The following is a 56,267-nucleotide window of genomic DNA, read 5'->3' as shown; positions in this document are numbered from 1 at the left end:
CGCGGCGCTTGACCTGCTTGATCTCGCCGGCGCGGGCCAGAAGCGTGTCGAGATCGCCGAACTCCTCCAGCAACTGCGCCGCCGTCTTCGGGCCGATGCCCGGAATGCCCGGCACGTTGTCGGTCGAATCGCCGGTCAGCGCCTGCAGGTCGATCATCTTTTCGGGCGGCACGCCCCATTTCTCGATGACCTCGGGAATGCCGATCTGCTTGTCCTTCATGCTGTCATACATGGAGACGCAGGGCGTCAGCAGCTGCATTAGGTCCTTGTCGGAGGAGACGATGGTGACGTCGCCCCCCGCCTCTTCCGCCATGCGGGCATAGGTGGCGATCAGGTCGTCGGCCTCGAACCCCTCCATCTCGATGCAGGGCAGATTGAAGGCGCGCGTCGCATGCCGGATCAGGCCGAATTGCGGGATCAGGTCTTCCGGCGGGGCGGTGCGGTTGGCCTTGTATTTGTCATAGAGAGCGTTGCGGAAGGTCTTGGACGAATAATCGAAGATCACCGCGAAATGCGTCGGCGTGACCCCAACCGAGGTGTCGCGCGCGTCGGTCAGAAGCTTCCACAGCATGTTGCAGAAGCCCGAGACCGCATTGACGGGCAGGCCGTCCGATTTCCGGTTCAGCGGGGGGATGGCGTGGAAGGCCCGGAAGATGAAGCCAGAACCGTCCACGAGGAAGAGATGATCGCCTTTTTTCATGCAGACACGGATAGCGCGACAGGCGCGAAAGGTCCATCGGGCAAGCCGCGCGGGCGATGCGCCCGGCACCATCGCCCCCTGTTTGCCGGAGGCGAGCGGCATCCATCGCAAACCTTACCAAATTGTAATCAGGCGTGCCCTGTCTTTCCCTTGAAAAGCCACATTCGGACCCACAAATTGAGGTCAACGGCAGCGTCAAGCGCCGTCATCTGGTCAAGGCCTGTCCCCCGCCGAACCCAGATGCAGGACAAAGGCCTAACCCCCCTCTCCGGGCCTTTGTCCATCATCAAACCGTCATGGCCCGCCTCCGCCATGGCGGTTTTTCTTTATGGGGCATGGCGGTTTTTCCGTTTACGGGGCATGGCGGTTTTTCTTTTATGGGGCGTGCCGGTTTTTTCCGTGTCCGGCACCGGCTTCATCTTGTCACCCTGCCTGGGCGGGCGTACCCATTCTTATGGCCTACGACCGCATGGAGTCCGCCACCTATCTCGCCAGCCTGCTGGCCAGATGCTTCTCCCGCCAGCTGCAGGAGAGGGGCCGCGCGCTCGGCTTTGCGCCGGGGCAGTATCCGGTGCTGGCGGAATTGTGGAGCGCGGACGGGCTGACCCAGCGCCAGCTGGTCGACCGGCTGGATGCCGAGCAGGCGACGATCGCCAACACGCTCTCGCGCATGGAACGGGACGGGCTGGTCGCGCGGCGTCCGCATCCGACCGACCGGCGGGCGCAGCAGATCTTCCTCACCGAGCACGGACGTGCGCTCGAAGGCGCGGCGAGGGGCGCAGCGCAGGCGGCCGACGATGCGCTCTTTACCGGCTTCCGCCGTTTCGAACGGGAGCTGATGCTCGAATATATGCGCATGGCGATCGCCAATGCCGCGCCGCTGCCGCTCTCCGGGGCCGCTCCAGAGACGGAGACAGAGGCAGAGAGAGTGGCCGGGCCCGGGGCCGGGGCATGGTCCGGCGCGGAGGCGGACACCGGGCGGGAACCTCTCCCGGACGTCCCCCGTTAACGTCTCCCGTTGACATGTCCGTTGACGCGTTCCCGCGAAGCGCCTGTCGAGGCAAGGGCCCATCGACGCCTTGCGTCGAGATGCGGGTCTTCCCAAGCGGGAATTTTTGAGTAGGGTCGCGCCGATATACGGGGCCGATATCCCGGGCCGATCTTTAAGGAGCAGTGCCACATGACCGACATCACCGGCGTTCTCGCCAAGGCGGATAGCAATCTCGACGCCAGCCTGGAACGGCTCTTCGACCTCGTGCGCATCCCCTCCATCTCCACCGATCCCGCCTACAAGGATGCCTGCCGCAAGGCGGCCGCGTGGCTGGTGGCGGATCTCGAGAGCCTCGGGTTTCAGGCTTCGGTGCGCGATACGCCCGGCCATCCCATGGTCGTCGCGCATCATGAGGGCGCGAGCGCCGACGCCCCGCATGTGCTGTTCTACGGCCATTACGACGTGCAGCCGGTCGATCCGCTGTCGCTCTGGGACACGGACCCGTTCACGCCGTCGGTGCGCGAGCTTTCGCCTGGTCGAAAGGTCATCACCGGTCGCGGCACCTCCGACGACAAGGGTCAGCTGATGACCTTCGTGGAGGCCTGCCGCGCCTATAAGGAAACGCATGGCAGCCTGCCCTGCCGCGTCACCATCCTGTTCGAAGGCGAGGAGGAATCCGGCTCGCCGTCGCTGAAGCCGTTCCTCACCGCCAACGCGAAGGAGCTGACGGCCGACTATGCGCTGGTCTGCGATACCGGCATGTGGGACGGCGATACGCCGGCGATCTCGGCCGGCCTGCGCGGCCTCGTGGGCGAGGAGATCGTGGTGACCGCGGCCGACCGCGACCTGCATTCCGGCCAGTTCGGCGGTGCCGCCGCCAACCCGATCCATATTCTCGCGCGCATCCTGGCCGGGCTTCACGACGACACCGGCCGCGTGACGCTCGACGGCTTCTATGACGGCGTCGAGGAAACGCCGACGCAGATCAAGGCGGCCTGGGAGACGCTCGGCCAGACGGCGGAGAAGATGCTGGGCGAGATCGGCCTGGCCATTCCCGCGGGCGAACAGGGCCGCTCGGTGCTGGAACTCACCTGGGCGCGCCCGACGGCCGAGGTCAACGGCATCACCGGCGGCTATACCGGCGAGGGCTTCAAGACCGTGATCGCCGCCAGGGCATCGGCCAAGATCTCCTTCCGCCTCGTCGGCCAGCAGGACCCGGACGCGATCCGCACGGCCTTCCGCGATTATGTCCGCGCCCGCATTCCGGCGGATTGCTCGGTCGAATTTCACGAACATGGCGGCTCGCCGGCGATCCAGCTCCCTTACGATTCGTCGCTGCTCAACACGGCGAAGTCGTCTTTGTCGGAGGAATGGCCGAAGCCCGCCGTGATCATCGGCATGGGCGGCTCGATCCCGATCGTCGGCGATTTCCAGAAGATGCTGGGCATGGAATCGCTGCTGGTCGGCTTCGGCCTGTCGGACGACCGCATCCACTCGCCCAACGAGAAATACGACCTGAAATCCTTCCACAAGGGCATCCGCTCCTGGGTCCGCATTCTCGACGCGCTGGCCGCGGCACGCTGAGAGGCAAGCTGACGCCTTGAAATCTCTCAAGATTGTGAAGGCGCCGCCGGCCGGGACGCCCTTGACCCGGCCGGGTGGCGATGGTCTCATGACCCATATGACGTCGAGACTGCTTCCGCCGGACCGAAAAAGACCTGCATGAAGACGATCCGTGCCTTGATCTGGCCGGCCGTCGGGCTCGCGGCTATCCTGTTTTCGCTTTACGGCCTCTACCACGAGCTGCGGGGCCTCTCGCTCGACGACTTCCTGACGCGTTTCGAGGCCGTGCCGCTGCGCAGCTGGCTTCTGTCGGCGAGCGCGACGCTAGTCGCCTATGCCGCGCTTGCCGCTTACGATCATCTGGCGCTCGAACATCTCGGGCGTCGCCTGTCGCTGACCTTCATCACCGTCTGCTCGTTTACCGCTTACGCTTTGTCGCACACGATCGGCGCATCGGTGTTCTCGGGCGCCGTGGTGCGGTACCGGGCCTATGGGTCGAGGGGCCTGAGCGTCAGCGAGACCGGCATTCTCGTCGCCTTCTGCTCGCTGACCTTCGTGCTGGGAACGCTGACGCTGTCGGCGATCGTGCTCCTGATCGAACCGGAGATCGTCGATCGGTTCTCTGCCGTCATTCCGATCGAGGCCTCGATTTCGACCGCGCTGTTGATCCTCGCGCTGATCTCGCTCTATCTGCTGGGGAGCCTCATCGGCTTCCGGCCGATCCACACGAGATGGTTTCGGCTGGAATATCCACGCCCGACGCTGGCCGTCCGCCAGTTGCTCATCGCCCCGGTCGAGCTGATCGGCGCAGCGGCGATCATCTATTTCGCGCTGCCGGTGGCGGGCAATCCCGGCTACATGGTCGTGCTCGGCGTGTTCCTCGCCTCGTTTTCGGCGGCCCTGCTCTCGCATGCGCCGGGCGGCATCGGCGTGTTCGAGCTGATCTTCATCGCCGCGCTGCCGGAGGTCGATCCGGCCTCGGTGCTGGCGGCGCTCGTGATCTTCCGGCTGTTCTACCTCGTCATTCCGTTTTTGATGGCGCTCGTCGTGGTCGTGCTGTTCGAGCGCCGTCAGTTTCTGGAGCGTCGCCGCGCGGGGATGTGACCCCGCTTACGAAGGGGTGTGGCAGACCTTCGGCACGGACGCGGCAAAGGGCGTCTTCACCTCTTCGAGTTCCGCGCTCTCGATGTGCAGCGGCGTGAAGGGCGGCTCCTGGATGGCGGCATTGACGATGCGGGTCACGTAGCAGCCGGCAAAGATGCGCTCCTTGCCGTCCTTGTCCACCGAGCGCACGGCGACCGGCACCGGCGCATAGAGGCTGCCGGCCGCGCCTTCCTGCGTCACGACGCCGGTCTTCACCTCGACATCGACCGTCTTCTTGTAGCCCTCGACGAAGCTCGCATAATCCCCGGCCGGCGGCTTGTCGCCGAAATAGGCATAGGCGCGGGCATATTCCTTGCGTTCGATCGCGTTGTAGAGCGACTGGACGAGCTTCGCGCCATCCGAGCGATCGTCGACATAGGGCGCATCCTGCGCGAGAGCAGCAGTGGGAGATGCAAGGCTCCCTGCGACAAGACCTCCTGCAACGAGGCCTCCTGCAAAGAGGCTCTGGGCGATGAGGCCCCTTGAGAAGAGACGGGTGGCGAAAGGGCGGGCGCGGTGCGGCATGGCGGGTCCTCATGGTGTTTTTGGTTTCATTCTAAATGATGCAGGCAAGGTCGCTTTAAAGCGGAGGGCGGCGGGATTCTTTGCGCCGAAAACCAGGATGCGCGTCTCTGCAAGGCATCCGGCCACCGCCATACGGCGAATGGACGGCCATTCGGCGGAGGGTCGGCACCTCTAACGGCCCGGAAAATGCCGGAAAGGGGCCCGGACGACGGTCGAATCCCGTTTTTCACTCAAATGTGAGCGATCTGTTCAACGCTGTTTTTCCGACCTATCGTTCACGATGTGAGGATGGACGATTTTGCCAGGGGGACACGATGGCGCTGAAAATGCTTTTTGCGGAATTCATGACGGTGGCGGTGCGGGCGGCGCCGCTTCTGCCGAAGCTCGGGCCGAAATTCGTGGCGGCGCGGCAGGCAGCCCGCAGCAAGCAGGCGATGATCGCCTCGCCGGCGATCGAACTGCCGATGCAGCCCGCCCCGATCAATCCGGACTGGATCGTGTCCGGCACGCCGGTCGCGCGGGCGGCCGAACATTCCCGCAGCCACGACGATGCCGCCGTGACCGCCATGTGGGACTGCACGGCCGGCGAATTCAACTGGTATTTCGGCTGGGACGAAACCGTCGTCATCCTCGAAGGCGAGGTGCATGTGACGGCCGAGGACGGCACCGAGCGGACCCTGCGGGCCGGCGATATCGGCTTCTTCAACGGCGGCACCTGGGCCAACTGGCGCATCGACACCTATGTCCGCAAGATCGCCTTCTGCCGCAAGAAATTCCCCGAATCCGTGGTGCTCGCCTATCGCCTGCGCGATCTGTTGCGGGGCGAAGCCCCGAAGGCCGCGCTCGCGGCCTGAGGTGCGGGCCCGAGGTCCGGAGCGGGCCGCGAGGGGGACCATTTTCGCAAGCCCGCGCCGCGTTCGGGCGTTGCCTTTGCAGCCCCGGCATCCTACGTCATGAGGCCCGCCGGACAGCGGCGGGTCGGTGACAGGGGAAGACAATGGCAGCCACCAGGACGGCAATTCGCAACGTCGCGGTTCAGATGGACCACGTCTCCACCATCAATATCGCGGGCGATTCGACCTTTGCGATGAGCCTGGAGGCGCAGAACCGCGGCTACCGGCTGTTTCACTACACGCCGGACCGGCTGTCGATGCGCGACGGGCAGGTCTATGCCACGGCGCAGCAGATGACGCTGCGCGACGTGAAGGGCGACCATTTCACGCTCGGCGAACCGGAGCGGCTCGATCTTTCCACCATGGATGTGGTGCTGCTGCGCCAGGATCCGCCCTTCGACATGGCCTATATCACCTCGACCCATCTTCTGGAGCGCATCCACCCGAAGACGCTGGTGGTGAACGACCCCGCCTGGGTGCGCAACTCGCCGGAAAAGATCTTCGTCACCGAATTTCCGGACCTGATGCCGAAGACGCTGATCACCCGCGATGCCGCCGAAATCGCCAAATTCCGCGAGGAAATGGGCGATATCATCTTGAAGCCGCTCTACGGCAATGGCGGCGCCGGCGTGTTCCATTCCACCCGCGACGACCGCAACATGTCCTCGCTGCTCGAAATGTTCGGGCAGATGTTCCGCGAGCCCTTCATCGCGCAGGAGTACCTGCCGGCGGTGCGCAAGGGCGACAAGCGCATCATTCTCGTCGATGGCGCGCCCGTCGGCGCGATCAACCGCGTGCCGGCCGAGCACGATGCCCGCTCCAACATGCATGCCGGCGGCAAGCCCGAGCCGACGGAGCTGACGACGCGCGAACGGGAAATCTGCGCCCGCATCGGCCCGGCGCTGCGCGAACGCGGCTTCCTGCTGGTCGGCATCGACGTCATCGGCGACGTCATGACCGAGATCAACGTGACCTCGCCGACCGGCATCCGCGAGGTGAAGGCCTTCGGCGGGGCCGACATCGCCGCTGTGCTCTGGGATGCGATCGAACGCAAGCGGGCCTGAGCCCGGAGCGTCGATCCGGGCCCGGGTTGCAGGAATTGCAACCTTTTCGACATGTCCGATTGCATTCGTTCGTCCGATGTTCTTGTTTTATTCTTTTCGATGTGTCATGTGAGGGATGTCTCATAAAGACATCGAGCGGAGAAGCGGGAACGGAGACGTGGGAACATGGTGGCACGGGTCAGCACGGTGGCGTTCCAGGGCATCGAGGGTGTGCCGGTCGATGTGCAGGTGATGGTCGCGCCGGGCAAGGTGGGCGTGCAGATCGTCGGCCTGCCGGACAAGGCGGTGGCCGAAAGCCGGGAGCGCGTGCACGCCGCCCTTCACGCCTCGGGCCTCGCTCTGCCGGCAAAACGCGTGACCATCAACCTCGCGCCCGCCGACCTGCCGAAGGAGGGCAGCCATTTCGACCTGCCGATCGCGCTCGGGCTGATGGCGGCGCTGGGGGCGATCCCCTCGGATGCGCTTTCGGACTATGTCGTCATCGGCGAGCTCAATCTCGACGGCACGATCGCGGCCGTGGCCGGCGCGCTGCCGGCGGCGATCGGCGCGAACGCGATCGGCAAGGGCCTGATCTGCCCGGCCGACAGCGGCGCGGAGGCGGCCTGGGCCGGTGCCGAGATCGACATTCTCGCGCCGCGCAGCCTGATCGCGCTCGCCAACCATTTTCGCGGCACGCAGGTGCTGACGCGGCCGGAGCCGGCCATCCGCGCGACCCCCGCCAATCTGCCCGATCTCGCCGACATCAAGGGCCAGGAAAGCGCCAAGCGCGCGCTCGAAGTGGCCGCGGCCGGCAACCACAATCTGCTGATGGTCGGCCCGCCCGGCTCGGGCAAATCGATGCTGGCCGCGCGCCTGCCCTCCATCCTGCCGCCGCTGTCGCCGGGGGAACTTCTGGAAGTGTCGATGATCCACTCGATCGCCGGGCAGCTGCCGGGCGGCAAGCTCTCGGACCGCCGGCCCTTCCGCACGCCGCACCATTCCGCCACCATGGCGGCCCTCGTCGGCGGCGGCCTGCGCGCCCGGCCGGGGGAGGCCTCGCTCGCGCATAACGGCGTGCTGTTCCTCGACGAGGTCCCGGAATTCACGCCGCAGGCGCTGGACGCGCTGCGCCAGCCGCTCGAGACGGCCGAATGCATCATCGCCCGGGCCAATCACCGCATCAGCTATCCCGCCGCCATCCAGCTGGTCGCGGCCATGAACCCCTGCCGCTGCGGCATGGCGGGCGAGCCGGGGCACAGCTGCGCCCGCGGCCCGCGCTGCGCGAGCGATTACCAGGCGCGCATTTCCGGCCCGCTGATGGACCGGATCGACATCCGCATTTCCGTGCCCGCCGTGTCGGCCGCCGACCTGATCCGCCCGGCAAAGGCCGAAACCAGCGCCGTCGTCGCCGCGCGCGTCGCGCAGGCCCGTGCCCTCCAGATTGACCGCTTCATCGCCTTCGGCATGCCGAAGATCACGTCGAACGCCCGCTCGACCACGGCGATGATCGAGGCGATGGCCGAGCCGGATGCGGCGGGCCTTCAGCTCCTGCGCGATGCCGCCGAACGGATGGCCTTCTCCGCCCGCGCGTATCATCGCGTGTTGAAGGTCGCCCGAACGCTGGCCGATCTCGATGGCGCCCCGAGGGTCGGCCGCGTGCATCTCGCCGAAGCGATCTCCTACCGCGTCACGGGGGACCGGATGACCAATGCGGCCTGAGGCGCGAGGGCAGGGCGAGAAGAGTGCGGCGAGAGGGGTGGTGCGAGAGGGTCAGGCGAGAAGGGCGGGGCGTGACCGCCTGACCTGTGCCGGGCCCGGGAAAATGCGCCGGCCTTGACCGGTTGCGAACTTTATCGCCGGGCGCGAATACGGCACTGTCCCCGTCGGGGACGGCGTCGGTGCGTCGGCCTCATGGCGCCGGTCGCAGCCCACCCCGGTCAAACACCCGGTCATGACGCCCGGTCAGAACACCTGGTTGATATAAGGGAACCGCATCCATGAAAACGCTCGTCGTCTGCTCAGGCGGACTGGATTCCGTCACGCTCGCCCATCACGTGGCGCGCGATCGTCAGCTCGCCTGCCTCCTGTCGTTCGATTACGGCCAGCGCCATCGCCGCGAGCTCGATTATGCGGCGGAGGCCGCAGGCAGGCTCGGCGTGCCGCATCATCTGATCGACATCGGGCCGATCGGCGCGCATCTCACCGGCTCGGCGCTGACCGACGACATCGCGGTGCCCGACGGGCATTATGCGGAGGAGACGATGAAGGCGACGGTGGTGCCGAACCGCAATGCCATCCTGCTCACGATCGCCTTCGGGCTCGCCGCCGCGCAGACACTGGACGCGGTGGCCGTCGCCGTCCATGGCGGCGATCACTTCATCTATCCCGACTGCCGGCCCGATTTCATCCGGTCGTTCCAGACGATGCAGGACCATGCGCTCGACGGCTATGCCGCGGTGACGCTCTATGCGCCTTACGTCGAGCGCTCGAAAGCCGACATCGTCACCGACGGTGCCGGCAACGGCACGCCCTTTGCGCGGACATGGTCCTGCTACAAGGGCGGGGAAATGCATTGCGGCCGGTGCGGCACCTGCGTGGAACGGCGCGAGGCGTTTCACCTCGCCGGCGTCGCCGATCCCACCGCCTATGCGGATGCCGACTTCTGGCAGGAGGCGCTGAAATCCGGGCGCTTCGTCGCGGACGAGACCCGCTGAGACGCCAAGCCAGAGGTCCCTGAAACGTGGATCACTGCGGCGTCGATCCCTGCAGCGTCGATCACTGCAGCGTCGGCGGATCCTCGTCGCCGAAGAAGGAGCGGATGCCTTCCCGGGCGACGGTGGCCAAAAACTCGTCGAAGGCCTCGCGGTCGGTCGGGAAGGGGTCTTCCCACTCGGTCACGTCTTCTTCCTGCGTCAGGACCAGCATCCGCCAGTCGAGGTTGGTGCCGGCCGGACGGGAGATATCGACCAGCACGGTGACGCCGTCTTCGGTAAACTCGCCGGAAAGCTCCGAATATTCCATTTCCGGTTCATTATCGTTCGACATGGGTCCTTGCTCCTCTTCGTCCTGTCCGGTTCCCGCCGCCATTGCGCGGAAGATATGCTGCGGCGCCCGTCCTTGATGCCATCCGCATCTCACATGCCGCTGCGTGCGCGCGCAACGGGCAGATCGGCGACCGCCGCCAGCATCGCGATGTCCCGGTCCCGAACCTCCGGCGTGATCTCCGGCGTCCGCTGGCCGAACCAGGCCTTCAGCGCCTCGACGGCGGCGCCGTGCGGCGGCGGATAGGAGGACAGGCCGAGCACCCAGCCGCGCAGAATGTCGCGGTCCATGCGGCCTTTTTCATATTGCTGCTGCATGCGCCGTACGGCGATCGCGAGATCCTCCTGCGTTTTCACAGGCGCGCGCCACGCCGGGGGGATCGGGGCGAAAGGCCGCGGGGCGAAAGGCACAGGAGGTGGGTCGTTGATGTCACGGGCGTCTACCATGGTCGGCGCCGCAACCGGCGGCACTCTTCGGAAAACCCTATGGCAAAAGCCGGAAGACCGAAACCGCTTCTCTGAAAAATCCTTTGCGCCAGACACCGTGTGCCTGGTCCCGTGCCGGCGCGAGGTGGCGAAACCGTCTGCGGACCGCCATCCCTCAGACGGCAAAAAGCCCCGGCGAGCGGGGCTTTGAGACCTGATATCTAACGGTGTCGGCTCAGCGAAGTCCGAAGAAGGAGAGGACAGCGAGGACGACGACGACCAGACCGACGATGTAGATGATGTTGTTCATGACGGGTTCCCTGTGTTTGACAGGGGGCGAACGCGTCATTCCGTGTTTCGTTCCATTTTGCACGCTCCGGGAGCAGGGCGAACGCCGCATTATCGTTCGTTGCCGCGAACATTCATTTCCTTGAGTATTCGTCAATTCTTACAGAAGGCGTCGGAAACGTCGAATCCGATTTTCCTTTGTGGGCTGTGTCACGCCTGCCGTTCCGCATCGACGGCACATCCAAGCAAGATCCTGTCGCGGCCGTGCATCTCACCGGGAAACACCCTGCGGACATTTTCGGCACAGAGCTTCCGGATGGTTGTATTTCAGCTTTCGGCTGTAATGGCGTTGCATTGAAAATATTTTCGTCATCAATGACAAATTTCTTTTCGCATCGCTTATGAATCGCTATCACCAATTACATTATATATTAAGAATGTATTCAATGATGTGTTTTGTGACGTTATTTGATGCAGTCCTGCCCGTTTCTGGGGCGCAATGTCAGAAGCGTACAGATGTCGGTGATGTGGTGGCGAAGTCGTCCAGACTGCCGCATAAGCTTCGAAATACCAGCGTGTGGAGCAATGGTATGAGTCCGGGCTCTTACCCGGCGAGGAATGACCATGGCGCCACTGGAGCGGGAAAGCGTCCGCAACAATCTGCTGCGAATGATGACGCCGGCTATCTTTGCCAGGCTGCAGCCGCTGTTGGAGCGCGTGGATCTTCCCGCACGGCACGTTCTCGTGGAACCGCATCGTCCCACACCCTTCGTGACCTTCATCGAAAGCGGCCTCTGCTCTCTCGTGGCCACGAGCGCCGATGCGGAGGATATCGAGGTCGGCCATATCGGCTCGGAAGGGCTGGTCGGTGCGCATGTCCTTCTGAAGGTGATGAGCACGCCGAACCGGGCCTTCATGCAGGCGCCCGGTTCCGGTATCCGCGTTCCCGCGAAAGCCGTGCTCGACATTCTCCAGGATGGCGAGACCAATACGCTCTTGATGAATTACATTCACTGCAGCGAGATCCAGGTCGCGCATTCCGCGCTCGCCAATGCGCGCTACAATATGCATGAGCGTCTCGCGCGCTGGTTGCTGATGTGCCATGACCGGATCGGCGGCGACGATCTGCCGCTGACCCATGAATTCCTGTCGATCATGCTCGGCGTGCGGCGCTCCGGCGTCACCAACGAGCTGCATGTCATCGAAGGCATGAAGGCCATCAAGGCGACCCGCGGCAATATCCGCATCCTCGACCGCACTCGTCTCGAAGACATTGCCGGGGCGTCCTATGGAGAGCCGGAGAAGGAATACGACCGGCTGATCGGCCGCGCCCTCCCTCAACGGCGGTAGACGCCGCGACAGGCGCCGGCAACAGGCGCCCGCGACAGGCGCCGGCAACAGGCGCCCGCGACAGGCGCCCGCAACTGACGAAGGTCGTTAACGCCCCGTTAAATCGCCGCATTTACAGTTCACCGCACCCTGCAACGGCTTGGGCAACGGCTTGGGCAACGGCTTGGACGGCGCGCCGGTCGTTCTTTTCCAGGCGACACCCAGGCGCACACCAAGTCGCATATTCAGGCGCGAACACGGAGCGGTCACATCCCGGTATGGCAGGCAAATCTCGTTCACGTCCCCGCATCGATCCCTCCTTTTCGAGCGGGGACGACGATGGAATCCGCGTCGATGCGAGTGACCGCGTGAGCGGTCGGCCCTCCACCAAAACGGCCGCCTCCCGGAAAGCAAAGAGCGGCAAGGCGCCGCGCCGGTCCCTCAAGGGCCGTGGCGGCCGGCGGGGCGGCGGCGGCGGCGGTGGGCTGTTCGGGTTCGTCCGGTCGCTCGTCTATTGGTGCATCGTCGCCGGCATCTGGGGCGCCATGGGCGTCGGCGGCCTCGTGCTCTATTACGGCTCGCGCATGCCGAATGCGACGAGCTGGAGCATTCCGGAACGCCCGCCCAACGTGAAGATCCTCGCCGTCGACGGAGATACCTTTGCCAATCGGGGCGCGACCGGCGGCGAGGCGATCGCGCTCGAGGACATGTCGCCCTTCATTCCCCAGGCCGTCATGGCCATCGAGGACCGGCGGTTCTATTCGCATTTCGGGGTGGATCCGCTCGGCCTCGCCCGTGCCGTCTTTGCCAATGTCACCTCCGGGCGCATGGTGCAGGGCGGCTCGACGCTGACGCAGCAGCTCGCTAAGAACCTGTTTCTGTCGCCCGAGCGCACGCTGGAGCGCAAGGTGCAGGAAGTGCTGCTCGCCTTCTGGCTGGAGCAGAAATATTCCAAGGACCAGATCCTTGCGATGTATCTCAACCGTGTCTTCTTCGGTTCCAACGCCTACGGCGTCGAGGCCGCCTCGCAGCGCTACTTCAACAAGTCGGCCCGCGACGTGAACCTCGGTGAAGCCGCCCTTCTCGCCGGCCTTCTGAAGGCGCCCTCGCGCCTGTCGCCGGCGCGCGACCCGAAGGCGGCCGAGGCGCGGGCGCAAGTGGTGTTGGGCGCGATGCGGGAAGAGGGGCTGATCACCGACGACGAGGTGAAGACCGCCATGTCCCAGCCGCCGACCAAGGCGAAGAGCTTCTGGTCCGGCGCGCAATATTATGCGGCCGATCTGGTCATGGATCAGCTTCCGGGCCTCGTCGGCACGGTCAAGCAGGATCTGGTCGTGGAAACCACGCTCGATCTCGATCTCGAAAAGAAGGCCGAGACGACGCTGGCCGCCATTCTCAAGGAAAGCGGCACCAAGTCTCGCGCCTCGCAGGCAGCGCTCGTCTCGGTGGATGCGACCGGCGCGATCCGCGCGCTCGTCGGCGGGCGCGACTATGCCGACAGCCAGTTCGACCGCGCGGTGAAGGCCAAGCGCCAGCCGGGCTCGGCCTTCAAGCCCTTCGTCTATGCCGCGGCCATGGAGATCGGCCGCACGCCGATGTCGATCCGCAACGACGCGCCCGTGCGCATCGGCAAATGGACGCCGGAGAACTACGACCAGAAATATCGCGGCGAGGTGTCGCTCGCCGATGCGCTCGCCAATTCGCTGAACACCATCGCGGCCCAGCTGGTCATGGAGGTCGGCCCGCCGCAGGTGGCCAAGCTCGCCCATCGCCTCGGCATCGAATCGGAGCTGCAGGCGAACGCTTCCATCGCGCTCGGCACGTCCGAGGTCAGCCTGCTCGAGCTCACCTCGGCCTATGCACCCTTCATGAACGGCGGGTTCAAGGCGACGCCGCACATCGTCAAGCGGGTGCTGACGACGGAGGGCAAGGTGCTCTACGAGAACACCTACGACAACCCGCCGCGCGTGCTCGATCCGGAGATCGTCTCGGAGATGAACCAGATGATGGTGGGCGTGGTGGAGCGCGGCACGGGCAAGAACGCCAAGCTCAAGGGCTGGCAGGTCGCCGGCAAGTCCGGCACCACGCAGTCCTTCCGCGATGCCCTGTTCGTCGGCTTCACCAGCAACCTCACGACCGGCGTCTGGTTCGGCAATGACGACGGCACCTCCATGAAGAAGGTGACGGGCGGCGGCCTGCCGGCCAAGGCCTGGGCGACCTACATGGCCGAGGCGCACGAGGGGCTGACGCCGTCGCCGATCTTCGGCACGAAGGGCATCCAGCCCTCCTTCGAGGATCCGGGCATCCAGCGCACCATCGGCGATGTCATCTCCGGCGCCTTCGGGCGGAAGCCGGCCGATGTCTATCCGGATGCGCCGGTGGCGGATGCGGAAATGCCGCCCGCGCAGGGCGGGTCCATGGATGCCGCGGACGGGGGCCTCGTGCCGCCGGCCGATGTCGGCCAGACCACGGGCGCCACGCCGCCGACGCGCCGCACCACCCTGTTCGATATTCTGACCGGGGGTTGATCTGGGCCTGGCTTGGGGTTGGCTAGGGCCTCGCTAGGGCCTGGCTGGGGCCCGGGTGGGGCTTGACGGCGCGGCGCAGGCGTGCGGGTCCGGAATCCGGTCTAAACTCTTTCGGCTCCGCCTTTCTTTTCACCGCCTTCAGGGCCTTCGACGCCTTGCACAGCAAAAATCCCGTCCTTATATACGCCGCACGTCCAAGGCTTCCGGGCCGCGGCACAACACGACAAGAGCATCCCTAGGGGCTGTCGCACGAATGCCTGACCGGGTTCCGACAGTCCGCTGCAAGGAGAGAACGACATGGCAAAAGTAATCGGTATCGATCTGGGAACGACCAACTCCTGCGTCGCCGTCATGGACGGCAAGGACGCGAAGGTCATCGAAAATGCGGAAGGCGCGCGCACGACGCCGTCCATGGTCGCCTTCTCGGATGATGGCGAGCGCCTCGTCGGCCAGCCGGCCAAGCGCCAGGCCGTCACCAATCCGGAAAACACCCTCTTCGCCGTGAAGCGCCTCATCGGCCGCCGCTACGAAGACCCGACGGTCACCAAGGACAAGGCCCTCGTGCCGTTCGAGATCGTCAAGGGCGACAATGGCGATGCCTGGGTGAAGGCCGGCGGCAAGAACCAGTCCCCGTCGCAGGTCTCGGCCATGATCCTTCAGAAGATGAAGGAAACCGCCGAATCCTACCTCGGCGAAAAGGTCACGCAGGCCGTCATCACCGTTCCCGCCTACTTCAACGACGCCCAGCGCCAGGCCACCAAGGATGCAGGCCGCATCGCCGGTCTCGACGTGCTGCGCATCATCAACGAGCCGACGGCGGCAGCCCTCGCTTACGGTCTGGACAAGACCGAAGGCAAGACGATCGCGGTCTACGACCTTGGCGGCGGCACGTTCGACGTCTCGGTTCTGGAAATCGGCGACGGCGTCTTCGAAGTGAAGTCGACCAATGGCGACACCTTCCTCGGTGGTGAAGACTTCGACATGCGTCTCGTCGAATATCTCGCGGGCGAGTTCAAGAAGGACCAGGGCATCGACCTGAAGAACGACAAGCTCGCGCTTCAGCGCCTCAAGGAAGCTGCCGAAAAGGCGAAGATCGAGCTGTCCTCGTCGCAGCAGACGGAAATCAACCTGCCCTTCATCACGGCGGACGCCTCAGGCCCGAAGCACCTGACGCTGAAGCTGACGCGTGCGAAGTTCGAAGCGCTGGTGGACGATCTCGTCCAGCGCACGATCGCGCCCTGCAAGGCCGCGCTGAAGGATGCCGGCGTGTCCGCCTCCGAGATCGACGAAGTCGTGCTCGTCGGCGGCATGAGCCGCATGCCGAAGGTGCAGGAAGTCGTCAAGCAGCTGTTCGGCAAGGAGCCGCACAAGGGCGTCAACCCGGATGAAGTCGTCGCTCTCGGCGCGGCCATCCAGGCCGGCGTTCTCCAGGGCGACGTCAAGGACGTCCTGCTCCTCGACGTGACCCCGCTGTCGCTCGGCATCGAAACGCTCGGTGGCGTCTTCACCCGTCTGATCGAGCGCAACACGACGATCCCGACGAAGAAGAGCCAGACCTTCTCGACCGCGGAAGACAGCCAGTCGGCCGTCACCATCCGCGTCAGCCAGGGCGAGCGCGAAATGGCGCAGGACAACAAGCTGCTCGGCCAGTTCGACCTCGTCGGCATTCCCCCGGCACCGCGCGGCATCCCGCAGATCGAAGTCACCTTCGACATCGACGCGAACGGCATCGTCAACGTCTCGGCCAAGGACAAAGGCACCGGCAAGGAGCACCAGATCCGCATCCAGGCATCGGGCGGCCTGTCCGACGCCGACATCGAGAAGATGGTGAAGGACGCCGAGGCCAATGCCGAGAACGACAAGAAGCGTCGTGACGGCGTCGAGGCGAAGAACCAGGCCGAAAGCCTGATCCATTCGTCCGAGAAGTCGCTGAAGGAATATGGCGACAAGGTTACCGAAGCCGACCGCACCGCCATCTCCGACGCGATCGCCGCGCTGAAGACGTCGGTCGAGGCTTCCGAGCCGGACGCCGAGGACATCAAGGCGAAGACCCAGACGCTGCTGGAAGCGTCCATGAAGCTCGGCCAGGCGATGTATGAATCGCAGCAGACCGAAGCGGCCAATGCCGATGCCGCAGCGGATGCCGCCCGCGACAACGTCGTCGACGCCGACTACGAAGACGTCAGCGACGAGGACGACCGCAAGAAGTCCGCGTAAGGCCCGAAGGCCTCGCGCGCATGAGATGAGGCCCGGAGCGAAGGTTCCGGGCCTTTTTCGTAGCGCACGATACGGGCTGCGGGCATGGTTCTTGCCTTCATTTCGACGAAAAAGCCGGAACCGGCGCGGATTCGCTATGGTATCGGACGAGAGGATTTCCTAAATCCTTGTCAAGGGCATTCGGCGAAACGAAATCTGGCTCAATGAAATCTGGCGACGGCCGACGGCCGGTCCTGTCGCCGCGGTTCAACGGGATACGCGCGACCACATGAAACGTGATCTTTACGAAACACTCGGTGTTGCAAAGACAGCCGACGAGAAGGAGCTGAAAGCGGCCTTCCGCAAGCTGGCGATGAAATACCACCCGGACAAGAATCCGGGCGATGCGGAATCGGAAAAGACCTTCAAGGAAATCAACCAGGCCTACGAGACGCTGAAGGACCCGCAGAAGCGGGCGGCCTACGACCGTTACGGCCATGCGGCCTTCGAGCAGGGCGGCATGGGCGGCGGCGGTGGCGGCGGCATGGGCGGCGGTGCGGCCGGCTTCTCCGATATCTTCGAGGACATTTTCGGCGAGATGATGGGCGGCGGACGCCAGCGCCAGCGCTCGTCCGGCGGCCGCGAGCGCGGCGCCGATCTCCGCTACAACATGGAGATCACGCTGGAGGAGGCCTATGCCGGCAAGACCGCGCAGATCCGGGTTCCCACCTCGATCACCTGCGACGTCTGTTCCGGCTCGGGCGCCAAGCCCGGCACCAAGCCGACGACCTGCGGCACCTGCCAGGGCTCGGGCCGCGTGCGCGCCGCGCAGGGCTTCTTCTCGATCGAGCGGACCTGCCCGACCTGCCAGGGCCGCGGCACGATCATTCCCGATCCCTGCACCAAGTGCCACGGCCAGGGCCGCGTGACGGAAGAGCGTTCGCTCTCGGTCAACATCCCCGCCGGCATCGAGGACGGCACCCGCATCCGCCTGTCGGGCGAAGGCGAGGCCGGCCTGCGCGGCGGTCCCTCGGGCGACCTCTATATCTTCCTGTCGGTCAAGCCGCACGAGTTCTACCAGCGCGACGGCGCCGACCTCTATTGCAGCGTGCCGATCTCGATGACGACGGCAGCGCTCGGCGGCAAGTTCGACGTGCAGACGCTCGACGGCACCAAGTCGCGCGTCACCGTTCCCGAGGGCACGCAGGCCGGCAAGCAGTTCCGCCTGAAGGGCAAGGGCATGCCGGTGCTGCGCTCGACGCAGGTGGGCGACCTCTACATCCAGATCGGCATCGAGACGCCGCAGAAGCTGACCAAGCGCCAGCGCGAGCTGCTCGAGGAGTTCGCCGAGATCTCGTCGAAGGACAACAATCCCGAATCCGCCGGCTTCTTCGCCCGGATGAAGGAATTCTTCGAGGGCTGATCGGCACGGATCGGCATGGACAGGGCCGGGCGCAGGACTGCGTCCGGCCGTCGTCATGATGGACCTTTTCGTCATTGCCCTCATCATTGCCCTTATCATTGCCCTCGACGTTCTCTGCCCCATCTCTTGGAGCCTGAACGCGCAAGGATGTCTGTCATGACCTATGAGCTTTATTACTGGGACGGCCTTCCCGGCCGCGGCGAATTCGTGCGGCTCGCACTCGAACAGGCGGGCGCCGATTACGTGGACATCGCCCGCGGGTCCGACGGCACCGACCGGATGCTGGACATCCTGGAGGAGACCCGCGCGGACGCGCCCTTTGCACCGCCCTTCCTGAAGCACGGGGACCTGATCCTGTCGCAGACGGCCAACATCCTCTTCTATCTCGGTCCTCGCCTCGGTCTGGCGCCGGAAAGCGAAGGCGAGCGCCATCGCCTCAACGGCCTGCAGATGACGATCGCCGACATGGTTGCCGAAGCCCACGACACCCACCATCCGGTCGCGACCGGCCTCTACTACAAGGACCAGAAGCCGGAGGCGAAACGCCGGGCGGCGGATTTCCGAACAGTGCGCATCCCGAAATATCTCGACTATTTCGAGCGCGTGCTGTCGGCCCATCTGGGCGGGCCGAAGCACATCATCGGCACGGCGCTGACCTATGGCGACCTGTCGCTCCATCACCTGCTCGAAGGCCTGCACTATGCCTTCCCGCAGGCCATGAGCGCCTATGGCAACCGCTGGCCGCACCTGGACGCCCTTCGCCGCGATGTCGCGAGCCTGCCGAACATCGCCGCCTATCGCGCCTCCGACCGCCATATCCCTTTCAACGAAAGCTGCATCTTCCGCCGCTATCCCGAGCTGGACGGCACCGGGACCGGGCAACAGGGGTGAAAGCGCCCCGCCCGCTTGTCAGCCATCGCGGGAAAGCTTAGAGCCGGACGGCATGCCGCAAAAAGTCTCCCTGTCCCGTCTGAAGCTCGGCGATTTCCGCAATTATGCGGCCCTTTCGCTCGATCTCGACGCGCGCCATGTCGTGCTCACGGGCGAGAACGGTGCCGGCAAGACCAATCTCATGGAAGCCGTCTCCTTCCTGTCGCCGGGGCGCGGCCTGCGACGCGCGGCCTATGCCGATGTTCCGCGCGTGGGTGCCGAGGCCGGTTTTTCGGTCTTCGCCGTCCTCGAGGGCATGCAGGGCGATGTCGAGATCGGCACCGGCACGTTCGGCACGGAGGAGGGACAGGCGCGTCGTCTGCGCCTCAACGGCACCAATGCCAAGGCGATCGACGAGCTGCTCGACCATCTGCGCGTGCTCTGGCTGACGCCGGCCATGGACGGGCTGTTCACCGGCGCCTCCGGCGACCGCCGCCGCTTCCTCGACCGGCTCGTCCTGTCGCTCGACCCCGACCACGGACGGCGGGCGACCGATTTCGAGCGCGCCATGCGCAGCCGCAACAAGTTGCTCTCGGAGCCCGGCGCCGATCCCGTCTGGCTGACCGGGCTGGAGCGCCAGCTGGCCGAACTCGGCATCGCCATGGCGCTCGCCCGCAACGAGATGCTCGGCCTGCTCGCCGCCCTCATCGACCGCAGCCCGGATGACGGCACGTTTCCGAAGGCGGATCTGGCGCTGTCCGGCTTTCTCGACGGCGAATGGCATCGCCCGGCCTTCGATCTGGAGGAAGACTATCTGGAGCGGCTGCGGCTCGGCCGCTGGCGCGACGGGGCGGCCGGGCGCACGCTGGAAGGCCCGCACCGCAGCGACCTCCTGATCCGCCACCGGGCGAAGAACATCGAGGCCGAGCGCTGCTCGACCGGCGAGCAGAAGGCGCTGCTCGTCGGCCTCGTGCTGGCACATGCAAGGCTGGTCGCCGACCTCACGGGCCACGCGCCGGTGCTGCTGCTCGACGAGATCGCCGCGCATCTCGATGCCGGCCGCCGCGCGGCCCTGTTCGACATCGTCGACGATCTCGGCGGACAGGCCTTCATGACCGGCACCGACCGCGCCATGTTCTCGGCGCTCGGCGATCGGGCACAGTTCCTGACGGTTGCCAACGGCCAGGTTTTCGAGTGAGACTGGCGACATGGCCGAAGCACCGGAAACGCATCTAACACTGCCCCTGTCGCCACAAGAGATCGACCGCTATTCCCGACACATCCTGCTGCCGGAAATCGGCGGGCAGGGGCAGCAGGCGCTGAAGGCGGCGCGCGTGCTGGTGGTCGGCGCGGGCGGGCTCGGGGCGCCGGTCATCCTCTATCTCGCGGCGGCCGGCGTCGGCACGCTCGGCATCGTGGATGACGACGTGGTGTCGCTCTCCAATCTCCAGCGTCAGGTGGTGCATCCGACCGCGGCCGTCGGCACCCCCAAGGTGGACAGCGCGGGGGACACGGTCGCGCGGCTGAACCCGCATGTGACCGTTCGTCCGCTGCCGTTCCGGCTAACGTCCGACACCGTCTCCGAAACGCTCGGCCATTACGACATCGTGGTCGATGGCTCGGACAATTTCGACACGCGCTATCTCGTGGCGGAAGCCGCCGAGACCCTGCGCCTCCCGCTCGTCACCGGCGCCGTCGGCCGCTTCGACGGCTCGCTGACCGTGCTTATGCCCTGGACGTCCGACAGGAATGGCCGCCCGGCGCCGCGCTACCGCGATCTCTTCCCGGAGCCGCCGCCGCCCGGCACCGTGCCCTCCTGCGCCGAAGCCGGCATCGTCGGCGCCCTGACCGGCGTCATCGGCACGCTGCAGGCCATGGAGGTGATCAAGCTGATCACCGGCGCCGGAGACCCCCTCGTCGGCCGCCTGCTGCTCTACGATGCCCTCGCCGCCCGTTTCGACACCATCCGCTACAAGCGCCGCCATGCGGATTAGGGAAGGCGCGCCGTCTTCGCGGCGATGGGCACCGCGCCACGCTGTTAAAGACGGTTCAAAAGGGCTCGTCGATGGCAAGGTCTTGGGGGATGTCGTCCTCGACGTCCGGCACGCGCTGAAGCATCCGACCGTGCCGAACGGCGATGATGTTCACAACGCCATCCTCGCGTAGGTAATCAAACAGATAGGCATCAACGACAAGGGTCAGCCCGCCACGGATAGGAAGGCCGTGCGTGACGCTTCCGGCTTCGTCGAACGTCCTCAAGATATCGCGCGCGCGCCGGACCGTTGTCGAGAAACGCTGCGCGGCATGCGCATTGCGGCGACGAAGATAGGCAGCCTCGTTCCTGACGAAATCGGCTGCCTCTCTCGACACCTTGACCTGCGTCATGCCGCGTGGCCGGCGGCGATCCTGTCCACGTCGGCGATGAGATCGTCGATGTCCTCGACGTCACCGGCCGCAATCTGGTCCCGCCCGCGCATTTGCGACAGGACCTCCGCACCTTCGTTGAGAAGATAGGTCTTCAGGGCGCGGACGATGATGTAACTTCTGGACCGGTCCGTCGCCTCCGCGATGGCCTCGATGCTTGCCAGAACATCCGAAGGCACGCGAAGCGTGACGGAGTCCGATGTCTGCGATCTGGCCATGGGCATCTCCTGTCCTGCAAAACGTAAGACAGTGTAAGACATTTCCGGCGCGCGTCAACGGATCGGTCGTGCGTCGCAGGCGCGGCCGATCCCGTGTGACGGCTCAGTTGCGGCCGGGCAGCACGCGGTCGGGCGGGCGGTGGCCGTCGAAGAAGGTGCGGATGTTGATGATGACTTTCTCGCCCATGTCCACCCGGCTTTCGAGCGTGGCCGAGCCCATGTGCGGCAGCAGCACCACCTTGCCCTCGGAGGCGAGCTTGACGAGCTTCGGGTTGATGGCCGGCTCGTTCTCGTAGACGTCGAGCCCGGCGCCGGCGATGCGGCCTTCGCGCAGGTATTTGATCAGCGCGGTCTCGTCCACGATGCCGCCGCGCGCCGTGTTGACGAGATAGCTCGTCGGCTGCATCAGCTGCAGCCTTCGCGCCGAGAGCAGGTGATAGGTCGCGGGCGTCGAGGGGCAGTTGACCGAGACGAAATCGACGCGGGCGAGCATCTGGTCGAGGCTGTCCCAATAGGTCGCCTCCAGCGACGCTTCGGTCTCCGCGCTGACGCGATGCCGGTTGTGGTAGTGTATCGACAGGCCGAAGGCCTTGGCGCGCCGGGCGACGGCGGTGCCGATCCGGCCCATGCCGACGATGCCGATGCGCTTGCCGGAAATCCGCCGTCCGAGCATCCAGTTGGGCGACCAGCCGGCCCAGTCGTGGCGGCGGTCGGCCAGAATGGCCGCGCCCTCCGTCAGCCGCCGGGGCACGGCGAGAATGAGGGCCAGCGTCATGTCGGCCGTGTCCTCGGTCAGCACGGCCGGCGTGTTCGTCACCGTGATGCCGCGCCGGGCGGCGGCGTCCACGTCGATATTGTCGACGCCGTTCGAAAAGCTCGCGATCAGCTTGAGTTTCGGCCCGGCCTGCTCGATCAGGGCCGCATCGATCCGGTCGGTGACGGTGGGTACCAGCACGTCTGCTTCAGCCACGGCTGCGGCCAGCTCCTCCTGGCTGCGGGGGCTGTCGTCGATATTGAGGGTCGCGTCGAAGAGTTCGCGCATGCGGGTCTCGACGATGTCGGGCAGCTTGCGGGTGATGTAGACCTTGGGCCTCTGTCTCTGCGTCATCGTCAAATCTCTCCCCGGACCACGCCAGGCGGCGCACCGCGTTGACGGCTTCTTAACCAAGATGATGGATCGTATCCTCAGAGCGTTATCTAGCAGAGACGCACCGGAAGACCAACACAACCAGCCTTTCGATACCGACGGCACAGGCCGGAGGTCGCAAGGCCTGTCGCGGCCCGGTTTGAAAAACGGATATTGCCATGCGCCAGTTCCATCTTGGCATGATCGGGCAGCGGGTCGCGAGATGCGGCCTCATGGCCGTCCTGCTTGCCGCCGCCACCGTCGGCTCCCTCGCCGTCCCCGACGTCACCGGGCCCGCCTGGGCGCAGGCGGCCAAGGGCGCAAGCGGCCTGCCGCTGCCGCGCTTCGTCAGCCTGAAATCGAAAAGCGTCAACCTGCGCGTCGGCCCGAGCGTCGATTATGCCGTGTCCTGGCGCTACCTGAAGCCCGGCGTGCCGGTCGAGATCATCCAGGAATACGACAACTGGCGCCGCGTGCGCGATGCCGACGGCACGGAAGGCTGGGTCAACCAGGCGCTGCTGTCGGGTGCCCGCACGGCGCTGGCCGCCCCGTGGATGCGCGGCAAGGGACAGGGCGTGCTCGTCAACATGCGCCGCGAGCCGCAATCGGGCGCCGGCATCGTCGCCCGCATCGAGCCGGGCGTGATGCTGCACATCGGCGAATGCACCGGCGAATGGTGCAAGGCCGAAGCGCAAGGCGCGGAAGGCTGGATCGTCCAGACCGAGATCTGGGGCGCCTATCCCGGCGAAGCCTTCAAGTAGCCTGCAATCGCGTCGCCGGCGATCGCGCCTGAAACGCGCGGCCATGTCCCGTGAACAGGGGTTCACAGGACGTGTCGGCCGGACAGGCGCTACAGCAGGCCCGCCTTGGCCGCGGCATCCTTCAATGAAAGCATCGGGCGGGGGCCGACCTGCTCGATCACGATGCCGGCCGCAAGGCTGCCGAGCTTGCCGCAGACATCGAGCGGCTTGCCCGCCGTGTAGCCGAACAGGAAGCCCGCGGCATAGAGATCGCCGGCACCCGTGGTATCGACGACGCGCGACACCTTGGTCGCCTCGACCTTGATGCGCTCATTGCCGCGCACGATGATGGAGCCTTCCTCGCTCATCGTGACCGCCGCGAGCCGGCAATCGCGCGAGAGCCGCGTCAGCGCCTCGGAGAAATCCTCGGTCTCGTAGAGCGCCAGCGCTTCGGCCCGGTTGGCGAACACGATGTCCACCGTGCCGCTCGTCATCAGCTCCAGGAATTCGGCGCGGTAGCGGTTGACGCAAAAGCTGTCGGACAGCGTCATGGAGACCTCGCGGCCGTTCTCGTGGGCGATGCGCGCGGCGTCGCGGATGGCCTCCTTGGCGCGCGGCGGGTCCCAGAGATAGCCCTCGAAATAGGTGACGGCGGCACTGGCGACGACATCGGGTTCCACGTCCTCGGGGCCGAGCTCCACGCAGGCGCCGAGATAGGTGTTCATCGAGCGCTCGCCATCCTCGGTGACGAAGATCATCGAGCGCGCCGTCGGCGGAAAGGTGTCGAGCGGCTGCGTGCGGAAGTGGACGCCCTGCGCCTGGATATCGTGGGTGAAGATCTCGCCGAGCTGGTCGTTGGCGATCTTGCCGAAATAGGCGGCCTTGCCGCCGAGGCTCGCAATGCCGGCCGCCGTGTTGCCGGCGCTGCCGCCGGAGGCTTCGAGCGCCGGGCCCATGCGCGAATACAGCAGCTCGGCGCGCTCGGCGTCGATCAGGTTCATCGCGCTCTTGATGATGCCGTTATCGGTGAGAAACCGCTCTTCGCAGCGTGCGATAATATCGACGATGGCATTGCCGATCGTCAGGACGTCGAATGTGGTCATGAACCCCGCCTGGAAAAACACTGTGGCCGGGCTTCGGTCTTAATCGAATTCTCGCGCTTTGAAAGATCTTTTGGCGCCCGGCGTCGCACAGGGTATCGAAGGTTGGGACTTCGCGCGTGCAAATGCCGCGTTGCGAAGGGTGGGGCAAGCATGCCATATCGGCCGCATCATGCCCTGCCGGATGTCGTTCATTCGTCGCGGGGGCAGGGCTCTCGGGAGAAGAGCCTTTACGACAGGTGCCTTATCGATAAGTGCCTTATCGACAGGTTCTGGGGGAATGGAGAGCGCTCATGACGGCCATCACGCCGAAGCCGGCCACCGTCTCGAAGACGGGCGGGACGGGAGAGCCGGAGAGACGGGGAGAGCCGGAGGAGAGCGGGCTCCCGGGACGCCTGAACCTCGTTCTCGCCGCGGCCTGCGGCCTCATCGTCGCGAACCTCTATTTCGCCCAGCCCCTCGTCGGGCCGATCGGCGTTGCGCTCGGGCTCTCGCCGGATGCGGCCGGGCTGATCGTCACGCTGACCCAGCTCGGCTATGGCCTAGGTCTCCTGCTGATCGTGCCCCTGGGCGACCTTTTCGAGAACCGCAAGCTCATCCTCGTCATGCTCGGCCTGTCCATCCTCGCGGTGCTGTCGGCCGGCCTGGTGACGCAGGCCGCAGCCTTCCTGGCGACGGCCTTTGCCATCGGCCTCTGCTGCGTCGCGGTGCAGATCATCGTTCCCTATGCGGCACAGATGGTGCCGGCGGCCGAGCGGGGACGCGCGGTCGGCAACGTCATGAGCGGCCTGATGGTCGGCATCATGCTCGCCCGCCCGGTCTCGAGCTTCATCGCCGCCTTCCTGCCCTGGCACATGGTCTTCGTGCTCTCGGCGCTTGCCATGACGGGCCTTGCGCTGTTCCTCGCCCGCGTGCTGCCGCCCCGCGTGCCGGCGCAGCGCCTTGGCTATGGTGCGCTGATCGGCTCGCTGCCGAGATTGCTCGTGACGCAGGCCGTGCTGCGCCGTCGCGCGGCCTATCAGGCCTGCATGTTCGCGGCCTTCAGCCTGTTCTGGACCGTGACGCCGCTGCTGCTCGCAAGTCCCGCCTTCGGCCTGACCCAGATCGGCATCGCTCTGTTTGCGCTTGCGGGTGCGGCGGGCGCGCTGGCCGCGCCCATCGCCGGACGGCTGGCCGATCGGGGCGTGAGCTTTGCCGCCACCCGCATCGCGCTCGTCGGCGGCGCCTGCGCCTTCCTCGTCACGCATCTGGCGCCCGAAGGCTCGACGCTGGCGCTCGCCGTGCTGACGCTCGCCGCCATCGGCCTCGATTTTGCGGTGTCCACCACCCTCGTCCTCGGACAAAGGGCGATCTATGTGCTCGGCGACGAGCATCGCAGCCGGCTGAACGGCCTTTATATGGCGACGTCGTTTCTCGGCGGTGCGGTCGGCTCGGCCGCCGGAGCCTGGCTGTACGCGCATTACGGCTGGTGGGGCGCCTCGCTCCTCGGCTTCGCCCTGCCGGCCGCAGCCCTGCTCTACAGCCTCACCGAACGGCGCTGAGGCTCAGACAACCTGCCGGGGGGCAACCTAGAAAACCTGCGGCGGAAGGGCGACCAGCGGGGCGGGGATCGTATTGGTCTTCTCCGCCGCCTTGCAGAGGTCGGCGATGACGCAATGCTCGCATTCGGGACGCCGCGCCTTGCAGGTATAGCGCCCGTGCAGGATCAGCCAGTGATGGGCGTGATAGAGATAGTGGTCCGGGATCACCCGGACGAGGTGATCCTCGACCTGGTCCGGCGTCTTGCCCGGTGCCAGCCCGATCCGGTTGGCGATGCGGAAGATATGCGTGTCCACCGCGATCGTCGCCTGGCCGAAAGCCATGGAGAGCACGACATTGGCGGTCTTGCGCCCGACGCCCGGCAGGGTCACCAGTCCCTCCCGGTCGCGCGGCACCTCTCCGCCGAACGCCTCGACCAGCCTGGCGCTGAGCGCGATGACGTTTTTCGCCTTGTTGCGGTAGAGCCCGATGGTGCGGATATGCTCGCGCACGGCATCCTCGCCCAGCGCCAGCATCTTTTCCGGCGTGTCCGCGACCGCAAACAGCCCCTTCGTCGCCTTGTTCACCCCGACATCCGTCGCCTGCGCCGACAGCGCCACGGCGACCACCAGCGTGAACGGGTTGAGGTAGTTCAGCTCGCCCTTCGGCTCCGGCCGCTGCACGGAAAAGCGGCGGAAGATCTCCTCCACCTCGGCCCGCGTGTAAGCGCTCTTCGGCTTGCGCGCGCCGCGCGACCTGGCCGTCGCCGTCTTGGACGGGAGACTGCGCGGCTTTGCCGCTGGGGCGAGGGCCGCAAGGGCCACGGATTTCGGTTTCGGGTCTTTCATCTCTTCTCTATACTGGCGGCCCATGAACGATGGCAACGCCGACAACCGCATCGCCGAAACGCCCGTTTTCGCCGCCGAGCTGACGCCCTATCGCTCGCTCGGGCGGAAAGGCCTGCACGTGGTCTTTTTCATCGCGGCGCTGATGAGCCTCGTTCATGTCTTCGTGTTCCTCGTCATCGGCGCCTGGCCGGTCGTGCTGTTCTTCGGGCTCGATTTCGTGCTCCTGTTCGGCGCCTTCTGGCTCAACAACCGTTCGGCCCGCATGCGCGAGGAGGTCAGCATTTCCCGCACCGATGTCGCCGTGCGCAAGTTCACCGCGACCGGCCGCATGACCGAGCACCGGTTCAATCCGTTCTCGACCCGCTTCGACGTCGCCCGTCACGACGAGATCGGCATCGTCTCCATGCAGGTCCGCGATCGCCTGCGCGCAACCGACATCGGCTCCTTCCTCAATCGCGACGACCGCGAAACCTTCGCCACCGCCTTTTCCGGCGCGCTCGCCAGGGTGAAGCGGCGGGGCTGAGACATCGCAAATCGGGTGGCGACGGCAGACCGGACGTGCTGTTCTCCCGCGGACGAGATCGCGCTGCGCGACCGCGCCGATGCCGACGAAAGAGGAGACGACAATGACCATCATGCCGCGTCTGACGAGCGAGATCACGCCCGAGGGCAGCGATTACGAGACGGTCTGCCGCGTGGTGGAGCTGCTGACGGGCGACTATCGCGAGCAGCCGGGTCTCGAGGACCTCGCCGCGCGGCTCGGGCAATCGCCGACGCATCTGCAGCGGACGTTTACGCGCTGGGCGGGCCTCACGCCGAAGGCCTTTCTCCAGGCGGTGACGCTCGACCATGCCAAGCGCCTGCTCGGGACCGAAGGCCTGCCGCTGCTGGAGGCGAGCCTGGAGCTCGGCCTGTCCGGTCCGGGGCGGCTGCACGACCTGTTCGTCACGCATGAGGCGATGTCGCCCGGCGAGTGGAAGCTCAAGGGCGGCGGGCTGACCATCCGCTATGGCTTCCACCCTTCGCCCTTCGGCACGGCGCTGATCATGGTGACCGAGCGCGGTCTCGCAGGCCTTGCCTTCAACGATGCGGGGCAGGAGCGGGAGAGTTTTGCAGACATGGCCGGCCGCTGGCCGAACGCCCGCTATGTCGAGGATACCGAGGCGACGACGCCCTATGCCGCGCGGATCTTCGAGCCCGGGCGCTGGGCGGCGGAGCAGCCGCTGCGGATCGTGCTGATCGGCTCGGATTTCCAGGTGCGGGTGTGGCAGGCCCTGCTCGACATTCCCATGGGCCGGGCGCAGACCTATTCGGCGATCGCCGGGCGCATCGGCCAGCCCAAGGCATCGCGCGCCGTGGGCGCCGCCATCGGCCGCAACCCCATCTCCTTCGTCGTCCCCTGCCACCGGGCCATCGGCAAGAGCGGGGCGCTGACCGGCTATCACTGGGGCCTGACGCGCAAGCGCGCCATGCTCGGCTGGGAAGCGGGGAAGGTCTGATCCATCCCCGCCTCGGCTGAAATGCTTTTAGTGCGCGCCGGACATGTCGCCCAGAACCTCTTTCGTGGCGACGGTCGAATCGGCGTTGAGCGTGTAGACCATGGGCACGCCGGTCGCGAGGTTGAGCTTCAGGATCTCTTCCTTGGTCAGGCGGTCGAGCACCATCACCAGCGCGCGCAGCGAATTGCCGTGGGCGGCGACGAGAACCGTCTGGCCCTTGAGCACGCGCGGCAGGATCTCGGTGAGGTAATAGGGCCAGACGCGGGCGCCGGTGTCGCGCAGGCTTTCGCCGCCCGGCGGGGGCACGTCGTAGGACCGGCGCCAGATATGCACCTGTTCCTCGCCCCACTTGGCGCGCGCATCGTCCTTGTTGAGGCCGGAGAGGTCGCCATAGTCGCGCTCGTTCAGCGCCTGGTCGCGGATCGTCTCAAGCCCGGGCTGGCCGACGGCGTCGAGGATGATCTTCAGCGTCTTCTGCGCCCGCGTCAGGTCGGAGGTAAAGGCGATATCGTATTTCAGGCCGGTTTCGGCCAGCGCCTTGCCGCCCGTCTCGGCTTCCTCGATCCCGAGCGGGGTCAGGTCGGGGTCCTTCCAGCCGGTAAAGAGGTTCTTCAGGTTCCATTCGCTCTGGCCGTGACGCACCAGGACAAGCGTGCCGCTCATGATCGTTCGTTCCTTGTTGCAGTGTTGACGTCGGGAAAGCGCCGGGACGGTCTCAGACGGTGAGCCCCAGCACGTCCAGCATCGAATAGTAACCGGGGTTGCGCGACCGCGCCCAGAGCGCTGCGGTGACGGCACCGCGCGCAAAGATCGAACGGTCGGTCGCCGAATGCGACAGCGTCACGGTCTCGCCTTCGCCGGCAAGCATGACGGAATGTTCGCCGATGACGGAGCCGCCGCGCAGCGTCGCAAAGCCGATCGTGCCTTCGGCCCGCGGCCCGGTATGGCCGTCGCGCACCCGCACGGACTGGCTGTCGAGATCGATGCCGCGGCCGCGCGCCGCCGCCTCGCCGAGAAGCAGCGCCGTGCCCGAGGGCGCGTCCACCTTGTGCTTGTGGTGCATTTCCAGAATTTCGAGATCCCATCCGGCCGCAGGCAGGGCCCGGGCGGCCTGTTCCACGAGCACGCCGAGGAGATTGAGGCCGAGGCTCATATTGCCGGACTTGACCAGCCGCGCATGCCGCGCCGCCGCCTCGAAGCGCGCCTCGTCGGCAGCCGAGCATCCGGTCGTACCGATCACGTGGACGATGCGGGCCTGCGCGGCCAGCCCGGAAAATTCGACGCTGGCGGCCGGTGCCGTGAAATCGAGGACGCCTTCGGCCTCGACGAAGGCGCGGAGCGGATCGTCGGTCACGGGAACGCCGATGGGGCCGAGCCCCGCGATCTCCCCCGCATCCCGTCCGACGAAGGGCGAGCCGGAGCGCTCGACGGCGGCCGACAGGGTGACGCCCGGCATGGCATGGATCGTGCGGATGAGCGTCTGGCCCATGCGGCCCGCCGCGCCCACGACGACGAGGTTCATATCCGCCGGTGTCATTGTGTGGTGGCTGTCATTGTGTGGGGTCTGTCATGGTGTGGGGGCTCATGTCGTCCGATCCGTGCTGTCGACCAGATCATCGATGATGCCGGTCGCTTGGCTGCCCTGCAGGTTGTGAAGGCGAGCGTAAAGCCCGTCCTTGCGATCCGCAAGCTCCGTATGCGTGCCTTCCTCGACCACCAGCCCGTCGCGCATGACGATGATCTTGTCGGCGTTGACGATGGTGGAGAGACGGTGGGCGATCACCACGACGGTCCGCCCGTCCATGGCATGGTCGAGCGCCTTCTGCACCGCGGACTCCGATTCGGTGTCGAGCGAGGAGGTGGCTTCGTCGAGAAGCAGGATGGGCGCGCGCCGGACGAGGGCGCGGGCGATCGAAAGCCGCTGACGCTGACCGCCGGAAAGGGTCACGCCGTTTTCGCCGACCGGCGTGTCGTAGCCCTGTGGCTGGGCCAGGATGAAATCATGCGCATAGGCGAGACGCGCGGCCTCGTAGACCTCCTCGTCCGTCGCCTCCGGCCGGCCATAGCGGATGTTGTCGCCGATCGAGCCTTCGAAGAGATAAGGCTGCTGCGAGACATAGGCGAGCCCGTTGCGCAGCGACAGCTTGGTGATATGGGCGATGTCCTGACCGTCGATCAGGATCTGCCCTTCCGACGGATCGTAGAAGCGCGGAATGAGGCTGATCACGGTGGACTTGCCGGCGCCGGACGGGCCGACCAGCGCCGTCGTCTTGCCGCCTTCGGCAACGAAGCTGACCCCCTTGAGGATCTCGTCGCCGGTGCCGTAGGCGAAATGGACGTTGTTGAAGGTGATCGTCGCCGAGGAGACCTGCAGGGCCGTGGCATCGGGCAGGTCGCGCTGGTGCGGCAGGGTGTCGAGCACCTCGTAGATCATCCGCGCATTGACCGCGGCGCGCTCCATCGACACCTGCAGGCGCGCCAGGCGCCGGGCCGGATCATAAGCCATGAGAAGGGCCGTGACGAAGGAGAAGAAGGCGCCGGGCGGCACGTTGTCGTAGATCGAGCGGAAGGCGGCATAGCCGAGGACGCTGGCGATGGCGAAGCCCGCAAAGGTCTCGGTCATCGGCGCGGTGCGCTCGGACAGGCGGGCGATCCGGTTGGCGCGGTTTTCCGCGCGCGCGATGATCGCCTCGACCTTGCTCTTCAGCTGCTCCTCCATGGTGAAGGCCTTGACGATCGTGATCCCCTGGATCGTCTCCTGCATGGCGCCGAGCACGTGGCTGTTGATCTCGACCGATTCGCGCGTCGCATTGCGCAGCCGCCGCGACACGTAGCGAAGGCCGATCAGCAGCGGCGGCGCGATGAGGAAGACGATGATCGTCAGCACCCAGTCCTTGCCGATCATGACGCCGATGAGGGCGATCAGCGTCAGCAGGTCGCGCGCGATCGAGGTGACCGTCATGTTGAGAACGTCGCGGATGCCCGAGACGTTCTGGCTGATCTTGGCGGAGATGCGGGCCGAGCGGGAATCGGTGAAATAGCCGACGCTCAGCGCCATCAGATGGGCATAGAGCCGACGCTGATAGCTGGCGACGATGTTGTTGCCGATCTTCGACAGGGCGACGGCCTGGCCATAGGTGGCAAAGCCGCGCACGACGAAGGCAACGAAGATGGCGGCGCAGATGATGAGGACCATGTCGGCCCGCTTGTTGGCGAAGGCCTCGTTGACGACGGCTTCCATGATCCAGGCCGTGAACGCCGTCGAGCCGGCAACGAGCGCAAGGCAGGCGATTGCGAACATATAGCCCTTGAGATGGGCCCGTCCGTTTTCCCGCGCGACCCGCTTCAGCACGCTGGTGATCGTGTCGGCGTCCACCGGCGTGTGCTTCTTCTTCTGGTCTTTCAAAAGCTCTTTCCCTGACCGAGCGGTCCTTCGATCGGATGCTTGGCCGCGCTCTATAGTGCCTCGGGAGCCATTTGGCGAGTCTCCACCCATTTTGGGGGGTGGCGGCGCGGACGGCGGGTTCGCATCAGGCCTTCCAGTGACGCCCCGTGGTGGCCACGCCGAACCGGGCCGGGGTCTGCGCGAAGGCCGCAAGACCGGCAAGGGCGGCGAAGGGATGGGTGACGACATAGGTCGGGATCGAGCGCATCAGCGCGGAATGCGGCGCCTTGTCCTCGAAGGCGGCGCGGAATTCGGGCTGTTGCAGCGCGGGCAGGATTTTCTGCGAAATGCCGCCGGCCAGATAGACGCCGCCGCGCGCCATGAAGATCAGCGCCATGTCCCCCGCCACGCGGCCGAGATAGCCGGCAAACAGCGACAGCGTCTCGACGCAGGCCGGCTCGGTGCCGGAAAGCCCCGCCGCCGTGACCTCGGCCGGATCGGTATGGGTCGGCGTCAGCCCGTCCGTGAGGCAGATCGCCTGGTAGATATTGACGATGCCGCGGCCGCAGAGCAGCTGCTCGGCGGAGATCCGGCCCTCGATGGTCTCCAGATGCGGCCAGATGGCGGTATCGCGCGGCGTGCGCGGGCCGATATCCACATGGCCGCCCTCGCCGGGGACCGGAAAATAGGTATCGTGCGTGTGCAGGAGGCCGGCGACGCCCAAACCCGTGCCCGGACCGAGCACGGCGCAGGAGGCGCTTTCCATCGGCGCGCCGGCGCCGATCTGGGCGCAGTCGGTCTTGGCGATGGCGGCGACGGCCAGAGCCTGCGCCTCGAAATCGTTGAGGACGATGACATCGGAAAGCCCGAGCGTCGCGATCATGTCTGCCGGCGTGATGACCCAGCCGGCATTGGTCAGCGGGATCTCGTCGCCCTTGACCGGGGCGGCCACCGCGATGATCGCCGAGCGCGGGCGCAGGGTGGCATGCGGGAGAATGCCGGTCTCCAGGGCGGCCTGGATGCTCGGAAAGCCGCCTGTGGGCACCACGGGGAAGACGACCGGCTCGGAGGTCTCATCCGTCAGAAGCGCGAAACGGGCATTGGTGCCGCCGATGTCGCCGATCAGGATGGGGAAGGCGAGGCCGGGAACCGTTTCTGCAGACGCGGGCATGAAACCTCCTAAGGGAATCGGGCTAAGGGGATCGGGCTATTGGGGTCGGCGCGCGATCGGGGCTGCGGGCGGGAAGCGCTTCGCATGTTTTGCCGGGGCGCTCCAGTGGAAAAGACATGACGATCGGCGCGCGGTGCTCAGAGCGGTCGGAAATCCACGAGCCGCTCGGCCGTTGCGCGGTTCAGCGCCATGGGAATGTCGTAGACGGTCGCAAGCCGCGTCAGGGCCTTCACGTCCACATCGTGCGGCAGCGACGTCAGGGGATCGATGAAGAAGATCAGGAGATCGACATCGCCGGTGGCGATCAGCGCGCCGATCTGCTGGTCGCCGCCGAGCGGCCCGCTCTTCAGACGCGTCACCTCGAGACCGGGGCAGGCCTCCTGGACGCGGCCGCCGGTGGTGCCGGTGGCGACGATCCGCCATTCCGACAGCACCGACTGGTGGGCCTTGGCGAATTCCGCCATGTCCTGCTTCTTCAGGTCATGCGCGATCAGCGCCATGCATTTGCGACCGGTCATTCCGTCCTCCGCATCATCCTCGTCGTCCATATTTCCCGGAACCTAAATCGATTCAAGAAGAAAGTGCCGCGCCGCTACGGCTGCGCGCTCGGGCGACGGGTCGGAAGCGGAATGGCAGGATCGCCGACGGCGGCCGGCGGGCGATCGGCGGCCGGCGGCATGACGGTCGACGGCGCGGCGGGCACCGACGCCGAGACCGGCACCGTGCCGCCGAAGGTGGCCGCGGCTTCCGACGAGGCGGGCGCGGCCAGCACGCCGGTGCAGGCCTGTGGCAGATCGGACAGCATCACGAAGCGCGGCTTGACGGGTTTGGCATCCGGGTTCGGCTTGGGCTTGGCCCAGGGCTCCTTGGTGAACCACCAGGCGAGCGATTTGTCGCAGCCATCGCCGGGCGCGACCGCCGCCTGCGGCTTGCAGCCGGGCGAATCGGCCGGGCATTTGATGCGGATGTGGAAATGCTCGTCATGGCCGTAGATCGGCCGGATCTTGCCCATCGACGTCCGGTCGCCGGTCCAGGTGTCGCAGAGCTTCTTCTTGATCGCCGGGTTGACGAACACCCGGTCGACCTCCAGCTCGCTTGCGGCCCGCATGATCAGCCGCGCATGGGTCGGCGTCCAGCGCTCCGGGTTGACGGTCAGGAACTTCGTCTTGTCGAGCATCGACACGAAAGGCCGGCTCTCGCGTTCCGCCACGCTCATCGGCCGCGCGGGCTTCGGCTGGAACCAGATGTCGGCATCGAGGCCGATCTGGTGGGAGGCATGGCCGGTCAGCATCGGCCCGCCGCGCGGCTGCGAGATATCGCCGAGCAGGATGCCCGAGCCCCAGCCGATCTCGGCCGCATCGCGCGAAAAACGCTCCAGGAACGCGATCATGTGCGGATTGCCCCAGCGCCGGTTGCGCGACAGGCGCATGGCCTGCCAGGTCGGCCCATCGGCCGGCAGCGCCACCGCGCCCGAAAGGCAGCCCTTGGCATAGGAGCCGAGCGAGGCCGGCGCGGTTCTGCTGGGAAGCGTCATGCCGCCGAACAACTGCTTGGCCGGCTGCGTCTCGGCCGCAAGCGCAGGCCCGAGACCGAGCGGCAGGATAAGCGCCGCGGCGATGACGGCTCTGATGGCCCGTTTGCCAGACGATCGTGGGCCGCGAGAAAATCTTGAGAGTGACGATATCATGCGGGTCTGTCCGGTTCTGTCGGGATCGGGCGGCGGGTGTCGAGAGCGATCTGTCTCACACCGTCTTTGTGTCAGACTTGCGGTCAAGCCGATTGGCACGCCGATTGATAAGCCGATTGACAGGCGGATTTCGCGGCCTGTCGGACGCCCGCCTGTCAATCGGCCGCATTTCGCCTATTGTGTGCGTCAACCACGACCCAAGGAGACGAACCGCATGCGGCAGATGACGAGCAGGACGACCCCGGCGCCGACCTTTGGACCCTTGACCCCCGGCACCCTGACCCTCGGCACCCTGGCTCTCGGCACCCTGGCCCTCATCGCCGCCGCCTTCCTCGCCACCGCCATCCTGCCCGGTCCCGCCCAGGCTGCGGACCCCCAATGGCGCCACGGCCTGTCGACCGGGGGCGAGCTGAAATATCCGCAAGGGTTCAAGCAGTTCGATTATGTCAACGCGGATGCGCCGAAGGGGGGCGATGTCCGGCTGGCCACCATGGGCACGTTCGACACGTTCAATCCGGTTCTGGCCAAGGGCGAGATGGCGGCCGGCGTGGTCGGTCCCGTTTCCAGCGCCTCCGGCATGTCCGTCGGGCTGGTGTTCGAAACCCTGATGAAGCCGTCGATGGACGAGGTTCTGACGGATTACGGCCTGCTCGCCGAGGCGGTCGCCTATCCCGACGATTTCGCCTGGGCGAAGTTCCGCCTCCGGCCGGAAGCGCGTTGGGCCGACGGCACGCCGGTGACGCCGGAAGACGTGATCTTCAGTTTCGACAAGGCGAAGGAACTCGATCCGAAAGCGACCTCCTATTACGGCCATATCGTCAAGGCGGAAAAGACCGGCGAGCGGGAGGTGACCTTCTCCTTCAACGAGACGGGAAACCGGGAATTGCCGAGAGTGGCGGGCGGCCTCCTCGTCGTGCCCAAACACTGGTGGGAGGGCAAGGACGCGCAAGGACGCCAGCGGGACATTTCCCGCACGACGCTCGAGATGCCCATGGGCTCCGGTCCCTACAAGATGGCCTCCATGAAGGCCGGCTCGACCGTCACATATGCGCGTCGCGACGATTATTGGGGCAAGGACCTGAACGTCAATATCGGGCAGAACAACTTCGGAAGCATCGGTTTCACCTATTTCGCGGATCTCGACGTCGCCTTCGAGGCTTTCCGGTCGGGCAATGCCAACTACCGCTGGGAGAACTCCGCGCGCCGCTGGGCCACGTCCTACGACTTCCCCGCCGTCAAGGACGGCCGGATCAAGCTCGAGCGGCTGGAGAACGACAGTCGCGACAGCGGCGTCATGGTCGGTTTCATCTTCAACCTGCGGCGCGACGCGTTCAAGGACGTCCGGGTGCGCGAGGCTCTGAACTATGCGCTCGATTTCGAGGAACTGAAGCGGACGATCTTCTTCAACGAGTACAATCGCATCGACAGCTTTTTCTTCCCGACCGAACTGGCGTCGTCAGGGCTGCCGCAGGGACGCGAACTGGAGATCCTCACGGACCTCAAGGACAAGGTTCCGCCGAGCGTTTTCACCAAGCCCTACAGCAATCCCGTCGGCGGCGACCCCGCCAAGCTGCGCGACAACCTGCGCAAGGCGATCGGCCTTCTGAAGGAGGCCGGCTTTGAGCTCAAGAACAACCAGATGATCGAGACGAAGACCGGCAAGCCGCTCGCCTTCGAGATCCTGCTCGACGGCACGACCATCGAACGGGTCGCCTTGCCCTTCAGCCAGAACCTGCGGAAGATCGGCATCGAAGCCCGCGTTCGCACCGTCGACAGCTCCCAATACACCAATCGCTGGCGGTCGAAGGATTTCGACGCGATCTACCTCGGCTGGGCACAGTCTCTCAATCCGGGCAACGAGCAGACGGAATACTGGGGCACCGCTGCGGCAACGCGGGAAGGGTCGCAGAATTTCTCCGGTCTTGCCGATCCGGGCGTCGATGCCCTGATCCGGAAAGTGATCTTTGCCAAGGATCGCGACGACCTGGTCGCATCGACCAAGGCGCTCGATCGGGTTCTCCTCGCGCATCACATCATCGTGCCGACCTATGCGTCGCGCGATATGCGGATCGCCTATGCAAAAGACCTGACGCATCCGCAAAACCTGCCGGAATATGCCGTCGGCTTTCCCGCGATCTGGTGGTCCGCCGCCGCGAAAGCTCCATGAAAGCCTTGCGCGTCAGACTGGCCTGCTTTTCATAGGCAGGCCGCGAATCAGGAACGGGAACGTCAGCGCATTGATCGCACATCGCAAAATCGGGTTTAACGACAGGTTCAACGAGACGGGGGCCCGCCGTTGCGGTCTCTGCACCGCCGTCACGCCGATGGCGCGGCGCATGTCGGGCGTGCGGATCTGATGGGCGGCTATATCCTGCGTCGCCTGCTTCTGATGATCCCGACGATCGTCGGCATCATGGCCATCTCCTTTGCCGTCGTGCAGTTCGCGCCCGGCGGTCCGGTCGAGCAGGTCATTGCCGACCTGACCGGGCCGAACCAGGGCGGCGACCGGCTGTCGGGCGGCGGCGGCGATCTTGCCGGCGCGTCCGGCGGCGACCAGAGCGGCAGCAGCTATCGCGGCGCCCAGGGGCTCGATCCGGATTTCATCGCCAAGCTCGAAAAGCAGTTCGGCTTCGACAAGCCGCCGCTGGAGCGCTTCCTGACGATGATGTGGAACTATGCGCGCTTCGATTTCGGCGAGAGCTTCTTCCGCAACACCTCGGTCATCGATCTGATCCTCGACAAGATGCCGGTGTCGATCTCGCTCGGCCTGTGGATCCTCATCCTCTCCTATGCGATCTCGATCCCGCTCGGCATCAAGAAGGCGGTGTCGGACGGCTCGCGCTTCGACGTCTGGACCTCCGGCATCGTCATCGTCGGCTATGCCGTGCCGGGCTTCCTGTTCGGCATCCTGCTGATCGTGCTGTTTGCCGGCGGCTCCTTCCTCGACTGGTTTCCGCTGCGCGGCCTCGTCTCGGACAATTTCAGCCAGCTCAACTGGTGGCAGAAGATCCTGGATTATCTCTGGCACATGACGCTGCCGCTGATCACGCTGCTGCTCTCGGCCTTTGCCACCACGACGCTGCTGACCAAGAATTCCTTCATCGACGAAATCCGCAAGCAATATGTCGTCACCGCCCGCGCCAAGGGGCTGGCGGAGCGGCAGGTGCTGTATCGTCACGTGTTTCGCAATGCCATGCTGATCATCATCGCCGGCTTTCCCGCCGCCTTCATCTCGGCCTTCTTCACCGGCTCGCTGCTGACCGAATACATCTTCTCGCTCGATGGCCTGGGGCGTCTCGGCTACGACGCCGTCGTCAAGCGCGATTATCCGATCGTGTTCGGCACGCTGTTCATCTTCTCGCTGATGGGCCTCGTCGTCAGCCTGCTGTCGGACCTCATCTATACCTGGGTCGATCCGCGCATCGATTTCGAGCGGAGGGACGTCTGATGGCGTTGATCGCAAACCCCGCCGTGGTCGCTCCACCGAAAACGGCCCGGCTTTCGCCCGTCGCCCGGCGGCGCTGGGAGAATTTCAAGGCGAACCGGCGCGGTTACTGGTCGCTCTGGATCTTCCTGGCGCTCTTCGGCTTCAGCCTCTGCGCCGAATTCATCGCCAACGACCGGCCGGTCCTCGTCTCCTACAAAGGCGAGCTGCTCGTGCCCGTGCTGGTCAACTATCCGGAAGAGACGTTCGGCGGCTTCCTCGCCGAGACCGACTATGCCTCCGATTTCATCCGCGAGGAGATCGAGGCGAACGGCTGGATGATCTGGCCGCCGATCCGCTATTCCTATCGCAGCGCCAATTCCAACATTCCGCATTCCGCGCCCACGGCGCCCTTCTGGACGATGAGCGCGACGGAGCGCTGCTCGGGCTATCCGCAGGGCGAGGCCGATCGCGGCTGCGCGCTCGGCAATTTCAACTGGCTCGGCACCGACGACCAGGCGCGCGACGTCGCCGCCCGCACGATCTACGGTTTCCGCATCTCGGTGCTTTTCGGCCTGGCGCTCACCATCGCGTCGGCCATCGTCGGCGTCACCGCCGGCGCGATCCAGGGCTATTTCGGCGGCTGGACGGACCTCCTGATGCAGCGCTTCATCGAGATCTGGTCGTCCATGCCGGTGCTCTACATTCTCCTGATCATCGCGGCCATTCTCCCGCCCGGCTTCTTCGTGCTGCTCGGCATCATGCTGCTGTTCTCCTGGGTCGGCTTCGTGGGCGTGGTCCGGGCCGAATTCCTGCGGGCGCGCAATTTCGAATATGTCCGCGCCGCCCGGGCGCTCGGCGTCGGCAATGCCACCATCATGTGGCGCCATCTCCTGCCGAACGCCATGGTCGCCACGCTCACCTTCCTGCCCTTCATCCTCTCGGGCTCCATCACCACGCTCACCTCGCTCGACTTCCTCGGCTTCGGCATGCCGCCCGGCTCGCCATCGCTCGGCGAACTCATCGCCCAGGGCAAATCCAACCTCCAGGCCCCCTGGCTCGGCATCACCGCCTTTCTGGTGATGTCGATCATGCTGTCGCTGCTGATCTTCATCGGCGAAGCCGCACGCGACGCCTTCGATCCGCGAAAGACGTTCGGATGATCTCGTCACGTCAGCGTTCGACTGTTAGAATGGACGAGATCATGTGTTTCTCGCCAAGGATGCCGCAGTCATGAACAAGATCGTTCGCGAGCATTATCCGGCGTCCCGGCTGCCGGAGGACCTGCGCACAGGCCTGCAAGGCGTCGAGCACGTGCGTGTCGTCATCGAAACCGTGGACGATCGGCCGGCCGACGTGCTGGACGAGCCGGCACTGACCCCTATCCCCGCCGACAACTCCGTCAGCGGCGCGCAGATGCTGGAAGATCTGAAGGTCTACAAAGCCAAGCACGGCGCCACCACGTCGGAGGAGGAGGCTGTCAGCCGAATCCGCAAGTTACGCGACGAATGGGACGATGAATGACGGGTGCAGCGAGGATCTATCTCGACACCAATACGCTCATCTATGCCGTCGAAGATATCTCCGAACGGGCGGCGCTTCTGAATGCGCTTCTCGACGCATCGGTTCGGCACACCTCCGCTTTCCTGGCCACAAGCGAACTGTCGCTGGCCGAGCTTCTGGTCAAGCCCCTGCGCGCCGGCCAGGATGATCTCGTAAAGCGATACCATGTCCTCATTCGCACCAGCGATTGGCTGGATGTCTATCCCGTGAGCCGTCAGGTCCTCGTTCGCGCTGGCGACATCCGTGCGGGCAGCAGACTGAAACTGCCCGATGCCATCCATCTGGCGACGGCACAGTTGGTCGGTTGTACGCACCTGCTTACAGGCGATGCCGGCTTTGCCTCCGTTCCCGCTGTCGCGGATCTCAAAGGCCACGCGCCGATCGTCGTCCGCCCCGACATCCCCACGCTCACCACCCTTCTGGAATCGCTTTCCCCATGACCGAACCGCTGCTTTCCGTGCGCGATCTCTCCGTTGCCTTCCACCAGGGCGGCAAGACCTCTCTGGCGGTCGATCGGGTGTCGTTCGACATCGCGAAGGGCGAGGTGGTAGCGCTGGTCGGCGAGTCCGGTTCCGGCAAGTCGGTCTCGGCCAATTCGATCCTAAAGCTCCTGCCATATCCCGCCGCGAGCCATCCGAGCGGGGAGATCCTGTTCAACGGCCGCGACCTCCTGAGGATCGGCGATGCCGACCTCAGAGATGTGCGCGGCAACGACATCACGATGATCTTCCAGGAGCCGATGACCTCGCTCAATCCGCTCCATTCGATCGAGCGGCAGATCGCCGAGATCCTCGACCTCCACCAGGGCATCAAGCCGGCGCAGGCGCGGCCGCGCGTGCTGGAGCTTCTGCACCAGGTCGGTATCCGCGAGCCGGAAAAGCGCCTGAAGGCCTATCCGCACGAGCTTTCGGGCGGCCAGCGCCAGCGCGTGATGATCGCCATGGCGCTCGCCAACCGGCCGGAGCTGCTGATCGCCGACGAGCCGACGACCGCGCTCGACGTGACCGTGCAGGCCCAGATCCTCGAGCTTCTGAAACAATTGAAGGACGCGCATGGCATGTCCATGCTGTTCATCACCCACGATCTCGGCATCGTCCGCAAGATCGCCGACCGCGTCTGCGTCATGACGAAGGGACAGATCGTGGAGACGGGGCCGACGGCCGAGATCTTCGACAATCCGCAACACGCCTATACCCGCCATCTCCTGGCCTCCGAGCCGCGCGGCGAGCCGCCGGCCTCCGACGAGACGAAGCCCATCGTCATCGAGGCGAAGGACATGAAGGTCTGGTTTCCGATCAAGGCGGGTTTTCTGCGCAAGACGGTGGATCACGTGAAGGCGGTCGACGGGATCGACCTGACGCTGCGCGCCGGCCAGACGCTCGGCGTCGTCGGAGAATCCGGTTCCGGCAAGACGACGCTCGGCCTCGCGCTCACCCGGCTCATCGGGTCGCAGGGACGCATCGGCTTCGAGGGGCGGAACATCGAGGGCTACTCCTTCAGCCAGATGCGGCCGCTGCGCCGGCGCATGCAGATCGTCTTCCAGGATCCCTTCGGCTCGCTCAGCCCGCGCATGGCGGTCTCCGATATCATCGGCGAGGGGTTGCAGGTGCACGAGCCGGCGCTGTCGGCACGGGAGCGCGATGCGCGCGTGGCCGAAGCGCTGGACGAGGTGGGGCTCGACGCTGCGACGCGCTGGCGCTATCCGCACGAGTTTTCGGGAGGACAGCGCCAGCGCATCGCGATCGCGCGCGCCATGGTGCTGAAACCCCAGTTCGTCATGCTGGACGAGCCGACCTCGGCGCTCGACATGAGCGTGCAGGCCCAGGTGGTCGATCTCCTGCGCGACCTTCAGGCCCGCCACGGCCTCGCCTATCTCTTCATCAGCCACGACCTGAAGGTCGTCAGGGCGCTGGCGAACGACATGATCGTCATGCGGCTCGGCAAGGTCGTGGAGAAGGGGCCGGCCGAAGCGATTTTCACGGCCCCGCGCGAGGACTATACCAAGGCCCTCATGGCGGCAGCCTTCGATCTCAAGGCCGTGCCCGTTCCCGCCGCGCGCCCGTAGACGGCCGCCCAGAAGACCCGATCAGCCGGACACCATCATGCCTCCCAAAGCCGCTCCCGTCGTTATCGACCTGAAGTTCAACCCGGACGAGGTGACGGCGGCACTTGCCGATGCCTTTCCCGGCCGCGACGTCGTCAACCGCGCCGATCCCGCCCAGGCCGGACGCGATCTCGCGCAGGCCCGCTACGCCGTCGTCTGGAAGTCGCAGCCCGACCTCTTCGCGCGGGCGCCGAACCTTGCAGCCGTCTTTTCCGGCGGCGCCGGCGTCGATCATGTTCTGACCCTGCCGGGTCTGCCGGATGTGCCGCTGGTCCGCTTCGTCGATCCGACGCTCACCACGCGCATGAGCGAATGGGTGGTGCTGCAATGCCTGCTGCATCTGCGCCAGCACGGGCGCTATGCGGGACAGGCGCAGCGCGGGGCATGGGCCGAACTTCCGCAGCCGGAAGCGCGAGACCTCACCGTCGGCGTCATGGGCCTCGGCGTGCTCGGGCAGGATGCGGCGCGCAAATTGCAGACCCTGGGGTTTACCGTGACCGGCTGGTCCCGCCGGAAAAAGACGCTCGACGGGATCGAGACCTATGACGAGCGCGGCCTCGACGCCTTTCTCGCCCGCACGGACATCCTCGTCGGGCTGCTGCCGCTGACGGCGGAGACGCGGGGCCTGTACGATGCGACGCTTTTTGCAAAGCTCAGCCGCAAGGGGCCGTTCGGCGCACCGGTCTTCATCAATGCCGGGCGGGGCGGCAGCCAGGTGGAGGCAGATATCATCGCGGCGCTCCGCTCCGGCGGGCTGCACGGCGCCTCGCTCGACGTCTTCTCCACCGAGCCGCTGGAAGCCGATAGTCCGCTATGGACGCTTCCGAACTGCATCGTGACGCCGCACGCCGCGGCGGCCTCCGATGTCAAGGCGCTCTTCCGGCATGTGGAAGCGCAGATCGAACGCCACGAGGCGGGACTGCCCTTCGAGCATCTGGTCGATCGAACAGCCGGCTATTGATCGTGTCGCTTTACATCCCGTCGACCGGGCGGCGGAAGGCGGTGGGCTGGTCGTAGAGCCAGCCGATCCGCTCGATGGATTCGGTCAGGCCTTCGCGGGCGACCGTCATCGTGTTGCCATTGGCATGGATCAGCGTCGCCTCGTCCTCCATGATCGCGACATGGCCCTTCCAGAAGACGAGGTCGCCGCGGCGCAGTTCGTCGCGGGCGATCTCCCGGCCTAGCGACATCGCCTGCATGTCGGTGTCGCGCGGCGCGCTGACGCCGGTCATCATCAGCGACAATTGCACGAGGCCCGAGCAATCGATGCCGAAGCCGGAGCGCCCGCCCCAGAGATAGGGCGTTTCGAGGAAGCGGGCGGCGATGGCGACGTAATCGCGTGGGTACGCCTCGCCGACCGGCGCGCAGTGGCCCGCGACGACGGCCTGTCCGTTGTCGAGCAGGAAATAGCGCGTGCCGCGCGTGCTGCGCTCGTCGATCGCGGTGATGCGGCTGCCCATCGACAGGGCCTGCACGGTGGGGAAGCGCAGATCCGGCCCGGAATAGACGAAGGTGCGTGGCGCCGTGATAATGTGCGTCGGGCTCTTCTGGATGCTGACGACGGCGAAATCCGGGATATAGCCGACATAGCTGTCGGCATCCGCCTTGACCCAGGCCCAGCCGTGCGAGGTGTCGAGCACGCGCACGGTTTCGCCGATCAGCAGTTCGGTGTCCGTGCCGCAGCCGAGATCCGGCTCGGCCCGCAGGGGCATCACCGGCACGCAGCAGACGGCGGAAGAGCCGGCGGTATAGGCAAGCGCATCGACATGGCCGCGCAGGCCTTCCTCCGCGAGATCCGGGCGATAGGCATGAAGCCTGCGGTCGAAGGAATGGGTCATCATGCTCACATGGCCGGAGGTCTGGGACGGAGGACTGGAAAGAGATCCTAGAGGGACAGTCTACGACCGCGATCAATGATCAGATCGCCGAGTTTTTCAAGATAGAGCGCGCCGGTGACGGTGCGTTTGATGACGACGTTGCGCCGGTCGCGCGCGTCGCGCACCCGCTCCACCAGCCCGCGCTCGCCCATCGTGTCCAGCGCCCGCGTGATGACAGGCTTGGTAACGCCGAGCGTGGCGGCGAGACCGCGCACCGTATGCGGCGGCGGCACGAGGTAGATGTGGAGCAGGATGGCCATCTGCCGCAGCGTCAGGTCGCCGGTCTCGATGCGAACCTGATCGAGCGAGACCGTATGCCAGAGCGTCAGTGCCTGCGTTGCGGACAGTTCGACCGGCATGATCCCTCCGGGTCCATCGGAAAACAGGATCCAACTTGTCCCGGAAAATCGTTACGGAAGCGTTCTCGTTTTCACGGTCTCGGCCCAATACGGTGCAGGCGTCGCGCGATCCGGTCGAGATGGGCGCGGCGCCGGGCGTCCGTCGCCCGGTCCATGTCGTGCAGCGACAGCATCGTGAAGTCCACGCCCCGGGCGCAGAACGGCGCGATGCCGCGCTTGAGCAGGCGGCGGACGGGATCGCCCATGACGAGGCGGGCGATCCACCAGGGCGAGCCGGTGGTCGTATAGGCATGGAGCAGGCGGATGTTGGTCAGCTTGCGCACGATCCGCCCGCCCGCCGCGTCATGGGTGAAGGCGATGCCCGGCGCGAAGACGCGGTCGAAGAAGCCCTTGAGGATGGCCGGGAAATTGAACCACCATTGCGGAAAGACGAGGATCAGCCCGTCGGCCGCAGACAGGCGCTGGACGATCGGACCGACGCCGGTGCTGTCGTAGGGGTCGTCGAAATAACCGCGGCGCTCGGCCCGGCTCAGGCGCGGGTCGAAATCCTCCGCATAGAGATCGAGACGATCGACGCTGTGGCCCTGCGCTTCCAGCGCCCGCGTCGCGGTGTCGGCCACCCCGGCGGCAAAGCTGTCCGGCAGGGGATGGGCGAGCACGAGAAGGAAATGCATCGGAGACCCCTTAAAACCGTTCGTCGTCGCATCGGCCTGGTGGAGACCGGCCCGGCCGTCGCTTCCGAACGCTAGAACAGACTGCCCTGCTTGGCCGGTTCCGCGCCGCCACGCTTGCGCGGCCTGGGCGGCGTGCCCTCGGTGGTGATGGCGCCGACGGAGCCGTCGGCAAATTGCAGGGCCACGGACTGGCCGCTGGAAAGCGCGGCCGCGGCCTTGACCGGGGCGCCGTCCGCATCCCGCACGATCGCATAGCCGCGGGCCAGCACGTTCTGGTAGGAGAGCGACTGCAGCACCCGGTCCTGCGCGGAGACCGCGCTGCGGGCGCGGCGCAGATCGGCGATGACGGCGGCATCGGCGCGGCCCGACAGGCCTTTCAGCCGATCGCCCGAGCGATGGATCTGCGAGAGCAGCCGCACGGGCAGGCCGCGCAGGGCCGCATCCGCCGAGGTCACCCGCGAGCCGGCCCGCGCGATCAGCCGCTCGACATTGCGTTCGGCCCGCACCATCCGCTCCGAAAGCCGCTGGCGGCGATCGTTGATCCGGGCGGTGAGGAGATCGGGACGCAGATGCGCGCCGACGCGTTCATAGCTGCGGCGCTTGTCGGCGGTGTTGCCGATCAGTCCGCGCACCAGCCCGGACGCCGCCTCGTCGAAGCGGCGGCGGGGAAGGGCGAGCACCTGGTCGAGCGAGGGCAGCGCGCGGGCGAGCGCGCGCAGCGATTGCCGGCGGTTGTCCATGTGCCGGCCGGCCGCGTTGCGCAGGCGGGCGGTGAGCGCCGACAGCGTCGCCTCGAGATCGGCCCGCACCGGCACCGCCATTTCCGCGGCCCCCGTCGGCGTCGGCGCGCGCCGGTCGGCCGCATGGTCGATCAGCGTCCAGTCGGTCTCGTGCCCCACGGCCGAGATCAGCGGGATATCGGAGGCCGCCGCGGCCCGCACCACGGCCTCATCGTTGAAGCCCCAGAGGTCTTCGAGACTGCCGCCGCCGCGCGCGACGATCAGCACGTCCGGCCGCGCGACCGGACCGCCGGGCTCCAGCGCGTTGAAGCCGCGAATGGCGGCGGCCACCGCGTCGCCCGACCCTTCGCCCTGCACCTTGACCGGCCAGACGACGACATGCACCGGAAAGCGATCGGCAATGCGGTGGAGGATATCGCGGATGACGGCGCCGGTCGGCGAGGTCACCACGCCGATGACGCGCGGCATGAAGGGCAGGAGCTGCTTGCGGCTTTCCTCGAACAGGCCTTCGGCGGCGAGCTTGCGCCGGCGCTCCTCCAGAAGCGCCATCAGCGCGCCGGCACCGGCCGGCTCCAGCGTCTCGATCATGATCTGGTACTTGGACGAGCCCGGAAAGGTGGTGACCTTGCCGACCGCGATGACCTCCATGCCCTCTTCGGGCTTGAAGCGCAGCTTGCCCATCGTGCCCTTCCAGACCACGGCATCGATGCGGGCACGGTCGTCCTTCAGCCCGAAATAGGCATGGCCCGAGGAATGCGGACCGCGATAGCCGCAGATCTCGCCGCGCACGCGCACCTGGTCGAAGGCCTGCTCCATCGTCCGCTTGATCGAGCCGGACAGCTCGGAAACGGAATATTCCCACAGGTTTGACGGCGAATCGGCATCGAAGGAAAAGCTCATGCCGCCATTCTGACGCGCGGCGGCGTCGATGACCAGACGCCGCGTTCGAGCGAAGAATTCCGGTGCCGGTTTTCCCCGCCTCTTCCGGCTGCGGCATCCTGTCGGAACAAGACCGTCAACAACCGGAAAAAAAGGACCGCAGCACCATGACCGACCGTTACGCCCACACGGCAGACTCGCTTTCGAGCCCCGCCACGCATGCCTTCGCCATCACGCCCGCCGATGCGCTCGATCTGCCCGAGACGACGCGGGCGATCTTCGTCGGCTCCGGCGGCGCGATCGCGCTGCGCATGCAGTCCGGCGCGCTCGTCACGCTCGCCGGCGTTCCCCAGGGCACGCTCCTGCCGCTGCGGGCCGACCGCATTCTTGCGTCCGGCACCACGGCATCGGGTCTTGTCGGGCTCGTCTGAGCCTCAGACGGCTTCCCAGCCGTCCTTGTCGCTGGCGCGGTAGATCGCGTCGATGAAGGCCTGGTTGGCGCGCGAGTTTTCGAGCGTCACCACGGCATCCTCTCCCCCCGTGGCCGCGCGTGAAAAGGCTTCGGCCTGAAGCTTGTACTGGCGCGTGTCCTGAAAGCGGAAAAGCTGGGACTGGCTGTGGTTCTGGTTAGTCAGGACCACTTCCTGGCGGCCGTAGCGCTCGGCATTGAAGGGGGAGGTCACCTCGATCACGCCCTCTTCGCCGTGGAACACCATGACCTGACGCGCGGCGAGCTGAGTCGAGATGTAGAAGGACAGCTCGAACCCGCCAAAATCGGCCCGCACGCTCGAATAGATATCGGTGCCGAAGGTCGCATCCCGCTCGGTGGTCGCCTGCACGCGCTGCGGCTCGATGCCGGTGGAGAAACGGGTGGCCATGGTCGGGTAGACGCCGATGTCGGGAAGCCCGCCGCCGCCGAGCGCCGGAATATTGCGCATGTTCGCCGGGTCGCGGTTGAAATAGGTGAAGGCGCCCTGCACATGCCGCAGCCGGCCGATCGCCCCTTCGGCAAGCAGCGCCCGCACCTTGTGCCAGACGGGGCTGTAGGTGATCATATAGGCTTCCGAGATCAGCACGCCCGTGCGGTCCCGCGCCTCGATCAGCCGGTCGATCTCCTGCGCCTTGAGCGCGATCGGCTTTTCGCAGAGCACGTGCTTGCCGGCTTCCGCAGCCCGGATCGACCATTCGACATGCTGGGCGGTCGGCAGGGGAATGTAGACGGCATCGATCACGTCGGAGGCGAGCATCTCCTCATAGCTCGCAAAGGCGTGCGGCACGGAAAACCGGTCGGCCATCTCCCGCGCCCGGGCACCATCGCGGCTGGCAATGGCGGTGACGACGCAATTTTCCGCGTCCTGAATGGCGGGGACGACCGCGTCGCGACCGATCTTGGCGGTCGACAGAATTCCGAACCTCAACATAACCTGCTTCTCCCTGATGTTGCGCCTGACGAGACCCTTTTCTGTGAACACGGGTTCACGGCAAAGGGTCTCGTCCTTGTTGACTGCATGTCGTCCGCGCGAAACCGCGGCACACATTTGCGCGACATGCTTATGCCATGGCACGGACGGACTGTCTGTCTCGCGACCCGGACATGACCCCGCTTCCCCCATGTTTCTGGTTTGGCTTTCCGAAGGCCCGTCGCACCTTTTGGCCGGCCGGCCCTGTCAGGCGGCATCACGGGGGCCTATGTCGAAGGCTGGGCTGCGGCCCCGAACCCCTTTTATCCGAGACCAAACCGGAGAGTTTCCATGGAAAAGAGAAATCTGGGCCGTACGGGGCTGTCGATCGCGCCGCTGGTGTTCGGGGGCAACGTGTTCGGCTGGACCGCCGACGAGACGACGTCCTTCCGCCTGCTCGACGCCTTCTTCGATGCCGGTTTCAACGCCATCGACACGGCCGACGTCTATTCCGCCTGGGCACCGGGCAACAAGGGCGGCGAGTCCGAGACGATCATCGGCAAATGGCTGCGCCAGACCAAGCGCCCGCGCGACGAGGTCGTGATCATCACCAAGGTCGGCTCCGACATGGGCGAGGGGCGCAAGGGCCTGTCGGAAAAGTGGATTTCCAAGGCCGTCGACGATTCGCTGCTGCGCCTCAACACCGATCATATCGATCTCTACCTCTCGCACTGGCCGGATGCCGACACGCCGTACGAGGAGACGCTCGGCGCCTATGAGGCGCTGGTGAAAAAGGGCAAGATCCGCGCCATCGGCGCCTCCAACCTCGATGCCGGCCAGCTGCGCCAGTCGCTCGACGTCGCCAGGGACAAAGGCCTGCCGCGCTACGACGTTCTCCAGCCGGAATACAATCTCTACGACCGGTCGGGCTTCGACGGCGCGCTGCGCAATCTCTGCATCGCCGAGGAGATCGGCGTCATTACCTATTACAGCCTCGCCTCCGGCTTCCTCTCGGGCAAGTACCGCTCGCACAAGGACCTCGAAGGCAAGGTGCGCGGCAAGGGCGTGGAGAAATATCTCGACGGCCGCGGCATGCGCATTCTCGGTGCGCTGGACGAGATCGCGGCGGAAAAGCACGGGACGCAGGCCGAAATCGCACTGGCCTGGATCATGGCCCGCCGCGGCGTGACCGCCCCGATCGCGAGTGCCACGAGCCTCGACCAGCTGCAGAGCCTGACGAAGGCGGCCGAGATCGATCTCTCGGACGAGGATTGCCAGCGGCTGAACGAGGCGAGCGAATAGGGAAGCTCGCCTCCACGTCCTCCGTCGTTCCGGCCTCAAGCCGGAATGGCGTCCGGCCTCCGCGAGATGAGAAAGAGGTCCCTGACCTGCCGGACGTCAGGTCGCGCGATTCCAGGTCGAGCCCGCCTTCAAACCTCGACAGAAACGATCGCCAGAACGGGGCTTCTCAAAAACGCACCCTCATCCTGCTGCGTAAGCTGCGGCCCCAGACAACTCTCGGTGCCGCCGCACGTCAAAATGCCGAAACCGGATTATATCCGCTGTTCAGAAGCGTGCGCGCACCACTCAATATAAAGGCGTCATCGGCCGTCTTCCCATCAGCGTTCGCCTTGATGAATTTGACGATCGTGTTGTAAGTCTCCTTGACTCCTTTCCAATCAACGCTTTCGATCGTCTGGATGTCCGCCTCTGAAACCGCACGCTTTTTATATCCGGCAGCCGTGCCCACACCCAGCATCGACTTGAGAATGGAGTTCGAACCGACAACGACTCCTCCGAGGTATAACTGGATGAGTGGGTATCCTAGGATGGATGTGCGCACGCCCTGACGTCCATCATAATTCACCTGGTTGTCTTTCAGGTGGCACCATTTTTCACCGACGGTCGGGACAATTTGAAGCAGCAAGAGACCCGTTTTATCAGCTGGCGAACCTGCTCCCATTTCATTGAAATCTTCGACGTTTTCAATTTTTCTGATTGGCCTATCTAGAGCCGACAGGGATTCGTATATTTTCCCAAGGTCGTCTTTGATGATGTACGCTATCAGATTATCAAGGTCTCGCAGATCAGCGACGAAATTTGTTCTAGGCATACTCCATACTCCATACTCCGTTTAATTATATGGAGCGAACGTTGTCGGCGCCCAATGTTTGTTGAGACCGTCCAGGGCCTTCACCTCTCTTGGGACGGAAGTAAGACCATCCGCCTTCCGTCTTCACAGCAATTTCTGGACGCTGTCCTCCACCCGCGATGATCGTGCCTCCTTCCGAAACAACCTTTTAGAGGCCGTTGACCTGCCGGCAGGCCTCTCTAAGCTGATGCTTTCGGCGCACTCGGGATAAGGAATGACAGCAATGGCAAAAGAGATCTTCGTTTCCTACGGCATCGATGTGGATGCCGTCGCGGGGTGGCTCGGTTCCTATGGCGGGGAGGACAGTCCCTGCGATATCTCGCGCGGCGTCTTTGCCGGCAAGGTCGGCAGCGTCCGCCTGCTGAAGATGTTTGAGGCCTGGGGCATCCGGACCACCTGGTTCATTCCCGGCCATTCCATCGAGACCTTCTGGGACGAGATGAAGGCCGTGGCCGACGCAGGCCACGAGATCGGCATGCATGGCTACAGCCACGAGAACCCGATCGCCATGACGCCGGAGCAGGAAGAGGCGATCTTCGACAAATGCGTCGATCTGATCACCCAGCTCTCGGGCAAGCCGCCGCGCGGCTATGTCGCGCCCTGGTGGGAGTTCGGTTCCAAGACCAATGCCCTGCTCAAGGAAAAGGGCATCCTCTACGACCACTCCCTGATGCACAACGACCACTTCCCCTATTATGTCACCGTGGGCGACGAATGGACGAAGATCGACTATTCGCAGCATCCCTCCACCTGGATGAAGCCCTATGTGGCGGGCCCCGAGACGGACCTGATCGAGATCCCCGCTTCCTGGAACCTCGACGATCTCCCGCCGATGATGTTCATCAAGGCCGCGCCCAACAGCCACGGCTTCGTCAGCCCGCGCGATCTGGAGCAGCAGTGGCTCGACCAGTTCGAATGGGTCTACGAGAATTACGACTATGCCGTCTTCCCGATCACCATCCATCCCGATGTTTCCGGCCGGCCGCATGTCCTGAAGATGCACGAACGGCTGTTCGAGACGCTGAAGGGCTACGAGGGCGTAAAATTCGTGACGATGGAGGAGATCGCGCAGGATTTCGCCACGCGCTTCCCCCGCTCGGGCACGGAGCGGCCGAAGCCCTGACATGTGCGGCCTCTGCGGTGCCTTCGCCAATGCCGACCACTGGAGCCAGGGTGGCGACGTCGCCCTCGCCATGCCGGCGGCCGAGCGCATGCGGCAGGCGGCGGCCGCCAACCGGGTGCTGGCGGCGCGCGGCCTGAAGCTGTCGGTCTGGGCCGACCGTTTCGTGCTGCGCGGCGCGACGGGCCGCAGCGTCGTGGTCGATCATCTCGGCGCCCTGTGGCCGGCGGCCGACAGCCTCGGCGTCCGGTTCGATCCGCTCGACGCCGCCGTCATCCTGCGGCTGGAAGACGGCCGCGCATGACGCGGGACGTGATCACCGCCAACATCCTGACCGGCTTTCTCGGAGCCGGCAAGACGACGCTTCTCAACCGGCTGCTGTCCGGCCCGGACCTTGCGGACACCGCCGTGATCATCAACGAATTCGGCGATATCGGCCTCGATCATCTTCTGGTCGAGACGGTCGATGGCGATATCGTGCTGTTGAAAAGCGGCTGCGTCTGCTGCACCGTTCGCGGCGACCTGAAGGATGCGGTGCTCTCATTGTTCGAGCGCCGCGCCCGTGGCGACATTCCGCCCTTCCGCCGCCTGATCATCGAAACGACGGGGCTCGCCGACCCCGCGCCGATCATCGCCACGCTCGCCGCCGACATGATGCTCAAGTATCATTTCGCCATCGGCAATGTCGTCACCGTCATCGACGTGCCGAACGGCCTGCACAATCTTAACGCCTTCGAGGAAGCATCGCGGCAGGTGGCGCTCGCCGATCGCATCGTCCTCACCAAGACGGATCTCGCCTTGACGCCGGCGTGCGAGGCGCTGCGCCGGGCGGTGGAGGCGATCAACCCCGCGGCCATCGTGACGACAAGCGCGGAGAGCGGCAAGGAGAGCAACGGGGAGAGAAACGGGGAGAGCGACGACGTGGCGGCACTGCTGACGCAGGATATTCACGATCTCGCATCCCGCCCCGCGGAGGCGCGGCGCTGGGTGGCATCCGCCCGGCATGGAGATCATCTCCATGCGATCCCGGACCGCAACCGCCATGGCGATATCCGGGCGATCTCGCTGACGATCGATCGCCCCATCGGCTGGGCCCGTTTTTCGCTCTGGCTGTCGCTCCTGGTTCACCGCCACGGCACGCGCATTCTGCGGCTGAAAGGCATCCTCGATATCGAGGGTGCCACGTCGCCCGTCGTGGTGCACGGCGTCCAGCACCTGATCCATCCGCCGTTTCATCTGGCCGCGTGGCCGTGCGAGAAGGCCAGCCTGCTGGTGCTCATCACCGACGGCGATCTCGGCGATCTCCAGCGCTCGTTCACCGCCTTTGTGGGTCTGCCGGCGGACGCTCGGGCCGGGATTGCGGAGGGGTCTTGATGCGGTCGCTAGACCGGCAGCGTGCTTTGAGTGACAGACAGCTGTAGCGCCGCAAAAAAAGCCTCCGGCAAAGCGCGTTCGCCGGAGGCTTGCAGTCGTTTTGCCGGAAAGCGTTATCCGCGCAGCACGCCGCCGGTGGTCTTGGTGACGTTGGCGACGATCTTGGCGGTGAGGGTTTCGAAATCCTCGTCGGTCAGCGTGCGGTCGGCCGGCTGGATGACGACCTCGACGGCGACCGACTTCTTGGCCTCGCCGAGGGAGGCGCCCTCGAAGACGTCGAAGACGGTGACGCCCGTGACCAGCTTGCGATCGGCACCCGAGGCCGCCTTGACGATGGCGGCGGCCTCGACCGTGCGATCCACCACGAAGGCGAAGTCGCGCTTCACCGCCTGGAACGGCGAAAGCTCGAGGGCCGGCTTGGTGCGGGTCGCCTTCTTCTTCGGCTCGGGCAGGGCATCCACGAACACTTCGAAGCCGGCGAGCGCGCCCGAGACATCGAGCGCCTCCAGCGTCTTCGGATGGAACTCGCCGAAGACGCCGAGCGTGATCTTCGGGCCGTATTTGATGGTGCCGGACCGGCCAGGATGGAACCAGGCGGGCGCGCCGGCCTCGATCTGTACATTGGCCATGGGTACGCCGCAGGCTTCGAGCACGGCCAGCGCATCGGCCTTGGCGTCGTAGACATCCACCGGCTTGCCGCCGCCGCTTCTCGCATTCGACCAGGCGCGGCCGGCGCCGGCAAGCCCAGCCGTGCCGCGGCGGATGCCACCCGCAACGCGCCGCTGGCCTTCCGGCCGGTCGTTCTCATAGGTCCCGGAGACCTCGAAGATCGCGACGTCGCCATAGCCCTTGTCGGCATTGCGCTGCGCGGCCGTGAGAAGGCCGGGCAGCAGCGAGGGCCGCATGTCCGACATGTCGGCCGCAATCGGGTTCGACAGCGCCAGCGCCGGAGCGCCGCCGCCAAAGAGGGTCGCCTGGGCCTTGGGGATGAAGGACCAGGTGACGGCCTCCAGCATGCCGCGGGCGGCGAGCGCCCGCTTGGCCAGCCGCGTGCGGATCTGCAGCGGCGTGAGGATGCGCGTGTTGACCGAGACGTCGCGCGCCAGCGGGACGGGGCGGATGTGATCGACGCCGTGGATGCGCATGACCTCCTCGACGAGGTCCGCCTTGCCGTCCACATCCGGTCGCCAGGAGGGCACCGTCACGCTGAACCGTCCATCGTCCGCGCCGTTCGAAACGCCGAAGCCGAGACCGCGCAGGATCGCGACGCTCTCCTCGGCGCCGACCTCCAGCCCCGTCAGGCGCTTGACCTCGGAGACCGGGAAATCGATGGTCTTCGCATCGGTCTTCGGCCCCTGCACGATATAGGCCTCGGCCGGCGTGCCGCCGCAGAGCTCCAGCACGAGTTCCGTCGTGCGGTCGAGCCCGGGCACCATATAGGCCGGATCGACGCCGCGCTCGAAACGATACCGCGCATCGGTGATGATCCCGAGGCTGCGGCCGGTGCGGGCGATGTTCATCGGGTCCCAGAGCGCCGATTCGATCAGCACCTCGGTGGTGGTCTCGTCGCAGCCGGAATGCTCGCCGCCCATCACGCCGCCGATCGATTCCAGACCGTTCTCGTCGGCGATGACGACGGTGTTGGGCGTCAGCGTATAAGTGCGCTGGTCGAGCGCCAGGATGGTCTCGCCTTCGGCGGCGCGGCGCACCGTGAGATGACCCTTGACCTTGGCGGCATCGAAGACGTGCATCGGCCGACCCATGTCGAAGGTCATGTAGTTGGTGATGTCGACCAGCGCGTTGATGGGGCGCAGGCCGATGGCGAGCAGCCGCTTCTGCATCCAGGCGGGGCTCGGCCCGTTCTTGACGCCGCGCACGAGGCGCAACGCGAAGCCGGGGCAGAGATGCGCCTGGGCACCGAGGTCGAGGCGGACCTCGACCGGGGTCTTGCCGTCCGTCGGGAACGTGGGCGCGGGCCGCGTCTTCAGCATGCCGATGCCGGAGGCCGCAAGATCGCGGGCGATGCCGTGGATGCTGGTGCAATCCGGCCGGTTCGGCGTCAGGTTGATCTCGATGATCGGATCGTCGAGCCCGGCATAGGCGGCGAAGCTCGACCCCACGGGCGCATCCGCCGGCAGGTCGATGATGCCGTCATGGCTGTCGGAGATCTGCAGCTCGCGCTCCGAGCACATCATGCCCCGGCTTTCGACGCCGCGAATGGTGCCGACGGACAGCGTCACGTCGATCCCCGGAACATAGGCGCCCGGCGCCGCGAAGGCCCCGATAAGGCCCGCGCGGGCATTGGGCGCACCGCAGACGACCTGAACCGGCTGACCGGCGCCGGTATCGACCATGAGCACTTTCAGCTTGTCGGCCTGGGGGTGCTTTTCGGCGGTGAGGACCTTGGCGATCACGAACGGCCGGAACGCCGCCTTGTCGTCGATATGCTCGACCTCGAGCCCGATCGCCGTCAGCCGCGTGCAGATCTCGTCGAGCGAAGCGTCGGTTTCAAGGTGGTCCTTGAGCCAGGAGAGGGTGAATTTCATGCCATGTTTCCTTCGCGACCGGTCCCGGCCCGGATATCAAGAATTCTTGCTTGCCTTAACATGCGCCGCCAGCACGGCGTTGATCCGGCTCTGCCAGCCCGGCCCTGTGCGGCGAAAATGCTCCACGACGTCCTGGTTGAGCCTGAGCCCGATCCGTTCCTTGACCGGCGCCTTCTGCGGGCCGCGCTCGCCGCGAGTCCGGAAGACGTTTGCCAGCTCTGGAAAATCCGATGCCGGGCGCGTGTGAGCCATCATGTCGGCGGTCAATTCGGGAATGTCCTCGCCATGCGCGATTTCATACGCGTCCAGCGTGATCGTTCCGGCATCGACATCAGCCAGCGTCGGGCGCTTGGGATTTTCCTTTTTCGTAGACGTCGCGTTCGCGGTCATTGATCTTCCTCATCGAAATGATGCGCATCCTGCCGTTTCTGGGAGTCCAGCAAAGTCGGCAGAGAACGCCATCCAGATAGCCCGTCAAATTATACCGGACCTCCCCGTAGTCACGCCGTCGATCCAGGTCGATGACGATGCTTTCCGGGTCGAAATAGACGGCGTCGGCAAAATCCAACCCTCGTTCCCGAAGGGTTCTCTGTCGCTTATCTTCGTCCCACTCCAGGTCCATGATTTACCACACATCTTAATTTGTGGCCACGAAATAATCACCCGCTCAACCCACCGAACAGCGTCGGCATGTCGAGTGGGCGGAAGCCGTAGTGGGACATCCAGCGGACGTCGGCGTCGAAGAAGTTGCGCAGGTCCGGCATGCCGTATTTCAGCATGGCGATGCGGTCGAGGCCCATGCCCCAGGCAAAGCCCTGGTAGACGTCGGGATCGAGACCGCCGGCGCGCAGCACGTTGGGGTGCACCATGCCGCAGCCGAGGATCTCCATCCAGTCGGTGCCCTCGCCGAACTTGACGATCGGACCCGACGAGCGGTCGCACTGGATATCGACCTCGAAGCTCGGCTCGGTGAAGGGGAAGAACGAGGGGCGAAAGCGCATGGTGACGCTGTCGACCTCGAAGAAGGCCTTGCAGAATTCTTCCAGCACCCAGCGCAGGTTGGCGACATCCGCCTTGGTGTCGACCACGAGGCCTTCGACCTGGTGGAACATCGGCGAATGCGTCGCGTCGGAATCCTGCCGGTAGGTCTTGCCGGGGATGATGATGCGGATCGGCGGGCTCGATGCCTCCATGGTGCGCACCTGCACGGGTGAGGTGTGCGTGCGCAGCACCTTGCGCGCACCGCTCTCGTCCGGCGGGAAGAAGAACGTATCGTGCATTTCGCGCGCCGGGTGGCCTTCCGGGAAATTCAGCGCGGTGAAATTATAGTAATCCGTCTCGATATCCGGGCCTTCGGCGATCGAGAAACCCATGTCGGCG

At 65.6% G+C, this 56,267-nt stretch carries 54 protein-coding genes and 1 pseudogene (2 of these 55 running past the window's edge); 30 read left to right on the top strand and 25 right to left on the bottom strand.

The features are described from left to right. A protein-coding gene (gene polA, locus C8J36_RS14155) for a DNA polymerase I (protein WP_132535772.1) crosses the window boundary here: on the bottom strand, positions 1–700 show its 5' end (the start). The gene continues 2,312 nt to the left of window position 1, outside the view; the window shows 700 of its 3,012 coding nt (coding positions 1–700); its start codon is at positions 698–700; its stop codon lies off the left edge, out of view. Positions 701–1,154: 454 nt separating this feature from the next. Here polA and C8J36_RS14150 point away from each other — a divergent pair. The 3 genes and pseudogenes from C8J36_RS14150 to C8J36_RS14140 form a co-directional block, all read left to right on the top strand. After that, a pseudogene (locus tag C8J36_RS14150) lies at positions 1,155–1,577 on the top strand (MarR family transcriptional regulator); the annotation flags it as partial. A 303-nt stretch (positions 1,578–1,880) separates the two neighbouring features. Next, positions 1,881–3,275, top strand: a complete 1,395-nt coding sequence (locus C8J36_RS14145) for a dipeptidase (RefSeq protein WP_132535768.1) — start codon at positions 1,881–1,883, stop codon at positions 3,273–3,275. A gap of 138 nt (positions 3,276–3,413) precedes the next feature. Next, positions 3,414–4,358 carry a lysylphosphatidylglycerol synthase domain-containing protein gene (locus C8J36_RS14140; RefSeq protein WP_132535766.1) on the top strand — a complete coding sequence of 315 codons (945 nt, stop codon included), beginning with the start codon at positions 3,414–3,416 and terminating at the stop codon, positions 4,356–4,358. Positions 4,359–4,364: 6 nt separating this feature from the next. Here C8J36_RS14140 and C8J36_RS14135 read toward each other — a convergent pair whose 3' ends face one another. Continuing rightward, a complete protein-coding gene (locus tag C8J36_RS14135) occupies positions 4,365–4,922 on the bottom strand; it encodes a hypothetical protein (RefSeq protein WP_207897507.1) in 558 nt (185 codons plus the stop codon). Positions 4,923–5,236: 314 nt separating this feature from the next. Here C8J36_RS14135 and C8J36_RS14130 point away from each other — a divergent pair, with 314 nt between their 5' ends. The 4 genes from C8J36_RS14130 (at position 5,237) to queC (ending at position 9,572) form a co-directional block, all read left to right on the top strand. After that, positions 5,237–5,776, top strand: a complete 540-nt coding sequence (locus tag C8J36_RS14130) for a cupin domain-containing protein (protein WP_062595462.1) — start codon at positions 5,237–5,239, stop codon at positions 5,774–5,776. Between the two features lie 143 nt (positions 5,777–5,919). Beyond that, positions 5,920–6,879 carry a glutathione synthase gene (gene gshB / locus C8J36_RS14125; protein ID WP_062595461.1) on the top strand — a complete coding sequence of 320 codons (960 nt, stop codon included), beginning with the start codon at positions 5,920–5,922 and terminating at the stop codon, positions 6,877–6,879. Between the two features lie 165 nt (positions 6,880–7,044). Beyond that, on the top strand, positions 7,045–8,577 hold the full coding sequence (locus C8J36_RS14120) for a YifB family Mg chelatase-like AAA ATPase (protein WP_062595460.1): 1,533 nt from the start codon (positions 7,045–7,047) through the stop codon (positions 8,575–8,577). Positions 8,578–8,855: 278 nt separating this feature from the next. After that, positions 8,856–9,572: a 7-cyano-7-deazaguanine synthase QueC gene (queC, locus tag C8J36_RS14115; protein ID WP_132535764.1), complete on the top strand. Its 717-nt coding sequence runs from the start codon at positions 8,856–8,858 to the stop codon at positions 9,570–9,572. Between the two features lie 61 nt (positions 9,573–9,633). On the opposite strand, the gene C8J36_RS14110 is transcribed toward queC, so the two are convergent. Continuing rightward, the gene (locus C8J36_RS14110) at positions 9,634–9,903 is read right to left on the bottom strand and encodes a hypothetical protein (RefSeq protein ID WP_062595458.1); all 270 of its coding nucleotides are present in this window, start codon (positions 9,901–9,903) and stop codon (positions 9,634–9,636) included. Between the two features lie 89 nt (positions 9,904–9,992). Beyond that, positions 9,993–10,256, bottom strand: a complete 264-nt coding sequence (locus C8J36_RS14105; RefSeq protein ID WP_132535762.1) for a hypothetical protein — start codon at positions 10,254–10,256, stop codon at positions 9,993–9,995. Between the two features lie 981 nt (positions 10,257–11,237). Here C8J36_RS14105 and C8J36_RS14100 point away from each other — a divergent pair. From C8J36_RS14100 to moeB, 7 genes are all read left to right on the top strand, one after another. Then, positions 11,238–11,963 (top strand): Crp/Fnr family transcriptional regulator, encoded by a 726-nt coding sequence (locus C8J36_RS14100; protein WP_132535760.1) that lies wholly within the window; start codon positions 11,238–11,240, stop codon positions 11,961–11,963. A 257-nt stretch (positions 11,964–12,220) separates the two neighbouring features. Then, the gene (locus tag C8J36_RS14095; RefSeq protein WP_132535758.1) at positions 12,221–14,470 is read left to right on the top strand and encodes a transglycosylase domain-containing protein; all 2,250 of its coding nucleotides are present in this window, start codon (positions 12,221–12,223) and stop codon (positions 14,468–14,470) included. A gap of 297 nt (positions 14,471–14,767) precedes the next feature. Further along, on the top strand, positions 14,768–16,687 hold the full coding sequence (gene dnaK, locus C8J36_RS14090) for a molecular chaperone DnaK (protein WP_132535756.1): 1,920 nt from the start codon (positions 14,768–14,770) through the stop codon (positions 16,685–16,687). A 268-nt stretch (positions 16,688–16,955) separates the two neighbouring features. Next, entirely contained in the window at positions 16,956–18,089 is a 1,134-nt protein-coding gene (dnaJ, locus tag C8J36_RS14085; RefSeq protein ID WP_062595453.1) for a molecular chaperone DnaJ, read from the top strand. 156 nt (positions 18,090–18,245) lie between these two features. After that, positions 18,246–18,980, top strand: coding sequence for a glutathione S-transferase (locus C8J36_RS14080; protein ID WP_132535754.1), 735 nt, complete (start codon positions 18,246–18,248; stop codon positions 18,978–18,980). Between the two features lie 52 nt (positions 18,981–19,032). Then, complete coding sequence (gene recF, locus C8J36_RS14075) at positions 19,033–20,157, top strand: DNA replication/repair protein RecF (RefSeq protein WP_062595451.1); 1,125 nt, start codon at positions 19,033–19,035, stop codon at positions 20,155–20,157. 10 nt (positions 20,158–20,167) lie between these two features. Next, the gene (moeB, locus tag C8J36_RS14070) at positions 20,168–20,953 is read left to right on the top strand and encodes a molybdopterin-synthase adenylyltransferase MoeB (protein ID WP_132535752.1); all 786 of its coding nucleotides are present in this window, start codon (positions 20,168–20,170) and stop codon (positions 20,951–20,953) included. Positions 20,954–21,008: 55 nt separating this feature from the next. On the opposite strand, the gene C8J36_RS14065 is transcribed toward moeB, so the two are convergent. From C8J36_RS14065 to C8J36_RS14055, 3 genes are all read right to left on the bottom strand, one after another. Then, positions 21,009–21,344: a type II toxin-antitoxin system RelE/ParE family toxin gene (locus C8J36_RS14065; RefSeq protein WP_132535750.1), complete on the bottom strand. Its 336-nt coding sequence runs from the start codon at positions 21,342–21,344 to the stop codon at positions 21,009–21,011. Continuing rightward, positions 21,341–21,601, bottom strand: a complete 261-nt coding sequence (locus C8J36_RS14060; RefSeq protein ID WP_132535748.1) for a ribbon-helix-helix protein, CopG family — start codon at positions 21,599–21,601, stop codon at positions 21,341–21,343. The genes C8J36_RS14065 and C8J36_RS14060 overlap by 4 nt, the downstream gene beginning before the upstream one ends. 103 nt (positions 21,602–21,704) lie before the next feature. Next, on the bottom strand, positions 21,705–22,709 hold the full coding sequence (locus C8J36_RS14055; RefSeq protein ID WP_132535746.1) for a D-glycerate dehydrogenase: 1,005 nt from the start codon (positions 22,707–22,709) through the stop codon (positions 21,705–21,707). A gap of 197 nt (positions 22,710–22,906) precedes the next feature. Here C8J36_RS14055 and C8J36_RS14050 point away from each other — a divergent pair, with 197 nt between their 5' ends. After that, positions 22,907–23,488 (top strand): SH3 domain-containing protein, encoded by a 582-nt coding sequence (locus C8J36_RS14050; protein ID WP_245506560.1) that lies wholly within the window; start codon positions 22,907–22,909, stop codon positions 23,486–23,488. Between the two features lie 89 nt (positions 23,489–23,577). Here C8J36_RS14050 and C8J36_RS14045 read toward each other — a convergent pair whose 3' ends face one another. Then, complete coding sequence (locus C8J36_RS14045) at positions 23,578–24,570, bottom strand: adenosine kinase (protein WP_132535744.1); 993 nt, start codon at positions 24,568–24,570, stop codon at positions 23,578–23,580. Positions 24,571–24,860: 290 nt separating this feature from the next. Here C8J36_RS14045 and C8J36_RS14040 point away from each other — a divergent pair, with 290 nt between their 5' ends. Further along, positions 24,861–26,108 carry an MFS transporter gene (locus C8J36_RS14040; protein WP_132535742.1) on the top strand — a complete coding sequence of 416 codons (1,248 nt, stop codon included), beginning with the start codon at positions 24,861–24,863 and terminating at the stop codon, positions 26,106–26,108. 27 nt (positions 26,109–26,135) lie between these two features. On the opposite strand, the gene nth is transcribed toward C8J36_RS14040, so the two are convergent. Beyond that, positions 26,136–26,933, bottom strand: a complete 798-nt coding sequence (gene nth, locus C8J36_RS14035; RefSeq protein ID WP_132535740.1) for an endonuclease III — start codon at positions 26,931–26,933, stop codon at positions 26,136–26,138. A 22-nt stretch (positions 26,934–26,955) separates the two neighbouring features. Between nth and C8J36_RS14030 the strand changes: the two genes are divergently transcribed. Together C8J36_RS14030 and C8J36_RS14025 are read left to right on the top strand one after the other, a co-directional pair. Continuing rightward, on the top strand, positions 26,956–27,456 hold the full coding sequence (locus C8J36_RS14030; RefSeq protein WP_132535738.1) for a DUF2244 domain-containing protein: 501 nt from the start codon (positions 26,956–26,958) through the stop codon (positions 27,454–27,456). A 103-nt stretch (positions 27,457–27,559) separates the two neighbouring features. Further along, positions 27,560–28,432 carry a bifunctional helix-turn-helix domain-containing protein/methylated-DNA--[protein]-cysteine S-methyltransferase gene (locus tag C8J36_RS14025; protein ID WP_132535736.1) on the top strand — a complete coding sequence of 291 codons (873 nt, stop codon included), beginning with the start codon at positions 27,560–27,562 and terminating at the stop codon, positions 28,430–28,432. A gap of 27 nt (positions 28,433–28,459) precedes the next feature. Here C8J36_RS14025 and C8J36_RS14020 read toward each other — a convergent pair whose 3' ends face one another. The 6 genes from C8J36_RS14020 to mepA form a co-directional block, all read right to left on the bottom strand. Beyond that, positions 28,460–29,095 (bottom strand): 2,3-bisphosphoglycerate-dependent phosphoglycerate mutase, encoded by a 636-nt coding sequence (locus C8J36_RS14020; protein ID WP_062595445.1) that lies wholly within the window; start codon positions 29,093–29,095, stop codon positions 28,460–28,462. Positions 29,096–29,147: 52 nt separating this feature from the next. Then, positions 29,148–29,969: a 4-hydroxy-tetrahydrodipicolinate reductase gene (gene dapB, locus C8J36_RS14015; RefSeq protein WP_132535734.1), complete on the bottom strand. Its 822-nt coding sequence runs from the start codon at positions 29,967–29,969 to the stop codon at positions 29,148–29,150. 45 nt (positions 29,970–30,014) lie between these two features. After that, a complete protein-coding gene (locus C8J36_RS14010; protein WP_062595443.1) occupies positions 30,015–31,838 on the bottom strand; it encodes an ABC transporter ATP-binding protein in 1,824 nt (607 codons plus the stop codon). A gap of 124 nt (positions 31,839–31,962) precedes the next feature. Then, complete coding sequence (locus C8J36_RS14005) at positions 31,963–32,988, bottom strand: glucokinase (protein ID WP_132535732.1); 1,026 nt, start codon at positions 32,986–32,988, stop codon at positions 31,963–31,965. 137 nt (positions 32,989–33,125) lie between these two features. Then, a complete protein-coding gene (locus tag C8J36_RS14000) occupies positions 33,126–33,506 on the bottom strand; it encodes a methylglyoxal synthase (protein ID WP_132535730.1) in 381 nt (126 codons plus the stop codon). Positions 33,507–33,580: 74 nt separating this feature from the next. Continuing rightward, positions 33,581–34,675: a penicillin-insensitive murein endopeptidase gene (mepA, locus tag C8J36_RS13995; RefSeq protein WP_132535728.1), complete on the bottom strand. Its 1,095-nt coding sequence runs from the start codon at positions 34,673–34,675 to the stop codon at positions 33,581–33,583. A gap of 214 nt (positions 34,676–34,889) precedes the next feature. On the opposite strand from mepA, the gene C8J36_RS13990 reads away from it, so the two are divergent. The 7 genes from C8J36_RS13990 (at position 34,890) to C8J36_RS13960 (ending at position 42,727) form a co-directional block, all read left to right on the top strand. After that, entirely contained in the window at positions 34,890–36,842 is a 1,953-nt protein-coding gene (locus tag C8J36_RS13990) for an extracellular solute-binding protein (protein ID WP_245506559.1), read from the top strand. 189 nt (positions 36,843–37,031) lie between these two features. After that, on the top strand, positions 37,032–38,123 hold the full coding sequence (locus tag C8J36_RS13985; RefSeq protein ID WP_132535937.1) for a microcin C ABC transporter permease YejB: 1,092 nt from the start codon (positions 37,032–37,034) through the stop codon (positions 38,121–38,123). After that, positions 38,123–39,262 carry an ABC transporter permease gene (locus C8J36_RS13980; protein ID WP_132535726.1) on the top strand — a complete coding sequence of 380 codons (1,140 nt, stop codon included), beginning with the start codon at positions 38,123–38,125 and terminating at the stop codon, positions 39,260–39,262. Before C8J36_RS13985 ends, C8J36_RS13980 begins: the two co-directional genes overlap by 1 nt. A 70-nt stretch (positions 39,263–39,332) precedes the next feature. After that, positions 39,333–39,623, top strand: coding sequence for a hypothetical protein (locus C8J36_RS13975; RefSeq protein ID WP_132535724.1), 291 nt, complete (start codon positions 39,333–39,335; stop codon positions 39,621–39,623). Continuing rightward, a complete protein-coding gene (locus C8J36_RS13970; protein ID WP_132535722.1) occupies positions 39,620–40,102 on the top strand; it encodes a PIN domain-containing protein in 483 nt (160 codons plus the stop codon). The genes C8J36_RS13975 and C8J36_RS13970 overlap by 4 nt, the downstream gene beginning before the upstream one ends. Further along, positions 40,099–41,727: an ABC transporter ATP-binding protein gene (locus C8J36_RS13965; RefSeq protein WP_132535720.1), complete on the top strand. Its 1,629-nt coding sequence runs from the start codon at positions 40,099–40,101 to the stop codon at positions 41,725–41,727. Before C8J36_RS13970 ends, C8J36_RS13965 begins: the two co-directional genes overlap by 4 nt. 37 nt (positions 41,728–41,764) lie before the next feature. After that, positions 41,765–42,727, top strand: coding sequence for a glyoxylate/hydroxypyruvate reductase A (locus tag C8J36_RS13960; RefSeq protein WP_132535718.1), 963 nt, complete (start codon positions 41,765–41,767; stop codon positions 42,725–42,727). A 10-nt stretch (positions 42,728–42,737) separates the two neighbouring features. Here C8J36_RS13960 and C8J36_RS13955 read toward each other — a convergent pair whose 3' ends face one another. The 4 genes from C8J36_RS13955 to xseA form a co-directional block, all read right to left on the bottom strand. Further along, positions 42,738–43,604: an NlpC/P60 family protein gene (locus C8J36_RS13955; protein ID WP_132535935.1), complete on the bottom strand. Its 867-nt coding sequence runs from the start codon at positions 43,602–43,604 to the stop codon at positions 42,738–42,740. A gap of 47 nt (positions 43,605–43,651) precedes the next feature. Continuing rightward, positions 43,652–44,002, bottom strand: a complete 351-nt coding sequence (locus C8J36_RS13950) for a MarR family winged helix-turn-helix transcriptional regulator (RefSeq protein ID WP_062595435.1) — start codon at positions 44,000–44,002, stop codon at positions 43,652–43,654. Positions 44,003–44,073: 71 nt separating this feature from the next. Continuing rightward, positions 44,074–44,676 carry an NAD(P)H-dependent oxidoreductase gene (locus C8J36_RS13945; RefSeq protein ID WP_132535716.1) on the bottom strand — a complete coding sequence of 201 codons (603 nt, stop codon included), beginning with the start codon at positions 44,674–44,676 and terminating at the stop codon, positions 44,074–44,076. Between the two features lie 71 nt (positions 44,677–44,747). Beyond that, positions 44,748–46,316 carry an exodeoxyribonuclease VII large subunit gene (xseA, locus tag C8J36_RS13940; protein ID WP_132535714.1) on the bottom strand — a complete coding sequence of 523 codons (1,569 nt, stop codon included), beginning with the start codon at positions 46,314–46,316 and terminating at the stop codon, positions 44,748–44,750. A gap of 146 nt (positions 46,317–46,462) precedes the next feature. On the opposite strand from xseA, the gene C8J36_RS13935 reads away from it, so the two are divergent. Continuing rightward, the gene (locus tag C8J36_RS13935; protein ID WP_132535712.1) at positions 46,463–46,726 is read left to right on the top strand and encodes a hypothetical protein; all 264 of its coding nucleotides are present in this window, start codon (positions 46,463–46,465) and stop codon (positions 46,724–46,726) included. Between the two features lie 3 nt (positions 46,727–46,729). On the opposite strand, the gene C8J36_RS13930 is transcribed toward C8J36_RS13935, so the two are convergent. Next, positions 46,730–47,716, bottom strand: a complete 987-nt coding sequence (locus C8J36_RS13930) for a Gfo/Idh/MocA family oxidoreductase (RefSeq protein WP_062595431.1) — start codon at positions 47,714–47,716, stop codon at positions 46,730–46,732. A 330-nt stretch (positions 47,717–48,046) separates the two neighbouring features. Here C8J36_RS13930 and C8J36_RS13925 point away from each other — a divergent pair, with 330 nt between their 5' ends. Next, the gene (locus C8J36_RS13925; RefSeq protein ID WP_132535710.1) at positions 48,047–48,997 is read left to right on the top strand and encodes an aldo/keto reductase; all 951 of its coding nucleotides are present in this window, start codon (positions 48,047–48,049) and stop codon (positions 48,995–48,997) included. Positions 48,998–49,229: 232 nt separating this feature from the next. Here the strand turns inward: C8J36_RS13925 and C8J36_RS13920 are convergent, their stop codons facing one another. After that, positions 49,230–49,808, bottom strand: coding sequence for a hypothetical protein (locus C8J36_RS13920; protein WP_132535708.1), 579 nt, complete (start codon positions 49,806–49,808; stop codon positions 49,230–49,232). A gap of 262 nt (positions 49,809–50,070) precedes the next feature. Between C8J36_RS13920 and C8J36_RS13915 the strand changes: the two genes are divergently transcribed. From C8J36_RS13915 to C8J36_RS13905, 3 genes are read left to right on the top strand one after another with little or no spacing between them, the layout of a single operon-like run. Then, a complete protein-coding gene (locus C8J36_RS13915) occupies positions 50,071–50,970 on the top strand; it encodes a polysaccharide deacetylase (RefSeq protein WP_132535706.1) in 900 nt (299 codons plus the stop codon). A 1-nt stretch (position 50,971) separates the two neighbouring features. Beyond that, entirely contained in the window at positions 50,972–51,271 is a 300-nt protein-coding gene (locus tag C8J36_RS13910; RefSeq protein ID WP_132535704.1) for a hypothetical protein, read from the top strand. Next, positions 51,268–52,341, top strand: a complete 1,074-nt coding sequence (locus C8J36_RS13905; RefSeq protein ID WP_132535702.1) for a GTP-binding protein — start codon at positions 51,268–51,270, stop codon at positions 52,339–52,341. Before C8J36_RS13910 ends, C8J36_RS13905 begins: the two co-directional genes overlap by 4 nt. Positions 52,342–52,454: 113 nt before the next feature. On the opposite strand, the gene pheT is transcribed toward C8J36_RS13905, so the two are convergent. From pheT to pheS, 4 genes are all read right to left on the bottom strand, one after another. Then, positions 52,455–54,887, bottom strand: a complete 2,433-nt coding sequence (pheT, locus tag C8J36_RS13900) for a phenylalanine--tRNA ligase subunit beta (protein WP_132535700.1) — start codon at positions 54,885–54,887, stop codon at positions 52,455–52,457. A gap of 36 nt (positions 54,888–54,923) precedes the next feature. Further along, entirely contained in the window at positions 54,924–55,277 is a 354-nt protein-coding gene (locus C8J36_RS13895; RefSeq protein ID WP_082477221.1) for a BrnA antitoxin family protein, read from the bottom strand. Continuing rightward, complete coding sequence (locus C8J36_RS13890) at positions 55,219–55,455, bottom strand: BrnT family toxin (RefSeq protein WP_245506558.1); 237 nt, start codon at positions 55,453–55,455, stop codon at positions 55,219–55,221. Before C8J36_RS13890 ends, C8J36_RS13895 begins: the two co-directional genes overlap by 59 nt. 91 nt (positions 55,456–55,546) lie before the next feature. Further along, on the bottom strand, positions 55,547–56,267 hold the 3' portion of the coding sequence (gene pheS / locus C8J36_RS13885; RefSeq protein ID WP_132535696.1) for a phenylalanine--tRNA ligase subunit alpha. It continues 365 nt past the right edge of the window; 721 of the gene's 1,086 nt are visible here — the last part of the coding sequence; the start codon falls outside the window, past its right edge; the stop codon is at positions 55,547–55,549.

Origin of the sequence: Rhizobium sp. PP-F2F-G48 (genome assembly GCF_004342335.1) — a bacterium.
Lineage (GTDB): Bacteria > Pseudomonadota > Alphaproteobacteria > Rhizobiales > Rhizobiaceae > Ferranicluibacter.
This window is presented reverse-complemented; position numbering and strand designations above follow the sequence as displayed.

Coding starts and splice junctions, on each gene's coding strand:
- C8J36_RS14040 (WP_132535742.1), top strand. CDS start 24,861: ATGACGGCCATCACGCCGAAGCCGGCCACCGTCTCGAAGACGGGCGGG.
- C8J36_RS14140 (WP_132535766.1), top strand. CDS start 3,414: ATGAAGACGATCCGTGCCTTGATCTGGCCGGCCGTCGGGCTCGCGGCT.
- C8J36_RS14050 (WP_245506560.1), top strand. CDS start 22,907: ATGCGCCAGTTCCATCTTGGCATGATCGGGCAGCGGGTCGCGAGATGC.
- C8J36_RS14000 (WP_132535730.1), bottom strand. CDS start 33,506: ATGACCGGTCGCAAATGCATGGCGCTGATCGCGCATGACCTGAAGAAG.
- C8J36_RS13925 (WP_132535710.1), top strand. CDS start 48,047: ATGGAAAAGAGAAATCTGGGCCGTACGGGGCTGTCGATCGCGCCGCTG.
- C8J36_RS13950 (WP_062595435.1), bottom strand. CDS start 44,002: ATGCCGGTCGAACTGTCCGCAACGCAGGCACTGACGCTCTGGCATACG.
- C8J36_RS14065 (WP_132535750.1), bottom strand. CDS start 21,344: ATGACGCAGGTCAAGGTGTCGAGAGAGGCAGCCGATTTCGTCAGGAAC.
- gshB (WP_062595461.1), top strand. CDS start 5,920: ATGGCAGCCACCAGGACGGCAATTCGCAACGTCGCGGTTCAGATGGAC.
- C8J36_RS14080 (WP_132535754.1), top strand. CDS start 18,246: ATGACCTATGAGCTTTATTACTGGGACGGCCTTCCCGGCCGCGGCGAA.
- C8J36_RS14020 (WP_062595445.1), bottom strand. CDS start 29,095: ATGAGCGGCACGCTTGTCCTGGTGCGTCACGGCCAGAGCGAATGGAAC.
- C8J36_RS14055 (WP_132535746.1), bottom strand. CDS start 22,709: ATGACGCAGAGACAGAGGCCCAAGGTCTACATCACCCGCAAGCTGCCC.
- dnaK (WP_132535756.1), top strand. CDS start 14,768: ATGGCAAAAGTAATCGGTATCGATCTGGGAACGACCAACTCCTGCGTC.
- C8J36_RS14095 (WP_132535758.1), top strand. CDS start 12,221: ATGGCAGGCAAATCTCGTTCACGTCCCCGCATCGATCCCTCCTTTTCG.
- nth (WP_132535740.1), bottom strand. CDS start 26,933: ATGAAAGACCCGAAACCGAAATCCGTGGCCCTTGCGGCCCTCGCCCCA.
- C8J36_RS13990 (WP_245506559.1), top strand. CDS start 34,890: ATGCGGCAGATGACGAGCAGGACGACCCCGGCGCCGACCTTTGGACCC.
- queC (WP_132535764.1), top strand. CDS start 8,856: ATGAAAACGCTCGTCGTCTGCTCAGGCGGACTGGATTCCGTCACGCTC.
- C8J36_RS13985 (WP_132535937.1), top strand. CDS start 37,032: ATGGGCGGCTATATCCTGCGTCGCCTGCTTCTGATGATCCCGACGATC.
- C8J36_RS13960 (WP_132535718.1), top strand. CDS start 41,765: ATGCCTCCCAAAGCCGCTCCCGTCGTTATCGACCTGAAGTTCAACCCG.
- C8J36_RS14045 (WP_132535744.1), bottom strand. CDS start 24,570: ATGACCACATTCGACGTCCTGACGATCGGCAATGCCATCGTCGATATT.
- C8J36_RS14060 (WP_132535748.1), bottom strand. CDS start 21,601: ATGGCCAGATCGCAGACATCGGACTCCGTCACGCTTCGCGTGCCTTCG.
- recF (WP_062595451.1), top strand. CDS start 19,033: ATGCCGCAAAAAGTCTCCCTGTCCCGTCTGAAGCTCGGCGATTTCCGC.
- C8J36_RS14005 (WP_132535732.1), bottom strand. CDS start 32,988: ATGCCCGCGTCTGCAGAAACGGTTCCCGGCCTCGCCTTCCCCATCCTG.
- C8J36_RS14135 (WP_207897507.1), bottom strand. CDS start 4,922: ATGCCGCACCGCGCCCGCCCTTTCGCCACCCGTCTCTTCTCAAGGGGC.
- xseA (WP_132535714.1), bottom strand. CDS start 46,316: ATGAGCTTTTCCTTCGATGCCGATTCGCCGTCAAACCTGTGGGAATAT.
- C8J36_RS13915 (WP_132535706.1), top strand. CDS start 50,071: ATGGCAAAAGAGATCTTCGTTTCCTACGGCATCGATGTGGATGCCGTC.
- C8J36_RS13905 (WP_132535702.1), top strand. CDS start 51,268: ATGACGCGGGACGTGATCACCGCCAACATCCTGACCGGCTTTCTCGGA.
- C8J36_RS14110 (WP_062595458.1), bottom strand. CDS start 9,903: ATGTCGAACGATAATGAACCGGAAATGGAATATTCGGAGCTTTCCGGC.
- C8J36_RS13945 (WP_132535716.1), bottom strand. CDS start 44,676: ATGCATTTCCTTCTCGTGCTCGCCCATCCCCTGCCGGACAGCTTTGCC.
- moeB (WP_132535752.1), top strand. CDS start 20,168: ATGGCCGAAGCACCGGAAACGCATCTAACACTGCCCCTGTCGCCACAA.
- C8J36_RS14100 (WP_132535760.1), top strand. CDS start 11,238: ATGGCGCCACTGGAGCGGGAAAGCGTCCGCAACAATCTGCTGCGAATG.
- mepA (WP_132535728.1), bottom strand. CDS start 34,675: ATGATATCGTCACTCTCAAGATTTTCTCGCGGCCCACGATCGTCTGGC.
- C8J36_RS14145 (WP_132535768.1), top strand. CDS start 1,881: ATGACCGACATCACCGGCGTTCTCGCCAAGGCGGATAGCAATCTCGAC.
- C8J36_RS13970 (WP_132535722.1), top strand. CDS start 39,620: ATGACGGGTGCAGCGAGGATCTATCTCGACACCAATACGCTCATCTAT.
- pheT (WP_132535700.1), bottom strand. CDS start 54,887: ATGAAATTCACCCTCTCCTGGCTCAAGGACCACCTTGAAACCGACGCT.
- C8J36_RS14120 (WP_062595460.1), top strand. CDS start 7,045: ATGGTGGCACGGGTCAGCACGGTGGCGTTCCAGGGCATCGAGGGTGTG.
- C8J36_RS13920 (WP_132535708.1), bottom strand. CDS start 49,808: ATGCCTAGAACAAATTTCGTCGCTGATCTGCGAGACCTTGATAATCTG.
- C8J36_RS14025 (WP_132535736.1), top strand. CDS start 27,560: ATGACCATCATGCCGCGTCTGACGAGCGAGATCACGCCCGAGGGCAGC.
- dapB (WP_132535734.1), bottom strand. CDS start 29,969: ATGACACCGGCGGATATGAACCTCGTCGTCGTGGGCGCGGCGGGCCGC.
- C8J36_RS13975 (WP_132535724.1), top strand. CDS start 39,333: ATGAACAAGATCGTTCGCGAGCATTATCCGGCGTCCCGGCTGCCGGAG.
- C8J36_RS13980 (WP_132535726.1), top strand. CDS start 38,123: ATGGCGTTGATCGCAAACCCCGCCGTGGTCGCTCCACCGAAAACGGCC.
- C8J36_RS13955 (WP_132535935.1), bottom strand. CDS start 43,604: ATGACCCATTCCTTCGACCGCAGGCTTCATGCCTATCGCCCGGATCTC.
- C8J36_RS13910 (WP_132535704.1), top strand. CDS start 50,972: ATGTGCGGCCTCTGCGGTGCCTTCGCCAATGCCGACCACTGGAGCCAG.
- C8J36_RS14130 (WP_062595462.1), top strand. CDS start 5,237: ATGGCGCTGAAAATGCTTTTTGCGGAATTCATGACGGTGGCGGTGCGG.
- C8J36_RS13935 (WP_132535712.1), top strand. CDS start 46,463: ATGACCGACCGTTACGCCCACACGGCAGACTCGCTTTCGAGCCCCGCC.
- C8J36_RS13930 (WP_062595431.1), bottom strand. CDS start 47,716: ATGTTGAGGTTCGGAATTCTGTCGACCGCCAAGATCGGTCGCGACGCG.
- dnaJ (WP_062595453.1), top strand. CDS start 16,956: ATGAAACGTGATCTTTACGAAACACTCGGTGTTGCAAAGACAGCCGAC.
- C8J36_RS13965 (WP_132535720.1), top strand. CDS start 40,099: ATGACCGAACCGCTGCTTTCCGTGCGCGATCTCTCCGTTGCCTTCCAC.
- C8J36_RS13895 (WP_082477221.1), bottom strand. CDS start 55,277: ATGACCGCGAACGCGACGTCTACGAAAAAGGAAAATCCCAAGCGCCCG.
- C8J36_RS14030 (WP_132535738.1), top strand. CDS start 26,956: ATGAACGATGGCAACGCCGACAACCGCATCGCCGAAACGCCCGTTTTC.